Annotated in this window: 51 protein-coding genes, 1 tRNA gene and 1 other RNA gene (2 of these 53 cut by a window edge); 21 read left to right on the forward strand and 32 right to left on the reverse strand. The window is 65.3% G+C overall.

Going from position 1 to position 57,084, the window contains the following annotated elements:
* Together VFG17_RS10385 and VFG17_RS10390 are read left to right on the forward strand one after the other, a co-directional pair.
* Positions 1-363: the 3' portion of a glycoside hydrolase family 2 protein gene (locus tag VFG17_RS10385; RefSeq protein WP_325029391.1), read on the forward strand. The gene continues 1,641 nt to the left of window position 1, outside the view; the window shows 363 of its 2,004 coding nt (coding positions 1,642-2,004); its start codon lies beyond the left edge, outside the window; its stop codon occupies positions 361-363.
* Positions 364-379: 16 nt separating this feature from the next.
* A complete protein-coding gene (locus VFG17_RS10390) occupies positions 380-1,843 on the forward strand; it encodes a sulfatase-like hydrolase/transferase (protein WP_325029392.1) in 1,464 nt (487 codons plus the stop codon).
* A 101-nt stretch (positions 1,844-1,944) separates the two neighbouring features.
* Here the strand turns inward: VFG17_RS10390 and VFG17_RS10395 are convergent, their stop codons facing one another.
* A complete protein-coding gene (locus VFG17_RS10395) occupies positions 1,945-4,773 on the reverse strand; it encodes a TonB-dependent receptor (protein WP_325029393.1) in 2,829 nt (942 codons plus the stop codon).
* Between the two features lie 214 nt (positions 4,774-4,987).
* Here VFG17_RS10395 and VFG17_RS10400 point away from each other — a divergent pair, with 214 nt between their 5' ends.
* Complete coding sequence (locus VFG17_RS10400; RefSeq protein WP_325029394.1) at positions 4,988-6,706, forward strand: arylsulfatase; 1,719 nt, start codon at positions 4,988-4,990, stop codon at positions 6,704-6,706.
* Between the two features lie 29 nt (positions 6,707-6,735).
* Here VFG17_RS10400 and VFG17_RS10405 read toward each other — a convergent pair whose 3' ends face one another.
* The 5 genes from VFG17_RS10405 to VFG17_RS10425 form a co-directional block, all read right to left on the reverse strand.
* The gene (locus VFG17_RS10405; RefSeq protein ID WP_325029395.1) at positions 6,736-8,133 is read right to left on the reverse strand and encodes an alpha,alpha-trehalose-phosphate synthase (UDP-forming); all 1,398 of its coding nucleotides are present in this window, start codon (positions 8,131-8,133) and stop codon (positions 6,736-6,738) included.
* On the reverse strand, positions 8,130-9,911 hold the full coding sequence (locus VFG17_RS10410; protein ID WP_325029396.1) for a glycoside hydrolase family 15 protein: 1,782 nt from the start codon (positions 9,909-9,911) through the stop codon (positions 8,130-8,132). The genes VFG17_RS10405 and VFG17_RS10410 overlap by 4 nt, the downstream gene beginning before the upstream one ends.
* Positions 9,908-10,576: a trehalose-phosphatase gene (otsB, locus tag VFG17_RS10415; RefSeq protein WP_325029397.1), complete on the reverse strand. Its 669-nt coding sequence runs from the start codon at positions 10,574-10,576 to the stop codon at positions 9,908-9,910. Before otsB ends, VFG17_RS10410 begins: the two co-directional genes overlap by 4 nt.
* Before the next feature lie 120 nt (positions 10,577-10,696).
* Positions 10,697-11,029: a hypothetical protein gene (locus VFG17_RS10420; protein ID WP_325029398.1), complete on the reverse strand. Its 333-nt coding sequence runs from the start codon at positions 11,027-11,029 to the stop codon at positions 10,697-10,699.
* A 100-nt stretch (positions 11,030-11,129) separates the two neighbouring features.
* Positions 11,130-11,498: a MerC domain-containing protein gene (locus VFG17_RS10425; protein ID WP_325029399.1), complete on the reverse strand. Its 369-nt coding sequence runs from the start codon at positions 11,496-11,498 to the stop codon at positions 11,130-11,132.
* Between the two features lie 114 nt (positions 11,499-11,612).
* Here VFG17_RS10425 and VFG17_RS10430 point away from each other — a divergent pair, with 114 nt between their 5' ends.
* Positions 11,613-13,709: a TonB-dependent receptor domain-containing protein gene (locus VFG17_RS10430; protein WP_325029400.1), complete on the forward strand. Its 2,097-nt coding sequence runs from the start codon at positions 11,613-11,615 to the stop codon at positions 13,707-13,709.
* 63 nt (positions 13,710-13,772) lie between these two features.
* Here VFG17_RS10430 and VFG17_RS10435 read toward each other — a convergent pair whose 3' ends face one another.
* The 5 genes from VFG17_RS10435 to moaA all read right to left on the reverse strand — a co-directional run bounded on the left by VFG17_RS10435 (position 13,773) and on the right by moaA (position 17,456).
* Positions 13,773-14,555, reverse strand: coding sequence for a hypothetical protein (locus tag VFG17_RS10435; RefSeq protein ID WP_325029401.1), 783 nt, complete (start codon positions 14,553-14,555; stop codon positions 13,773-13,775).
* Positions 14,556-14,646: 91 nt separating this feature from the next.
* Positions 14,647-15,426, reverse strand: a complete 780-nt coding sequence (locus VFG17_RS10440) for a hypothetical protein (RefSeq protein WP_325029402.1) — start codon at positions 15,424-15,426, stop codon at positions 14,647-14,649.
* A gap of 36 nt (positions 15,427-15,462) precedes the next feature.
* A tRNA-Asn gene (locus VFG17_RS10445) sits at positions 15,463-15,537 on the reverse strand.
* Positions 15,538-15,619: 82 nt separating this feature from the next.
* A complete protein-coding gene (locus VFG17_RS10450) occupies positions 15,620-16,390 on the reverse strand; it encodes an NAD kinase (protein WP_325029403.1) in 771 nt (256 codons plus the stop codon).
* Positions 16,391-16,433: 43 nt separating this feature from the next.
* Positions 16,434-17,456, reverse strand: coding sequence for a GTP 3',8-cyclase MoaA (moaA, locus tag VFG17_RS10455; RefSeq protein WP_325029404.1), 1,023 nt, complete (start codon positions 17,454-17,456; stop codon positions 16,434-16,436).
* Between the two features lie 53 nt (positions 17,457-17,509).
* Here moaA and VFG17_RS10460 point away from each other — a divergent pair, with 53 nt between their 5' ends.
* From VFG17_RS10460 to VFG17_RS10470, 3 genes are all read left to right on the forward strand, one after another.
* The gene (locus VFG17_RS10460) at positions 17,510-18,703 is read left to right on the forward strand and encodes a GGDEF domain-containing phosphodiesterase (RefSeq protein WP_325029405.1); all 1,194 of its coding nucleotides are present in this window, start codon (positions 17,510-17,512) and stop codon (positions 18,701-18,703) included.
* 86 nt (positions 18,704-18,789) lie between these two features.
* Positions 18,790-19,647, forward strand: a complete 858-nt coding sequence (locus VFG17_RS10465; RefSeq protein WP_325029406.1) for a cupin-like domain-containing protein — start codon at positions 18,790-18,792, stop codon at positions 19,645-19,647.
* Entirely contained in the window at positions 19,644-20,816 is a 1,173-nt protein-coding gene (locus VFG17_RS10470) for a GNAT family N-acetyltransferase (protein ID WP_325029407.1), read from the forward strand. The genes VFG17_RS10465 and VFG17_RS10470 overlap by 4 nt, the downstream gene beginning before the upstream one ends.
* Here VFG17_RS10470 and mfd read toward each other — a convergent pair.
* On the reverse strand, positions 20,813-24,307 hold the full coding sequence (mfd, locus tag VFG17_RS10475) for a transcription-repair coupling factor (protein ID WP_325029408.1): 3,495 nt from the start codon (positions 24,305-24,307) through the stop codon (positions 20,813-20,815). The two genes, VFG17_RS10470 and mfd, sit on opposite strands and share 4 nt — an antisense overlap.
* A complete protein-coding gene (locus VFG17_RS10480) occupies positions 24,304-24,570 on the reverse strand; it encodes a succinate dehydrogenase assembly factor 2 (RefSeq protein WP_325029409.1) in 267 nt (88 codons plus the stop codon). Before VFG17_RS10480 ends, mfd begins: the two co-directional genes overlap by 4 nt.
* A gap of 74 nt (positions 24,571-24,644) precedes the next feature.
* Here VFG17_RS10480 and recG point away from each other — a divergent pair, with 74 nt between their 5' ends.
* Positions 24,645-26,711 carry an ATP-dependent DNA helicase RecG gene (gene recG, locus VFG17_RS10485; RefSeq protein ID WP_325029410.1) on the forward strand — a complete coding sequence of 689 codons (2,067 nt, stop codon included), beginning with the start codon at positions 24,645-24,647 and terminating at the stop codon, positions 26,709-26,711.
* On the opposite strand, the gene VFG17_RS10490 is transcribed toward recG, so the two are convergent.
* A complete protein-coding gene (locus tag VFG17_RS10490) occupies positions 26,708-27,049 on the reverse strand; it encodes a PilZ domain-containing protein (protein WP_325029411.1) in 342 nt (113 codons plus the stop codon). The two genes, recG and VFG17_RS10490, sit on opposite strands and share 4 nt — an antisense overlap.
* Before the next feature lie 75 nt (positions 27,050-27,124).
* A complete protein-coding gene (gene tyrS, locus VFG17_RS10495) occupies positions 27,125-28,351 on the reverse strand; it encodes a tyrosine--tRNA ligase (protein ID WP_325029412.1) in 1,227 nt (408 codons plus the stop codon).
* Positions 28,352-28,392: 41 nt separating this feature from the next.
* Between tyrS and VFG17_RS10500 the strand changes: the two genes are divergently transcribed.
* The 3 genes from VFG17_RS10500 to VFG17_RS10510 are packed head-to-tail and all read left to right on the forward strand — an operon-like array spanning position 28,393 to position 31,402.
* Positions 28,393-28,941: a DOMON-like domain-containing protein gene (locus tag VFG17_RS10500; RefSeq protein ID WP_325029543.1), complete on the forward strand. Its 549-nt coding sequence runs from the start codon at positions 28,393-28,395 to the stop codon at positions 28,939-28,941.
* Positions 28,938-30,146 (forward strand): DUF1343 domain-containing protein, encoded by a 1,209-nt coding sequence (locus tag VFG17_RS10505; RefSeq protein ID WP_325029413.1) that lies wholly within the window; start codon positions 28,938-28,940, stop codon positions 30,144-30,146. The genes VFG17_RS10500 and VFG17_RS10505 overlap by 4 nt, the downstream gene beginning before the upstream one ends.
* 5 nt (positions 30,147-30,151) lie before the next feature.
* Positions 30,152-31,402: a Xaa-Pro peptidase family protein gene (locus VFG17_RS10510; RefSeq protein WP_325029414.1), complete on the forward strand. Its 1,251-nt coding sequence runs from the start codon at positions 30,152-30,154 to the stop codon at positions 31,400-31,402.
* Here VFG17_RS10510 and VFG17_RS10515 read toward each other — a convergent pair.
* The 3 genes from VFG17_RS10515 to VFG17_RS10525 all read right to left on the reverse strand — a co-directional run bounded on the left by VFG17_RS10515 (position 31,399) and on the right by VFG17_RS10525 (position 34,396).
* The gene (locus tag VFG17_RS10515; protein WP_325029415.1) at positions 31,399-32,247 is read right to left on the reverse strand and encodes a DUF817 domain-containing protein; all 849 of its coding nucleotides are present in this window, start codon (positions 32,245-32,247) and stop codon (positions 31,399-31,401) included. The genes VFG17_RS10510 and VFG17_RS10515 overlap by 4 nt on opposite strands.
* Positions 32,240-33,046 (reverse strand): lipid II flippase Amj family protein, encoded by an 807-nt coding sequence (locus tag VFG17_RS10520; protein WP_325029416.1) that lies wholly within the window; start codon positions 33,044-33,046, stop codon positions 32,240-32,242. The genes VFG17_RS10515 and VFG17_RS10520 overlap by 8 nt, the downstream gene beginning before the upstream one ends.
* Before the next feature lie 171 nt (positions 33,047-33,217).
* On the reverse strand, positions 33,218-34,396 hold the full coding sequence (locus tag VFG17_RS10525) for a VWA domain-containing protein (protein ID WP_325029417.1): 1,179 nt from the start codon (positions 34,394-34,396) through the stop codon (positions 33,218-33,220).
* Between the two features lie 129 nt (positions 34,397-34,525).
* On the opposite strand from VFG17_RS10525, the gene VFG17_RS10530 reads away from it, so the two are divergent.
* Positions 34,526-35,923, forward strand: coding sequence for a methyl-accepting chemotaxis protein (locus tag VFG17_RS10530; RefSeq protein ID WP_325029418.1), 1,398 nt, complete (start codon positions 34,526-34,528; stop codon positions 35,921-35,923).
* A gap of 71 nt (positions 35,924-35,994) precedes the next feature.
* Here VFG17_RS10530 and VFG17_RS10535 read toward each other — a convergent pair whose 3' ends face one another.
* From VFG17_RS10535 to VFG17_RS10550, 4 genes are all read right to left on the reverse strand, one after another.
* On the reverse strand, positions 35,995-36,840 hold the full coding sequence (locus VFG17_RS10535; protein ID WP_056369114.1) for an AAA family ATPase: 846 nt from the start codon (positions 36,838-36,840) through the stop codon (positions 35,995-35,997).
* Positions 36,841-36,943: 103 nt separating this feature from the next.
* A complete protein-coding gene (locus VFG17_RS10540; protein WP_325029419.1) occupies positions 36,944-37,615 on the reverse strand; it encodes a DUF6975 family protein in 672 nt (223 codons plus the stop codon).
* Positions 37,616-37,866: 251 nt separating this feature from the next.
* Entirely contained in the window at positions 37,867-38,169 is a 303-nt protein-coding gene (locus tag VFG17_RS10545; protein WP_325029420.1) for a PspC domain-containing protein, read from the reverse strand.
* A 321-nt stretch (positions 38,170-38,490) separates the two neighbouring features.
* Positions 38,491-39,558, reverse strand: a complete 1,068-nt coding sequence (locus tag VFG17_RS10550) for a transcriptional regulator (protein WP_325029421.1) — start codon at positions 39,556-39,558, stop codon at positions 38,491-38,493.
* Positions 39,559-39,647: 89 nt separating this feature from the next.
* Here VFG17_RS10550 and VFG17_RS10555 point away from each other — a divergent pair, with 89 nt between their 5' ends.
* A complete protein-coding gene (locus tag VFG17_RS10555) occupies positions 39,648-40,202 on the forward strand; it encodes a hypothetical protein (RefSeq protein WP_325029422.1) in 555 nt (184 codons plus the stop codon).
* A 31-nt stretch (positions 40,203-40,233) separates the two neighbouring features.
* On the opposite strand, the gene rpoD is transcribed toward VFG17_RS10555, so the two are convergent.
* From rpoD to VFG17_RS10570, 3 genes are read right to left on the reverse strand one after another with little or no spacing between them, the layout of a single operon-like run.
* Complete coding sequence (rpoD, locus tag VFG17_RS10560) at positions 40,234-42,249, reverse strand: RNA polymerase sigma factor RpoD (protein ID WP_325029423.1); 2,016 nt, start codon at positions 42,247-42,249, stop codon at positions 40,234-40,236.
* Between the two features lie 35 nt (positions 42,250-42,284).
* Positions 42,285-44,168 carry a DNA primase gene (gene dnaG / locus VFG17_RS10565; protein ID WP_325029424.1) on the reverse strand — a complete coding sequence of 628 codons (1,884 nt, stop codon included), beginning with the start codon at positions 44,166-44,168 and terminating at the stop codon, positions 42,285-42,287.
* A gap of 55 nt (positions 44,169-44,223) precedes the next feature.
* A complete protein-coding gene (locus VFG17_RS10570) occupies positions 44,224-44,676 on the reverse strand; it encodes a GatB/YqeY domain-containing protein (protein ID WP_325029425.1) in 453 nt (150 codons plus the stop codon).
* 131 nt (positions 44,677-44,807) lie between these two features.
* Between VFG17_RS10570 and carA the strand changes: the two genes are divergently transcribed.
* The 5 genes from carA to VFG17_RS10595 all read left to right on the forward strand — a co-directional run bounded on the left by carA (position 44,808) and on the right by VFG17_RS10595 (position 50,835).
* Complete coding sequence (gene carA, locus VFG17_RS10575; protein WP_325029426.1) at positions 44,808-45,980, forward strand: glutamine-hydrolyzing carbamoyl-phosphate synthase small subunit; 1,173 nt, start codon at positions 44,808-44,810, stop codon at positions 45,978-45,980.
* Positions 45,977-46,279 carry a hypothetical protein gene (locus VFG17_RS10580; RefSeq protein WP_325029427.1) on the forward strand — a complete coding sequence of 101 codons (303 nt, stop codon included), beginning with the start codon at positions 45,977-45,979 and terminating at the stop codon, positions 46,277-46,279. The genes carA and VFG17_RS10580 overlap by 4 nt, the downstream gene beginning before the upstream one ends.
* Complete coding sequence (gene carB, locus VFG17_RS10585) at positions 46,279-49,614, forward strand: carbamoyl-phosphate synthase large subunit (RefSeq protein ID WP_325029428.1); 3,336 nt, start codon at positions 46,279-46,281, stop codon at positions 49,612-49,614. The genes VFG17_RS10580 and carB overlap by 1 nt, the downstream gene beginning before the upstream one ends.
* Positions 49,615-49,709: 95 nt before the next feature.
* Complete coding sequence (gene greA / locus VFG17_RS10590; RefSeq protein ID WP_325029429.1) at positions 49,710-50,186, forward strand: transcription elongation factor GreA; 477 nt, start codon at positions 49,710-49,712, stop codon at positions 50,184-50,186.
* A 13-nt stretch (positions 50,187-50,199) separates the two neighbouring features.
* Positions 50,200-50,835: a rhomboid family intramembrane serine protease gene (locus VFG17_RS10595; protein WP_325029430.1), complete on the forward strand. Its 636-nt coding sequence runs from the start codon at positions 50,200-50,202 to the stop codon at positions 50,833-50,835.
* 166 nt (positions 50,836-51,001) lie between these two features.
* On the opposite strand, the gene VFG17_RS10600 is transcribed toward VFG17_RS10595, so the two are convergent.
* From VFG17_RS10600 to VFG17_RS10620, 5 genes are read right to left on the reverse strand one after another with little or no spacing between them, the layout of a single operon-like run.
* The gene (locus VFG17_RS10600) at positions 51,002-51,547 is read right to left on the reverse strand and encodes an NUDIX hydrolase (RefSeq protein WP_325029431.1); all 546 of its coding nucleotides are present in this window, start codon (positions 51,545-51,547) and stop codon (positions 51,002-51,004) included.
* Between the two features lie 11 nt (positions 51,548-51,558).
* A complete protein-coding gene (locus VFG17_RS10605) occupies positions 51,559-52,239 on the reverse strand; it encodes a TPM domain-containing protein (RefSeq protein WP_325029432.1) in 681 nt (226 codons plus the stop codon).
* Positions 52,240-52,251: 12 nt separating this feature from the next.
* Positions 52,252-53,067, reverse strand: coding sequence for a TPM domain-containing protein (locus tag VFG17_RS10610; RefSeq protein ID WP_325029433.1), 816 nt, complete (start codon positions 53,065-53,067; stop codon positions 52,252-52,254).
* Positions 53,064-53,588, reverse strand: coding sequence for a TPM domain-containing protein (locus tag VFG17_RS10615; protein WP_325029434.1), 525 nt, complete (start codon positions 53,586-53,588; stop codon positions 53,064-53,066). Before VFG17_RS10615 ends, VFG17_RS10610 begins: the two co-directional genes overlap by 4 nt.
* Before the next feature lies 1 nt (position 53,589).
* Positions 53,590-54,192 (reverse strand): LemA family protein, encoded by a 603-nt coding sequence (locus VFG17_RS10620; protein ID WP_136173598.1) that lies wholly within the window; start codon positions 54,190-54,192, stop codon positions 53,590-53,592.
* Between the two features lie 117 nt (positions 54,193-54,309).
* Between VFG17_RS10620 and mscL the strand changes: the two genes are divergently transcribed.
* Together mscL and ssrA are read left to right on the forward strand one after the other, a co-directional pair.
* Positions 54,310-54,726, forward strand: coding sequence for a large conductance mechanosensitive channel protein MscL (mscL, locus tag VFG17_RS10625; protein ID WP_325029435.1), 417 nt, complete (start codon positions 54,310-54,312; stop codon positions 54,724-54,726).
* A gap of 28 nt (positions 54,727-54,754) precedes the next feature.
* Positions 54,755-55,111, forward strand: a transfer-messenger RNA (tmRNA) gene (gene ssrA / locus VFG17_RS10630).
* Between the two features lie 105 nt (positions 55,112-55,216).
* On the opposite strand, the gene VFG17_RS10635 is transcribed toward ssrA, so the two are convergent.
* A complete protein-coding gene (locus VFG17_RS10635) occupies positions 55,217-56,071 on the reverse strand; it encodes a BON domain-containing protein (protein ID WP_325029436.1) in 855 nt (284 codons plus the stop codon).
* Between the two features lie 181 nt (positions 56,072-56,252).
* Positions 56,253-56,663 (reverse strand): helix-turn-helix domain-containing protein, encoded by a 411-nt coding sequence (locus VFG17_RS10640; protein WP_325029437.1) that lies wholly within the window; start codon positions 56,661-56,663, stop codon positions 56,253-56,255.
* A 69-nt stretch (positions 56,664-56,732) separates the two neighbouring features.
* Here VFG17_RS10640 and VFG17_RS10645 point away from each other — a divergent pair, with 69 nt between their 5' ends.
* Positions 56,733-57,084 carry the 5' portion of a cation transporter gene (locus VFG17_RS10645; protein WP_325029438.1) on the forward strand. 269 nt of this gene lie beyond the right edge of the window, so the window shows 352 of its 621 coding nt (coding positions 1-352); the start codon lies at positions 56,733-56,735; the stop codon falls past the right edge of the window.

The following is a 57,084-nucleotide window of genomic DNA, read 5'->3' on the forward strand; positions in this document are numbered from 1 at the left end:
TATGACATCCACACCTATGACGAGGTGCCCGTCGAACCCGCGCCGCAGGCCGACCGGCCGATCGTGACCGGCGAATTCGGCGGCGTCGGGCTGCCGATTCCGGGGCACCTGTGGTTCACCGACCGCGACGCGCGCATCTATCAATTCGCGACCGACAAGGAAGATTACCGCCGTCGCTACAAGATCAAGTTCGACGAGATCATCCGTCAGGCGAAGGAACTGGGGCTCGCGGCGTCGGTCTATACCGAAACGAGCGACGTCGAAGGCGAATTGAACGGCCTGCTCACCTATGACCGCGCGGTGTCGAAGCTGCCGGTCGAGGATTTCGCGAAGATCGCAAAGCCGCTGTTCGAGGATAAATAAGGCAGGGGAAACGCCGATGACACGACGCACCGCGATGGCCCGCTGGGCCGCGACCACCATGTTCGCGGCGCTGATGGGCGTCGCGGCGCCCGTGACGACGGCGGTTCCCGCGGCCGACAGGTCCATTCCGTCCGCGGCGGCGGGCAAGCCGAACATCCTGTTCGTCCTCGTCGACGATATGGGGTTCGGCGACCTGTCGGTGATGGGGAACAAGAAGGTCCAGACCCCGAACCTCGACCGTCTCGCGCGCGAGGGCGTGCTGATGACGCAATTCTACGACGCGGCGCCGATCTGTTCGGCGTCGCGCGCGGGGCTGCTCACCGGACGGTTTCCCGCCGAGGTCGGCTTCATCAACTATGTCAGCGACCGTGCCTATAATCGATCGATCGGGCAGGCGGACTGGCTCGACCCCAAGCTGCCCAATATCGCGCGGCTGCTGAAGGGCGCGGGCTATGACACCGCGCATATCGGCAAATGGCATTTGGGCGGCGGGCGCGACATTGCCGACGCGCCATGGCCGACGGCTTATGGTTTCGACCATAGTTTCACGACCTTCGAAGGACTGGGGCCGCGCGTGCTCGTCTCCGACGAGGAACGCTTCCTCGCCGAACAATCGGACGAGCTCGGCGAGGGACCGCGCTTCTGGGAGCTGAAGACCAATCTCACCGGCCTCTACGCCGACATGACGGTCGACTTCGTCGCGCAGCATGCGGACACGCCCTGGTTCGTGAACCTCTGGCTCAACGACATGCACGATCCCTGGGCGCCCGACGACGAAAGCCTTTCGGACGTCATGGGCAAGGGCACATCTTCCGACGACGACCGGATGCTCGCCTCGCTGGTCAAGATGGACAAGACGCTCGGCCGCCTGTTCGACCGCCTCGACCAGATGGGCGAGATGGACAATACGCTGGTCATCGTTACCAGCGACAACGGCCCCTCCTCGGCGCAGCGCTATTACAAGGACGGCCATGTCGCGCCGGGCAGCACCGAAAATCTGCGCGGCCGCAAATGGAGCCTTTACGAAGGCGGCATCCGTCAGCCGCTGATCCTTTCTTGGCGCGGCCGCGCGAAGGCCGGTTATCGCGACGAGCGGACGGTGGGGCAGGGGGTCGACCTGTTGCCGACGCTCGCGAGCATCGTCGGCGCGCGCATACCCGCCGGCACCGACGGGGTCGACCTGTCGCCGGTGATCGAGGGACGCGCGATTCCTGAGCGGCCTGATCTTTATTGGGCCTATGGCAAGGAAGGCGCGGCGAAGGAGCCGCCGCAGCCGGCGCTGGAGCGCGATCAGGCGCCGCCCTTCGCGATCCGCGAAGGCAAATGGAAGCTGCTCGCCGAGGCGGGCGGGGCGAGCCCCCAGCTCTTCGATCTGGCACGCGATCCGGGCGAGGCGAACGATGTCGCAGCGAGCGAACCCGCGGTCCGCGACCGCCTGCTCGGCAAGCTCAAGGCATGGATGGCGACGCTGCGCCGATAAGCCCTGGCTTTAGAAAAAGAGGCCCCCTCGCGGTGTCGCGAGGGGGCCTTTTTCGTGCGGGACAGGGCGACGGCAGATCGCTGCCGCCGCGCGTTCCTTCGTCAGAACTTCACACGAACGCCGACCGAATAGGTCGTCTCGTCATATGACATCTCGTTGTTGATATTCGTATATCCGGGATAGTCGTAATAGGTCGACGTGTTGTTCCCGAGGATGTTGGTGCCGCCGACGTCGACGCGGATAGCATCGGTGATGTCATAGCCGATGTTGAAATCGAGCCGCCCCGCGCCGCGCGCATAGGTGACGAGCGCCGGCACCTCAAGCGAGGCGATCGTCTCTTCGGTCATGGGCCGCAGCGTGGGTTGGCCGGTGGCGTCGAGCGACAGATATTTGGAGCGATAGGTATAGACCAGCCGCGCGTTAACCCCGCTCTTTTCGTACAGCAGGCCGACGGTATAATTATATTTCGACACGCCCTGAAGCGGATAGCCCGCCAGCGGATCGTCGCCCCCGACCTTGGAATCGGCAAGCGTGAAGGCGCCTTGTACCCCAAGGCCCGATAATGCGCCGGGCAGGAAGTCGAAGAAATATTGGGTACTGAGTTCGATGCCCTTCAGCGTCGCTTGGCCGACGTTGCGCGGGCGCGCCACCGAATAATCGACGCCGTCGATCATCTCGACCGCGCCGCTCGTGATGACGCGATCGGTGATGTCGCGGTAATAGCCCGCGATCGCGACATAACCGCTGGGGAAATAATATTCGAAGGTCGCATCGAGGCTTTCGGATTTCTGCGCCTTGAGGTCGGGGTTGCCGGCATTGCCCGTGCTCTGAACCAGCGGGTTGTTCGACTGGTTGAGCGTGATCGCCGGGTTGAGCGCTTCGAAGTTCGGGCGGCGGAGCGACTTGGCATAGCCGAAGCGGATCTGGATATTGTCGCCGATCCGGAAGCGCGCCGTTGCATTGGGAAGCCAGTCGTGATCGACCGAATCGGCGGTCAGTCGGTCATATTCGCCGCCCTGTGCCTCTACGAACGTGCCGATCGTGCGGCTCGTGCGGATATAGCGCACCCCGACGACCCCATCCAATGTGATGCTGTTCGACAGGTCGGTTTCATATTTGCCCTGCACATAAGCGGCGAGCGTGTCCTCTTTCGCGTCGAACGCACGTCCCGGATCGAAGTCGGGCCGTCCTGCGGGCAATCCGAAATAGGCACGCGCCGCGTCGAGACCGTCTTCCGAGAGGAGGAAATCGGGGTTGGGAATATAGAAGCGCGAACCATTGTTGAGGTCGGGTGCGCGCGAGCCGAGCACGAGAAAATCGTCGGGCAGGCCGGTATCGGAGACGAGCACCGCGGTCGCCTCGCTACCCGTACCGATATTGCCGCCGGGCGTCGCCGTGTTGAGATTGACCGCCTGCTCTTCGGCCGAACGGTGTGCGTAGCGAACGCCGACCGCGATATTCGAGAGGAAGCCGTCGAGATCATAATCGACGTCGCCCTTGGCCTGGAACAGCTTGCCGCGGTTCTCGGTGAAATTCTGGATCAGCGCGTTGCGGATATAGAGATTGTCGCGGCTGAGCAGCGCATCGCCGGGCACCGTATATTCGGCGTGGCCGTCGTTATCCATTGTCACGGTCAGGCTGGGCAGCCGCTGGCCGATGTCCGAGGTGATATTCTGCAGCTCGTATTTCGAGGTCTGGTAGGCGACGTCGAGCACGGCGTTCAGTCGGCCCTCTTCATATTTCAGCCCGCCGGCGAACTGCTTGTTGCGCTGGTTGAGGTCGCGCGCCTGCGTCGTCTGGTTCGACACGAGGTTGGCAAAGGTCATGCTTTCGGGCTGGCACAGCTCGACCGGGTTCGCCAATTGCGCCGGGGTCAGCGTCCACGACTTGTTACCCTCGGCGTCGGTCTGGATGACCGGGGTGTTGCCGTTCGAGCGAACGTAGGTGTTGATGCAGCTCGTGCCGGGGGTGACGTCGGTGATCGTCGTGCCATTGGTAAAGGGCTGGATATTCGCGCCGTTGCGGCTGCCGCGGTCGCGGAAATAGGTGTAGAAGCCCTCGGCATAAACTTCGAGCGACGGCGACGCCTGCCATTGCAGCGCGCCGTTGAACTGGTGCCGCTCGATAAAGCCCTCTTGCGGGAAATTCTGGAGGATGCCGGGAATGACATAGCCCGGCGTGTTGAAGGGCGCGGTGTTGGTGCTGCGCCGCTGGAACAGCACCGTCGAGGCGCGATAATAGTCGGACTTCGAATAAGTGCCGTTGATCAGCGCCCCGATCTCGCCGATGCCGGTGTCCCAGCGGTCGGTCGCGAGCAGGCTGAACTGTGGATTGATCTTGTCGACGCGGTCGCCGTAATTGGCGCGGCCGCCGAGAACGACGGTCGGATCCCGGAAATTGAACGGACGGTTGAGCTGGAGGTCGATGACCCCGGCAAGCCCGCCCTCGGTCAGCTCGGCGGTCTGCGACTTGAAGACATTGACGCGCGACAGCGCCTCGGCGGGCATGTCCTGCAGGTCGAAGTTGCGGCCGATCGTCGAAAACACCTCGCGCCCGTTGACCGTCGTGAGCACGTCGGGAAGGCCACGCACCCGGACGTCGCCGAGTTCGTTGTTGCGGTTCACCGACACCTGGACGCCCGGCACGCGCTGGAGCGCGGCGGCGGTAGTGGGGTCGGGCAGCTTGCCGATGTCCTGCGCGACGATCGCATCGACGACCTGCACCGACTCGCGCTTGATATCGGCGGCGCGCTCGAGCGAGCGGCGGATGCCGGTGACGACGATCGCATCCTCGGCGTTTTCCTGCGGCGCGTCGGCCAGGGTGTCGCTAGCGACGGTGCCGCCCGCGCCGGTCGACTGACCCCACGCCGGTACACTCGCGACGAGTGCAATGACCGACACGGCGGCCACAAAACCTGTCTGCTTCTTCATCTTCCCTCTCCCAGTTCCGTGCGCAGGCATTTTTGCCCTTGGCGCCGGCAAGCTGGGGGCGGGCGGTCGATGAGTCGGTGGGCACCCCGGCCGCAAACCCGACTCTACCCGGCTCTCCGCACCCTTTTCGTCGACGCTTCGCCGCGGACGTTGACCAACGGGTCAAACAAAGTCAATATATATATGATAAATCGGTGAATAGGGAGAGTGCCCGGTGAATATCAGATTTGCTGCTCGTCTGTTGGCCCGTGCGGGCTGCGCCATAGCGGCGCTCACAGCAGCCGCCTTGCCGTCGGCCGCAATCGCGGCCGAGGCGGCGCCGGCCCGTCCGCAACCGACCCGTCCGAACGTCGTGGTGATCCTGCTCGACGATGTCGGCTTTTCCGACATGGGCAGCTTTGGCGGCGAAATTCCGACGCCGAACATCGATGCGCTGACGAAAAACGGCCTCGCCTTCACGCAATTCTACAATAATGCGCGGTGCAGCCCGTCGCGCGCCTCGCTGCTCACCGGCACCTATCCGCATCAGGCGGGGCTGGGGCATCTCGAATCGGTCCATGTGCCGGGGTCGAAAGGACTGCACAGCAAGCTGTCCGATCGCGTCGTTACCTTGGCCGAGGTGATGAAATCGGCGGGCTATTTCACCGCGATGGCGGGCAAATGGCATCTCGGCATATCGCGCGGCGTCGGCCCGTGGCAGCGCGGCTTCGACCGCTCGCTCACATCGCCTTCGGGCGAGCTATATTATCGCGATCAGCCCCAGCCGCTCGCGAAATCGGTCTATATCGACGGCGAGCGCGTACCCACCAGTTCGTCCCGCGTCGGGCAGGGCTATTGGTATTCGTCGGACATGTTCATCGACTGGCAGACCAAATTCATCGGCGAGGCGCGCGAACAGCGCAAACCCTTCTTTCTCTATATGCCCTTCGTCGGGGCGCATTTCCCGCTGATGGCCCCGCCCGAGGATGTGGCGAAGTTCAAGGGCCATTATATGCGCGGCTGGGAGGTCATCCGCCGCGAACGGTTCGAGCGGCAAAAGAAGCTCGGCATCATTGCCGCCGACGCCGAACTGCCCGCCGCGCTGCCGGGGAGTTACGACTGGAACAAATTGTCGGCGGAGGAGAAGGACCGGTTCGATACGATGATGGCGGTCTATGCCGCGGTGATCCACCGCGTCGACCGGTCGATCGGAACGCTCGTCGATCGTCTGCGACAATCGGGCGAGCTCGACAATACGCTGATCCTCTTGATGAGCGACAATGGCGGCACCGCCGAAAGCGGTCCCGACGGCCGCCTCAAGGGCGACGGCCTGCCGGGCAGTGCGCAATCGGTGGTCTGGACCGGAATGAACTGGGCGACGCTGCAGAACGCGCCCTTCCAATATTATAAGCACCACACCTATGAGGGCGGGATTGCGACGCCGCTGATCGCGCACTGGCCGCGCGGCATCGCCGCGAAGGCGCGCGGCACCCTCGTGCGCGAGCCGGGGCATCTGATCGACGTCATGCCGACGCTCGTCGAACTCGCCGGCGCCACATATCCAAAGGCCTTTAATGGCCATGCGATCCTGCCCATGGAGGGGCGTTCGATGGTTCCGGCCTTCCGCGGCGAGGCGCTGACGCGCGGCAAGCCGATCTTCTGGGAGCATGAGGGCAACCGCGCCGTCCGTGACGGCAAGTGGAAACTCGTCGCGGGCTTCGAGAAGCCTTGGCAGCTCTTCGACATGACCGCCGATCGCACCGAAATGCATGATCTTGCCGCGAAGGAGCCCGGCCGGGTTCGCGAGATGGCCGGCCAGTGGGACGCCTGGGCGGCGCGCAGCTATGTCGACGCGTGGAGCGAGGCTTACGACCCGCATCTCAAAGGGAAGGAACGCCGGATATGGGGCGGGGCGGACGTTCCGCAGCTGCCGCAGGCGCTGGTCGGGAAATAGGGCCGGTTGCCGGGTGTGGCGCGCCGCTTTTACGCTTCGGGCAAAGCCGGGCCCAGCGTGAGTGCCGAGAGGAAATCGTCGGCCCAGCCGATGACGTCGGCGTCGCGGACGACGGCGTAGAGCTTTTCCCAGCGTGCCTTGCGCTCGGCGAGGGGCATGTGCATCGCGGTCCAGATCGTGCGCGCGACCTCGCCGCCATCGTGCGGATTGACGAGCAGCGCATCGGTGAGCTGCTCGGCCGCGCCGGCGAAGCGCGAGAGGATGAGAACGCCCGGATCGTCGGGATCCTGCGCGGCGACATATTCCTTCGCGACGAGGTTCATCCCGTCGCGGAGCGGGGTGACGAGGCCGATCTTGGCGGCGCGGTAGAAACCGAATAATTCGGCGCGGCCGAAACCCCGGTTGACGTAGCGGATCGGGACGAGGTCGACGTCCGAATGCGCCCCGTTGAACTGGCCGGTCTTCTGTTCGAGCGTCGCGCGGATCTGTTGGTACGAACGGACGTCTTCGCGCGAGGGCGGGGCGATCTGGACGAAAAGCAGCTCGTTGACCATGTCGTCGTGGCTGGAGAACAGCCGTTCGAGCGCGTCGATCCGTTCGGGAAGCCCCTTGCTGTAGTCGAGCCGGTCGACGCCGATCGCGATCGTGCGCTTGCGCGCGCTGCTTTCGAGCCGCTGCTGCGATCGCCGGGCGATCTCGGTTTCGCCCAGCGCCATGAATTCGGCATGGTCGATGCCGATGGGAAAGGCGCGCGCGATGGTGCTGTGGTTACCGATGCGGACCGTGCCGCTGTCCTCGTCGACCTCGGCGCCATGTTCCTTGCGGCAATAATGGAGGAAGCTTTCGAGCCATTCGACCGACTGGAAGCCGATGACGTCATAGCGGAGCATCGCGGCGACGAGCCGCTCGTGATGCGGGAGCGAAACGAGCAGGCGGGTCGGCGGCCAGGGAATATGCAGGAACAGGCCGATGCGGTTCTGTACGCCGTGCGCGCGCAGCCGTTCGCCGAGCGGCAGGAAGTGATAATCCTGCACCCAGACGACGTCGTCCTTCTCTATCAGCGGGTGGAGGCTGTTCGCGAACTGCTCGTTGACGCGTTCATAGCCGCGGCCGAATTCATTCTCATATTCGGCAAGGTCGATGCGGTAGTGAAAGAGGGGCCACAGGGTGCGGTTGGCATAGCCGTTGTAATATTCGTCGACATCATGGGGTTCGAGGTCGACCGTCGCGGTGGTGAAGCCATCGGCACGTTCCATCGTGAGCTGGCCCGTGAACTGTTCGACCTCGTTGCCCGACCAGCCGAACCAGATACCGCCGCGTGTGTGCAGCGCCGCGCTCATCGCCACCGCAAGTCCGCCCTGCGCTCCCGCCGCGCCGCGCCCCTTCGCGACCGACACGCGGTTCGAGACGACGATCAGCCGGCTCATCGCACCGTGTCCCAGCCGCGCGACAGCAGCCCGGCGCAATGGATGATGCCGACGAGCGAATAGGTCTGCGGGAAATTGCCCCACAGCTCGCCGTTTTCGAAATCGAGATCTTCGGAGAGCAGGCCCGACGGCGTGCGGTGCGCGAGCATCTTTTCGAACAGTTCGCGCGCCTCGTCGCTTCGACCGCACAGGTGCAGCGCCTCGATCAGCCAGAAGGTGCAGAAGTTGAAGGCGGTCTCGGGCAGGCCGAAATCATCCTCGCTGTCGTATCGCAGCATATGTTCGCCGCGGCGCAGCGCCTTCTCGATCGCGGCGAAGGTCGCCTGGAAACGGGGGTTGTCGGCGCGGATATAGCGCAGCTCGACCATCTGCAGCAGGCTGGCGTCGAGATGCGCGTGGCCGAAGGCGGCGCCATAATGGCCCGCCGCCTCGTCCCACGCCTCGCGCTCGATCGTGTCGCGGATCTTCGCCGCGCGGTCGTTCCAATAGGCTTCGCGCTCGGGCTTGCCGATGCGCGCCGCGACGTTGCCGAGCCGGTCGCACGCCGCCCAGCTCATCACCGCCGAATAGGTGTGGACGAGCTGCTTGGTGCGGAATTCCCACAGGCCCGCATCGGGCTGGTCGTGCATCGCCCAGGCGACCTCGCCGACGCTCTCGAGGCTTTCGAAATCGCGCTCGTCGGCCATGCGGAACAGCCGCTGGTCGAAGAAGCCCTGCACGGTCGGCAGCACGATCTGGCCATAGGCGTCGTGCTGGACCTGCTGATAGGCGGCATTGCCGATGCGGACCGGCCCCATGCCGCGATAACCGGCGAGATGTTCGGCGACGCCCTCGTCGAGCTCGGCGACGCCCATCACCGAATAAAGCGGCTGGATCTGCCCGCCCGCGGCGCGATCGACGATATTGCGCAGGTAAGCGAGATATTTTTCGAGCACGTCGAGCGCGCCGAGCCGGTTGAGCGCCTGCACCGTGTAATAGGCGTCGCGAATCCAGCAATAGCGATAGTCCCAATTGCGCTCGCTGTGCGGTGCCTCGGGAATCGAGGTCGTCAACGCGGCGACGATCGCGCCGGTTTCCTCATGCTGGCAGAGCTTGAGCGTGATCGCGGCGCGGATCACCGCGTCCTGCCAGTCCATCGGCGTCGCAAGCCCGCGCACCCAACTGCGCCAATATTGACCCGTCGCTTCCTCCATCCCGCGCACCGATTCGCGGACGTTGCCGGTAAAGGGCTCGTCGGGGCCAAGGAAGAAATGAAGGTCGGATTCGACGCGGAAGGCGAGCTCCTGCATGAGATAGCCGACCGGCGCGTCGGTGGTGAGGCGAAGCGGCTGGTTGCCGATCAGGTAGCGGATATGGTTGGTGCCGCGCGTCGTCGGGGCACGCTCGGCACCATGATCGCGCATCGGCGACAGGTTCATGCGGATGCGCGGGCTGCCGGCGACGGGGCGGACGATGCGGGTATAGGCGACCGGCCGGTACATGCGTCCCGAGCGTTCGGCGCGCGGGCAAAAGTCGATGATATCGACCGCGCTGCCGTCGGCGGCTTCGAGGCGCGTCACGAGGATCGGCGTGTTGCGGCTGTATCGCGGGGTGGCACGCACCTGTCCCTCGAGCGCGAAACGCCACACGCCCTCGTCCTGTCGCTCGCCGTTCATCAGGGCGCAGAAGACGGGGTCGCCGTCGACGCGCGGGACGCATCCCCATACGAGCCCCGCCGCGCTGTCGACGAGTGCGCTGACCTGGCAATTGCCGATCGGCCAGAGCGATAGATTGCTCACAGGCCCAGCCAATTATAGACCTCGCGGGTGCCGGGTAGCCGGTAATGGGCGGCGGTCGGACGCGGTGCGCCGACGAGAATGCCGTGTCCGCCCGCGGCGGCGGCGGCGGCAAAACCGTCTTCGTCGGTAACGTCGTCGCCGATGAAAACCGGGATGGCGCCGGCATAGGGCGGCTGGTCCAAAAGCCGCGCTACCGCCCGTCCCTTATTGGCTTGCGCCGGTCCCAGTTCGACAACCATCTTGCCCCGCCGCACGGCCAGGCCTTCGTGCTCTGCAATGTCGTCCATGACGCTAAAGACGGCTGCCTCGGCATCTGGTTCCTGCCGGTAATGGATTGCGATGCCGTGCGGCTTGGTTTCGACAAGCAGGCCGGGCCACCGCGCCGCGAGCGATGCGATCGCCATGGACGTATCGCTGGATAGCGTGGCGGCCGGGACGGCGGCATCGCCATGTTCGGCGCCGTGCGACCCCACGATCCTGATCGCGCCGCGTCCGAGATGCCCGCCTATGTCCGAAAGCGACCGCCCGGTGATCAGCGCGAGACGGCCATCCACGCGCGCCGCCAGGGCTTCGAGCCGCCGCACAAGATCGTCGGGGACCAGGATAGCGTCCGGTGTTTCCGCGATTTCGACGAGCGTGCCGTCGAAATCCAGAAAGAGCGCCACCGGCTGCTGCGCCGCCCATTTCGTAAGCGGTGGCGGAAGCGGGAGATTGTCCCTTTTGTGCATCGCAGCAAGGCTAGAGGCCGGGGACGCGGGGGTCAACCATCGACCGCGAGGCGGCCGTTATTTGCCTCGGCAATCGGGGCAGAGACCCATGACTTCCACGATGACGCGGTTCGGGCGGAAGCCTGCCGCCCGGCACAAGCGGTCGACTTCGGTCTCGCATCCGGCGTCAAGCGTGCGAGTGCGGCCGCAGCTCCGACAAATCGTCATCGCTCCGGGCGGGCTGTCGGCGCCGAAATAGGCATTCAGCGTTTCGACGCGGTGGACGCGCCCGTCCAACCGATCGAGGATGCGATAGACCTGATTGGGCGCCAGCGGCACACCGAGCGCCCGGCTTTGGCGCGCGATTCTGTAGGCTCCGAGCGGCCGCGGACTCGCGCTCAGGATTGTCATGACGATTTCCTCAAGCTCGGCGGGCGTCCGCTTGGCATTTTCGCGCCGCGCGCCTTTGCGACCTGCGCCGGGACCGGGCGGGCGGGGCGGCTCGTCATGGTCAGGCAAGGGTCCGGCGTAGCCGCCAGTTGATGAGATGGCCGCCGATCAGGAACAGGCTGCCGATCGCCGTTATCGCGGCCGATGCCGGCTCGCCCCAAGCGGGGAACAGCGCGGCGACGATGCAGGCGACCCCCGCCGCCCCTAGCTGTGCCGGAAGAAGGGCGCGGTGTCGCCGGTAACCGAGAATGAACGCGAGGGCGGCCGCGGGGACAACCAGCGCCGCCGCCACAATGTGGAAAATCTCCGATTCGAAAAAGGTCCCGGCCAACATCGGTAAGGCGAGCAGGATCAGCGGCAACGCCAGACAGTGCCCGAGGCAAAGAAGGGAGGCGGACACCGCCGTTCCTTCGACGAGGTTCGTCGTCATTTGGCGCCGCGAAGGGCGTGAGGGGAGAGCGCACATGGAAGAAAAGCCTTGAGGGGTTGTGATATGAGATAACGTATCATATACGGCCGGCGTCCAGATAAGAAAGGGGTTTTTGTGAAGTTTCGAGTTCTCCTCCTGTCCGCCGCGGTTCCGGCTGCCGTTCCGCACATCGCCTTTGCGGGCGAATCGGTGCCGGCGGCCAAATCGGCTGCAGGGCCCGACGCCGGCTTCATGCAGGCCGGCAGCACCGCCGATCCCGAGATCGTTGTATCGGCCAATGTCCTCGGCCTTCGCGCCGACGAAACCGCGACGCCGGTGATCACGCTGACCGGCGAGGAACTGATCCATCGCCGCCAGGCGACGCTCGGCGACACGCTCGCCGGACAGCCGGGCATCAATTTCGACAATTTCGGCGGCGGCGCGAGCCGTCCGGTGATCCGCGGCCAGACGGCGCCGCGTGTCCAGGCGCTCTCCGACGGCGCAAGCGTCCACGATGCCTCGGCGATCTCGCCCGACCATGCGGTGACGACCGAACCGCTGCTACTGCGCGGAATCGAAGTGCTCCGCGGCCCTTCGGCGCTGCTTTATGGCGGCAGCGCGATCGGCGGGGCGATCAACCTTCTCGACGAGAAGGTGCCGACGTCGATCCCCGACGGCGGCATCGCGGGCACGGTCGAGGGGCGCTTCGGCACCGCGGACGACGAACGGTCGCTGGTGGGCGGGATCACCATCGGCGGGCAGGGACTCGCGCTGCGCGTCGAGGGCGTCCATCGCTCGTCGAACGACTACCGCGTGCCCAAGGGCTTTGGCGAGCGGCATGTCGACGGGTCGTACAACGACACCTCGACCTTCACCGTCGGCGGCTCATGGGTCGGCAGCGGCGGCTATCTGGGCGTCGCCTACACCCGCCAGCGGAGCGAATATGGCCTGCCCGGGCACAGCCACGACTATGAAAGCTGCCATCCGCACGGCAGCAGCCTCCATTGCGGCGGCCATGGGCACGACGACGAGGATCATGATCACGATCACGACCACGACCATGACCACGAGCATGAGGAAGTGCCGTTCGTGAAGCTGCGCAGCGAGCGGTTCGACATCCGCAGCGAATATGAGGATCCGCTTCCCGGATTCGAAAAGGTGCGCTTCCGCCTGTCGTTCACCGACTATGAGCATGACGAAATCGAGCATGACGAAGTGGCGACGACCTTCAGCAACAAGGCGCACGAACTGCGTTTCGAACTGGCGCACAAGCCGATCGGTCCCCTGCGCGGCGCGTTCGGGGTCCAGCATTCGGAAAGCAAGTTCAGCGCGGTCGGCGAGGAAGCGTTCCTGCCCGAAAGCGAGACGCGCAACACCGCGCTCTTTTTGATGGAAACGCTCGATGCCGGTCCGGTCCGGTTCGAACTCGCGGCGCGGCAGGAATGGCAGAGGATCGAGACGACGCTGAACCGCGAGGTCAGCCACAAGCCCTTCTCGATCTCGGGCGCGGCGATCTGGGACATCGGCGGCGATTATTCGCTCGCGCTGTCGCTCGCGCGCTCGCAGCGCGCGCCGAATGTGCAGGAGCTTTATGCGCGCGGCATCCACCTTGCCACGAACACCTATGAACTCGGCACCGCGACGCTCGGCAAGGAAACCGGCAAGTCGATCGACCTGACCTTCCGCAAGTTAAAAGGCGCGACCACCTTTACGATCGGCGCCTATCATCAGGATTTCGACGACTATATCTTCGCCAACACGCTCGACCAGTTCGAGGATTTCCGGCTCATCCGCTACACCGCCGCCGACGCGACCTTCACCGGCGTCGACGGCGAGGTGCGGCATGATTTCGGCACCGTCGGCGTGTCGCTGTTCGGCGACTATGTGCGGGCCAAGTTCAAGGGCGATCTCGGCAACCTGCCGCGCATTCCCGCCGGCCGCCTCGGCGCGCGCGCCGACGGGCGATGGGGACCGCTGTCGGGCGACATCGAATATTATCATGTCTTCGAACAGGACCGGATCGCGGCGTTTGAAACGCGGACGTCAGGCTATGACATGCTCAACGCGACGCTTGCTTACAAGCTCGCGCTCGGGCCGAAGGCCGATGCCGAATTGTTCGTGCGCGCGACCAATTTGACGAACGAACTCGCGTATAATCACGCGTCCTTCATCAAAAATGCGTCACCGCTGCGCGGACGGAATTTCGTCTTCGGGCTGCGGACGAGCTTCTAGGGCCAAAGGGGGCGGCCGGAAGGAGGGGCATATGGTCCCGCGCCCCTCCTTCCGCCGATCTTTTCAGACGGGCTCGGCCGCCAGGACATAGTCGAAGCCATGACGAAGCCCGTCCTCGCGTACGACATGCGCGAGGGCTTCGGCGCGCAGCGCCTCGCCGCGCGCAGCTAGGGCGTCCGCGAGGCCGCGGTCGGCGATCCTTGCGAGTCGCGGCGCGCACATGTCTATCTGGCTGTTGACGAAACGCTCCTTGTAGCGGTTCGCGAACCGCTTGGCGGCGATGACGCGGTAACCCGAAGCCTCGAGATGATCGACCGTCCATAGCGCCGGATATTCGCGATAAGGCTGTTCGCCCGCGTGGAGCAGACACGCGTCGCGGAAACGTCCGATCTCCCAGATCAGCCGCCCCGCTTCGCTATCGGGTTCGCCCGTCACATAGGGCTCCAGCCCGACGACATAGAGCCGCCGTCCGACGAGCGAACGCAGCCGCGCGAACAGCCGATGCTGAAAATAGGGCGCGAAACCGTCGATCGCGCCGAGAAGATAGTCCGCCAGCACCGTGTCATATCGCTCGCCCGCCAGCAGCGCGGGGTCGGCCCAGTTGCCGACGATGATGCGGTCGGCGGCGCGGCGCTTTGCCGCGATCGCGTCGGCGACCTGCGCGGCATGGGCTTCGGCGCCGCTCACCGCGGTCCAGCTTTCGGTGACGAGCGAACCGATCCAGCCGATCGAGTGGGTTCCCGTCCCGGCGTCGAGAAATTTTCCCCACGTCTGTCCGTCCTGAAGGGCTTCGATTTCCTGAAAGAGCCCGGAAGCCGACTGTCGCTCTTTACCATCAAATATCATTGGAATGATATAGAGTATCATTGCGGCCTTATCAAACCCGGACCCGCGGAATAGTAAGTTCAGCGGAGCAAAGGCCTTGTGCGAGCGGCGATCAACGCCGCCTGGTGCCGTAATCGATCCGGATTCTCACCCAACTGCCCACCATCGGCCGCCCGCCCAGCCGCGGCGGCCGCACCTGAAACTGCCACGCCGCGGCGAGCACCGCGCGATTGATCTGCGATCCATAGGGATATTCGTCGAGCCCGACGCAATCCTCGACGCGGTAATCAGGCGCCGTGCGGCAGGCGATCAATCCCCAGCCGGGCCCGCTGGCTGTCGACAGATAGCCGCGCAGTTCGCCATCGCTCGGCTCGCGATACCAAGCCGCCGCATATAGCGGCTCGCCATTGGGCGCCGTTCCCACGCGTTCGGTGTCGCGCGAGGAGGGCGACCCGCCGGTATTGGGCGGCCCATAAACCTGCCCGCCCGATGGACGCGCGGTTTTCGGGGGGCTCGCCGGCAACGGCCGCTGGACGGGCGCTGCTGGCATCGGCGGCGCGGCCGTCGGTTCAGGGACTTGCGGGGGCAGCGGTTCCAGCGGCTGCGGTTCTTCGGTGGCTGGCTGCGGCGAGGTGGTTCGTTCCTCGGTCTGCTGGCGTTCCGGGCTGTCCGGCTCGGGCGCATCTTTCGCAATCTCGGTGGCCTCGAGGCTCACCACGCTGATCGACTCCTCCTCGGCGTCAGGCAGCGTTCCGGGCCCCCACGAGAGGAGCATGAACAGCAGCAGTCCGGCGATCGCCACGGCCAGGCCGATCGCAAACGAGCGGCGCCCCACCCCGATGTTGAGCTGTGCGACGTAGGGCGTGGTCGGAACAGGGTTCAGTCGAAGCAAGGTGTTCAGCGAGCCCTGCACAAGTCTGGAAAAATATGGCTCCCCGGGTAGGATTCGAACCTACGACCGATCGATTAACAGTCGATTGCTCTACCGCTGAGCTACCGAGGAACACGCCGCCGATGCGGACAAGGCGGCCCCTTTGCCGCCAACCGATATAATTATCAAGAGGGTTTTGGCGGCTTTGTGACTCTCAGACGATAAATTGTTCCATCGCGATGCGTTCGTCGAGGCCCTGGTCGGGATCGAACAGCAAAGTCAGCGGCCGGCTGCGGTCGGTCGTGACGAGCACGGTCTTCACATCGCGGATCTCGCGCTGGTCGGCGACCGCGCTGACCGGGCGTTTCGCCGCCTCGCGGACGTTGAAGCGGATGCTCGTCGATTCGGGGACGAGCGCGCCGCGCCAGCGCCGCGGACGGAAGGGACTGATCGGCGTAAGCGCAAGCATCGCCGAATCGAGCGGCAGGATCGGGCCGTTGGCGCTGAGGTTGTAAGCGGTCGATCCGGCGGGGGTCGAGACGAGCACGCCGTCGCAGGCCAGCTCCTCGAGCATCGTCTTTTCGTTGATCAATACTTCGAGCTTCGCGGCCTGACGCGTTTCGCGAAGCAACGAGATTTCGTTGATCGCGGGCAATATGTGCCGCTCGCCGCTGATCGTCGTAATGTCGCCCGACAGCGGGTGGATCAGATAGGGGCGCGCCGCGGCGATGCGGTCGAGCAGCCCCTCGACGCGAAACTCGTTCATCAGAAAGCCGATCGTGCCGCGGTTCATTCCGAATACGGGTAGGCTGCGGCGCTGGTCGAGCAACTGGTGCAGCATGTGCAGCAGGAAGCCGTCGCCGCCGAGCGCGATCAAGAGGTCGGCCTCGGCCAGATCGACGAAGTCATAGAGCGGGCGGAGTTCGGCTTCCGCTTCCATGGCCGCGGGCGCATTCGATGCGACAAGCGCGATCTTGCGATGCATATTGGTCCGGTTCCCCCGTGCCTTCAAATATCGGAACGGCCTGTCAGCCGCCCGTTGCACTCATGTGACGCGCGACCGCCGGTTTGGACTCTCGTTCGATATGAAAGTCATGCGCGCGGGGTTTGCCAGCCAACGCGGCATCAATCAAGCCGTCGACATCGCCTTCATCGCGCAGGGCGGCGCGCAGGTCGACATGATCGTCCTGGCCGAGGCACATATAGATGCGGCCCTCGACGGTCAGGCGAATGCGGTTGCACGTCGCGCAGAAATTGTCGCTGAGCGGCGTGATCAGGCCGAGCGTCACCGGGCTGCCCTCGACAGCGAAATAGCGCGCGGGGCCGCCGGTCCGTTTGTCGACCGGATAGATGGCGCGCGTTTCGCGCAGCGGCGCGATGAAATGGTGGATCGGGATATAGTGATCGCTGCGGTCGCCTTCGACCTCGCCGAGCGGCATCGTCTCGATCAAGGTGAGATCGCAGCCGGTCGCGGCGCAATAGTCGAGCATCGGGAGCAGCTGGTCCTCGTTGAGACCCGCGAGCGCGACCATGTTGATCTTGATCGCCAGCCCGGCCGCGCGCGCCGCGTCGATGCCGCGCAGCGCGACATCGAGATCGCCGACGCGCGTGATATGCCGGAACGCCGCCGGATCGAGCGTGTCGAGGCTGACGTTGATCCGGCGCACCCCCGCCGCCGCCAGCATCGGCGCATGTTCGGCGAGCCGCATCGCATTGGTGGTCAGCGTCAGTTCGTCGAGGCCGTGGCCGATCAGCGCGCCGAGGCGCATCGCAAGCGTATCGATGCCGCGCCGCACGAGCGGTTCGCCGCCCGTCAGCCGGATGCGGCGGACGCCGCGTGCGACGAAACGGGTCGCCAGTTCGGCCATTTCCTCGATGCTCAGCACCGCCGATTTGGGCAGGAAGGTCATGTCTTCGGCCATGCAATAACGGCAGCGCAGGTCGCAGCGATCGGTAACCGACAGGCGCAAGTAACTGATCCGCCGGCCAACTCCGTCGATCAGGGGCGCCCGCGACGCGGCGCGATGAGATAATGGGACAGCCACGGACATATTGTGGTGCAAAAGGCACGAGCTTGGCAAGGAAAGCCTGCTAGGAAAGCGCGATGAATCGCCTGTCCGAATCCCTTTCCGCCTGTGTTCGCAAACTCGAAGCCCTGCATGCTCGGCACGATGCCGACGCGGGCGTCATTCTGGTCCAGGTCGACCAGATGGCGCGCATCAACAACAGCGCCGGGACGGCGACGGGCGATTCGGTGCTCGACGAAATCGGGCGGCGGCTCGAAAATTTCGCGAGCGACGAATTCGGTCAGGGGTCGTGCGTCGACCGGCTCGACGGTCCGCGCTTCCTGATCGTGCCCGCGACGCCGCTGTCGCTCGGGGCACTCCGCGCTCAGGAACGCGCGCTGCACGTCGCGCTCGCCGAGCCGATCGTCGGCGATCCGAATGGCCGCCTGTCGATCCGCATCGCCGCCGCGCTGATCACGCGCGACGAATCGGTCGCCGAACAATTGCGCGCGGCCGGCGATCAGCTCGCGCGGCCGGCTTCGGCGCGCGACGGGGTGATGGTCCACGCCGCGCTGTCGCGGAACGAGGTCGTGATCCATTATCAGCCGCAATATGACGTCGCGACCGGCGCGATGACCGGCGTAGAAGCATTGCTGCGCTGGCAGCACCCCGAACTCGGCCTGCTCGGCGCCGGACCGCTGGTGACCGCGGCGCGCGCGGCGCGGCTCGAATGCGAGCTTACCGAACATGCCCACCGCGTCGCGCTCGCCGAAATGGCGACATGGCCCAAGGCGCTCGCCAAGCTGCGCGTTTCGCTCAACATCACCGCCGCCGACCTCGGCGACCCCGAATTCGCCGGGCGCTTCGCGGCGATGGCCAAGGACGCAAAGGTCGATCCCGACCGGCTGACGCTCGAACTCACCGAACAGGCGATGCTGAGCGATCCCGCGAGCGCCGCCGACCAGCTGGCGCAGATCCGCGCGCTCGGCGTCGCGGTCGCGATCGACGATTTCGGGACCGGCTATTCCAGCCTGTCGCTGCTCGCGCGCCTGCCGATCGACTATCTCAAGATCGACAGCGGTTTTACGCGGACGATCGACGGCAGCGACCGCGACCGCATTGTCGTCCGCGCGATCGTCGACCTCGCGCGCGCTCTCGGGCTGCTGGTAGTGGCCGAGGGGATCGAGAATGAGCGTCAACTGGCCCGATTGACCGAGCTGGGGGTTGCGACCTGGCAGGGATTTTTGAAGTCGGGGCCGGTCCCGGCCCGCGATCTGGCGGCGCTGCTTTAGACGGTCGGCCGCGCGACTGCGGCGGGCACGCGCGCAGCGTTAACGCGCCTTTCAACCTTCGATCTTATGCGCGGCGCGGGGGTTTTATGGCCGTCGCACGACATGGCACGACGATATTGGACGCAATGCACGGCGATCGATTCGCCGACGCCTATCCGCTCGCGTCGGCGACGCTGCGCCATCGGCTTGCCGATCACCCGCTGTTCACGCTACCCGCACTCGCCGACGCCGCGGAGGAGCTTCCCGCAAGCGATGTCGAACGGCGTGTCGCCGATGCCGCCAACGGCGGCGATTTCGCGATGGCGAGCGCCGGGGAGGCCAGTGTCGCCGACAGCGTGCGGGCGATCGCAACCGGTTGCCTATGGGTCATGCTGCGCGGAATCGAGCGGCTGCCGCGTTATCGCGAGGTGCTGCACCCGCTGATGGCGGACCTCGATGGGGCGATCGTTCCGCGAACCGGGACCAGACGCTCGCTCCGTGCGTTCATCTTCGTCTCCGCCCCGGGCACTCTGACGCCATTTCACTTCGACGCCGAGTATAATATCCTGTTCCAGATCGCGGGCGACAAGGCGTTCGCAACCTATCCGCCATCGCCGCCGTTCCTGTCGCTCACCAACCGCGAGGCGCATCACCGGGCGGGCGAAAATATGCTGCCATGGCGGCCCGAGTTCGAGGCGGCGGCAACGATACACGATTTGGCGCCGGGCGATGCGCTCTATGTTCCCTATTCGGCGCCGCACTGGGTGCGCGCGGGCGCGTCGGCGTCGATTTCGCTGTCGGTGACCTGGCAAAGCGACTGGAGTCTTGCGGCGGCGGATGCGCTGGCGGTCAACCCGCTGCTGCGCCGGATCGGCCTTGGCGCATCGCGTCCACCGGCCTGGCCGGAGCGACCGCGACTGCGCGCGCTTGCCGCGCGCGCCGCGCGGCGCGTGGGTTTGCTATGATCCACCATGATTTCGCCAGCGACCTCCGCGCCGGGATTGCGGCGGCGGGCGAGGCGGTGACCGCGAACGGCGGCGACACCGTCCGGCTGCTGCGCTGGGCCGACCTTGGCCCATGCGACCACGCCCGCTGGGCGCAATTGTCGGACCGGGCGGGGGCAGCGAACGTCTTTGCCCAGCACTGGTTCATGGACGCCGCGCTGCGTCATTGCGCGGCACCCGACGATGTCCGCATCGCCATAGCCGCCGACGCGGCGGGACGCTGGATCGGGTTGTTGCCGCTGGTCCGCGCGCCGCGCTTCGGGCGCTGGCCGGTTGCGAATTGGCGGACGTGGACGGCGACCAACCAGTTTCTGGGCGCGCCTTTGGTGTTGCCGCACGCCGCTTTCCGCTTCTGGTGCCTGTTGCTCGATTATTTCGATGCGCATGCCGACGGGGCGCTGCTGATCCATTGTCACCAGTTCGCCGCCGACAATCCGGTTGCCGCCGCGCTTGTCGGCCTGTGCGCCGATGACCGGCGGCCGCTGCATCTTGTCAATCGCTTCGACCGCCCGGCCCGCCGGCCCGGAAGCGAGGCGCCGCCCGACGCCAAGGCGGCGTCGCGCGCGCGCAGCCTGGCGCGGCGGCTCGAACGCGATCATGGCCCGGTGCGATACGAGATGCTGGGCAAGGGCGACGACGCGCAGCCGTGGATCGATGCCTTCCTCGCGCTCGAAGGCGCGGGGTGGAAAGGGCGCGCGGGGAGCGCGATCGGCTGCGCGCCCGACACCGAGGCGCTGTTCCGCGATGTGATGCGCGAAGGGCAGCGGCGCGGCCAGCTTCGTATCGCGCGGTTGACGACCGCTGGCGGCGTGGCCGCGATGTCGAGCTGGTTCGTTTCCGGGAAACGCGGGTTCGGATTCAAGATGACCTATGACGAAGCACTGCGAAGCTATGCGCCGGGGTTGTTGCTGATGCGCTATGTCGCCGAACAGGTCGGCGCCGAACCCGACATGTTCTTTGACACCTGCGCGTCGCCCGGCGCGCATAGCGGCGCGGCCTTCTGGCGCGACCGCCGCACGATGTTCGACTGCGCGATCGCCATCGGCACGCCGCGCCGTCGTCGCCTGTTTTCCGGCCTGATGCGTGCGCGCGCAGCGGTGCGACGCCGATCGGGCAAGTCGGCTGCCTAGCCGATCTGCCGCGCCAGCTTCCCCAATCCCTTCGACAGTTGCAGCGCGCCGTTGAGGCGCGCGCCGGTGCTGACCCAATCGCCGCTGACCGACAGCCTGTTGTCGGGGCGGATACGCGCGCGGCCCTTGAGCCGCTCGACATAGGCGATCAGGCCGGGGACGTTGGCGAACTGGTCGCCGTGGAAGCTGACCAGCGCGCCCTTCGTGCCGACGTCGAGCTTGGCGATGCCCGCGGCCTTCGCATTCGCCTTGATCTCCATCAGCTGGATCAGGTTCGCGGTCTCGGGTGGCAGCGGGCCGAAACGGTCGATCATCTCGGCGGCGAAGGCGTCGAGCGCGGGGCGATCTCCGGCCTCGTTGAGACGGCGATAGAGCGCCATGCGCAGCGGCAGGTCGGGGACATAATCCTCGGGGATCAGGATCGGCGCGTCGACCGTGATGACGGGGGAGAGGGCTTCGCGCGGCGGCGCGGCGCCCATGCCCTCGGCCTTGGCGACCAGAATCGCTTCTTCGAGCATCGACTGATAGAGTTCGAAACCGACCTCGCGGATATGTCCCGATTGCTCATCGCCGACGAGATTGCCCGCGCCGCGAATGTCGAGGTCGTGGCTCGCAAGCTGGAAGCCCGCGCCCAGCGTGTCGAGATCGCCGAGCAGCTTGAGCCTTTTTTCCGCCGTATCGGTGATCGCGCCGCCTTCGAGCGTGGTGAGATAGGCGTAAGCACGCGTCTTCGACCGTCCGACGCGGCCGCGGAGCTGGTAAAGCTGGGCGAGGCCGAAGCGGTCGGCGCGGTGGACGATCAGCGTGTTCGCGCTCGGAATGTCGAGCCCGCTTTCGACGATCGTCGTCGAGACGAGCACGTCATATTTGCGGTCGTAGAAGGCGCTCATCCGCTCCTCGACCTCGCCCGGCGCCATCTGGCCGTGCGCGACGACATATTTGATCTCGGGCACGCGGGTGCGCAGGAATTCCTCGATGTCGGGCAGATCCTTGATCCGCGGGGTGACGAAGAAGCTCTGCCCGCCGCGATCATGTTCGCGGAGCAGCGCCTCGCGGATCACGACCGGATCCCATGGAGCCACATAAGTCCGCACCGCGAGGCGGTCGACCGGCGGGGTCTGGATCACGCTGAGTTCGCGAAGGCCCGACATCGCCATCTGCAACGTGCGCGGGATCGGCGTCGCGGTCAGCGTCAGCACATGGACGTCGGTCTTGAGCTGCTTCAGCCGCTCCTTGTGGACGACGCCGAAGCGCTGTTCCTCATCGACGATGACGAGGCCGAGGTTCTTGAACTCGACCGCCTTCGCGATCACCGCATGGGTGCCGACGACGATGTCGATCTGGCCGCTCGCCAGCCCGTCGCGCGCCTTTTGCGCCTCGGCGGCGGGAACGAGGCGCGACAGGCGGCCGATGTTGACCGGGAAGCCTTTGAAGCGCTCGACGAAATTGGTGAAATGCTGGCGCGCGAGCAGGGTGGTCGGGACAACCACCGCGACCTGAACCCCCGCCATCGCCGCAACGAAGGCGGCGCGAAGGGCAACCTCGGTCTTGCCGAAGCCGACGTCCCCGCAGACGAGCCGGTCCATCGGGCGCCCCGACGCCATATCGGCAAGCACGTCGCCGATCGCGCGGTCCTGATCGTCGGTTTCCTGATAGGGGAAGCGGTCGGCGAACGCCGGGTAGGCGGCATCCTGCGCGAGCAATTCGCCCGAACGCAGCGCGCGCTGCGCCGCGGTCGCGAGCAGTTCGCCCGCGATCTCGCGGATGCGCTCCTTCATCCGCGCCTTGCGGCGTTGCCATGCCTCGCCGCCCAATTTGTCGAGCCCGACGCCCTCGCTCTCGCCGCCGTAGCGCGACAGTACGTCAAGATTTTCGACCGGAACGTAGAGCTTGTCGCCGCCCGAATAAGTGAGCGCGACGCAGTCGTGCGGGCTGCTCCCCACCGGAATCTGGGTCAGCCCCTCATAGCGGCCGATGCCATGATCGAGGTGGACGACGAGGTCGCCGACGCTGAGCGTCGCGAGTTCGGCGAGGAAGGCGTCGGCGCTCTTGCGGCGCTTCTGGCGGCGGACGAGGCGCTCGCCGAGAATATCCTGTTCGGTGAGCAGGCTGATCGCGTCGGAGGCGAAGCCATGGTCGAGTGGCAGGACGACCATCGCGGTCGCGCCGCCGCTGTCCGTCGACGCGGTGCCGAGCGCGTCCTGCCAACTATCGGCGGGCGCGAGCGAGGTGACGCCATGGTCGCGGAGCAGCCCCGACAGGCGCTCGCGCGCGCCGCCCGAATAGCTTGCGATGATCGTGCGGCGGCCCTTGCGCCGTTCGTCGCTCAGATGGTCGGCGACCTTCGCATAGACATTTTCGTCGGCGGTCCGCTCGGGGGTGAAATCGCGCGCGGCGAAACTTTCGAGGTCGACGACCGTTGCCGACGGGGGCACGTCGAACGGTGTGACGATATGAATCGGGCGTTCTTTGGCCGCCCCGGCCCATTGCCCTTCGGTCAGGTAGAGCGTCTCGGGCGCAAGCGGGCGATAGCTCCCCGGCGATTCGCGCTCGGCGGCAACGCGGTTGGCATGATAGTCGGCGATCGCGGCGAAGCGCGTATCGGCGGTCGCCTCGGTGCGGTGGCCGCGTAGCACCGGCGTGTCCGGATCGATATGGTCGAACAAGGTCGCCAGCCGTTCCTCGAACAAAGGCAGCCAATGATCCATTCCCGCCTGCCGCCGCCCGTCGCTGACCGCCTGATAGAGCGGATCGCCGGTCGCCTGCGCCCCGAACAGCTCGCGATAGGCCGAGCGGAAACGCTTGATCGTCGCCTCGTCGAGCAGCGTTTCGGACGCGGGGAGCAATTGTAGCGCCTTGGCGGGGCCGAGGCTGCGCTGGTCGGCCGGGTCGAAACGGCGGATGCTCTCGATCTCGTCGCCGAAGAAATCGACGCGCAGGCCGTTTTCCTCGCCCGCCGGAAACAGGTCGAGAATGCCGCCACGCACCGCGAACTCGCCCTGGTCGGCGACGGTGTCGACGCGGCTGAAGCCGTTCGAGACGAGCAGTTCGGCGAGCGCGTCGCGGTCGATCCGCTGCCCGGGCGCGAGCGTCGTCGCGAGCTGGCGGATACGGAACGGCGTCAGCGTGCGCTGGGTGATCGCGGCAACGGTGGTGAGGATCAGCTCGCCGCGCTTCGCAGGTAGTTGCAGCGCCGAGAGCGTCGCGAGCCGGTCGGCGCTGACCCGCATCGACGGGCCGGCGCGGTCATAGGGCAGGCAATCCCAGGCGGGAAAGCGATGGACGATCAGGTCGGGCGCGAAGAAGGGCGCGGCATCGGCGACCGCCTGCATCGCCGCATCGTCGGTCGCGACATAGACGAGACGCCTGTCGCTGGCGCGCGCGAGATCAGCGAGCAGCAGCGGCAGGAAACCGTCGGCGGTGCGCGCCAGCGTCAGCGGCGCCGACGCCGATCCGATCGCGGCGAAAATGTCGGCGGCGGGGCGGGTCATGGCAGTGGGATATAGTCCAGTCGGCGCATCGCGGCGATCATCTCGGGCCGGTCGAGATGCGCGGGCGGTTCGCCGGTGCCGAGCGCCCACGCCATGATGTCGACGTCGTCTTCCTCGACGACGATTTCGAACCACCCGATCTCTTCCTCGCTCCACTCCGCCGAATAGCGGTCGAAGAAGCCGCCGATCATATAATCGGCCTCGCGCGTACCGCGATGCCAGGCACGGAATTTCAGGCGTTTGAGGCGGTCGGTGTGCGGCACGGGAAGAATCCTGACGGCCCATGCGGCTGGGTGTGGCGCACGGGGAACAATCTCTATAGTCAGCCCAGATAGTCATGCGACCCGAGATACTCAATCCGCTCTTTGCCGCGCTGACCGACCTCAAGGGCGTCGGGCCGCAGCTTGCCAAGCCGCTGACGCGGCTCGGGCTCGAGCGCGTTGTCGATGTGCTGTTTCACCTGCCGACGGGCCTGATCTCGCGCTTCCCGGTCGACCGGCTCGATCAGGCGCAAGCCGGGCAGACGATCATTGTCGAGCTGACCGCACAGGACTACCGTCCCGGCCGATCCCCGCGCGCGCCCTTCGGGGTCGAAGCCTTCGACAGCGCGGGCGACCATGTCCGGCTCGTCTATTTCGGGCGGACCTCGGGCCTCGCACGCAAGCTCTTCCCGCTGGGCGAAAAACGCCGCGTGTCGGGCCGGCTCGACCTCTATGGCGACATGCGCCAGATCGTGCATCCCGACCATGTCGCCGAGCCCGGCGACGAGGCGGGAATCGCCGAACACGAGCCCGTCTATCCGCTGACCGAAGGGCTCACCAACGCGCGGCTGTCGCAGCTCGGCGCCGTCGCGCTCGAACGGCGCCCCGAGCTGGCCGAGTGGATCGACGCCCCCTTGCTCGCGAGTCGCGGATGGCCCGCGTGGAACGAGGCGATGGCGCGCGCCCACGCCAGCCCGCGCGACGAGGCGGCGCGCGACCGGCTCGCCTATGACGAGATTTTCGCGAGCCAGGTCGCGCTGATGCTGATCCGCCAGGGCCTCAGGACGCGCAAGGGCCGGGCGATCGTCGGCGACGGCCGACTGACCGACGCGCTCAAGCTGCCGTTCGGGCTCACCGGCGCGCAGGAGCGCGTCGGGCGCGAGATCGCGGGCGATATGGCGCAGGACACGCCGATGCTGCGCATGCTGCAAGGCGATGTCGGATCGGGCAAGACGCTTGTCGCCTTGCGCGCGATGCTCGCCGCGGTCGAGGCGGGGACCCAGGCGGTGCTGCTCGCACCGACCGAAATTCTCGCGCGCCAGCATTTCGCGACCTTGCAGCGAATGCTTGGCGGCCTTCCGGTAAACCTCGCGATCCTAACCGGGCGCGACAAGGGAAGGGCGCGCGAATCGACGCTGATGGGGCTCGCCGACGGCAGCATCGACATCCTCGTGGGCACCCACGCGATCTTCCAGCAGGCGGTGAATTACCGGGACCTCGCGCTTGTCGTCGTCGACGAACAGCATCGCTTCGGCGTCGCGCAGCGGTTGATGCTGACTCAAAAGGCGGCGCGTCCGCCGCATCTGCTCGTGATGACCGCGACCCCGATCCCGCGCACGCTGCAACTCGCCAATCATGGCGAGATGGACGTGTCGCAGATCGACGAGATGCCCCCGGGACGCACCCCGGTCGATACCCGCGTAATCTCGCTCGACCGGCTCGACGATGTCGTGGACTCGCTCGACCGCCACCTTGCGACGGGGGCGCAGGCCTATTGGGTGTGCCCGCTGGTCGCCGAGAGCGAGGGGAGCGAACTCGCGGCGGCGGAAGACCGCGCCGCGCTGCTTCGCCAGCGGCTGGGCGACGCGCGCGTTGGTCTCGTGCACGGCCGGATGAAGGGGCCCGAGAAGGACGAGGTCATGGCGCGCTTTCAGGCCGGCGAGATCGGCGTCCTCGTGGCGACGACGGTGATCGAGGTCGGGGTCGACGTGCCCGCCGCCAGCCTGATGATCGTCGAACATGCCGAGAATTTCGGACTGGCGCAGCTCCACCAGCTGCGCGGCCGCGTCGGGCGCGGCGCGGCGAAGTCAGTGTGCCTGCTGCTCCGGTCGCAAAACCTTTCAGAGACCGCGCGCGAGCGGCTGGCGCTGATGCGCGAGACGAACGACGGCTTCGTGATCGCCGAGAAGGATCTGGAGCTGCGCGGCGGCGGCGAGTTGCTCGGGCTCAAGCAATCGGGTGACGCCGACTACCGGCTCGCGACCCCCGAACAGCTCGTGCGCTTGCTACCGGTCGCGCATGACGATGCGCGGCTCTTCGTCGAGCGCGATGGCGGCATGGAGGGCGCGCGGGCCGAAGCGGTGCGCCTCTGCCTCTATCTGTTCGAGCGCGATGCGGCGGTGCCGCTGCTCAGAAGCGGTTAGTTGACGTCGCCGCGCGCGCCCATGGCGCGGATCATCGGCAGATAATCCTCGACCGAGATCGACTTGTCGAACTGCACACCGGTCTTGCCGCCCAGGGACCAGACGACCTTCGCCGCGGTGCGGCCGATGATCGGCATGCGGAACACGACGAGGTCGCCGGGTTCGAGCCCGCGCTCGAAGCGCATCAGCAGGCCGTCGGCGCTGATGTTGACGCAGGTGCACATCTCCTGCCGCCCGTCGGGCATGACGAAGGGCAGGCGGCAATAGACGTCGCTACGCGGAGCGATCCGCTGGTCGAGGCCGACATAATGGGCCTTGCTGGTGTCGATCTTGCGCATATTCGTGGACCTTGTTGATTTTGCCATGAACGATCCATCCGATTGCTGAAGAAGTGGTAAACGCTTTTGTGCGCCTTACCGCACCACAAGGCCATGTTTTTTTGATCCGAGGCTCAATGGAACCGGCGTCTCGCCGGGCTGGATCACAAACTGCGGGTCGCGAACGACCGCACCGTCGACCTTGACCGCACCCTCGTCGAGCTTGCGGCGGGCTTCCTTGTTCGACGCGGCAAAGCCGAGTTCGCGCAGCGCATCGACGACGGTGATGCCGTCCGCCGGCGCCGTCACTTGTGGAAGGTCGCCGCCGATCTGTCCCTTTTCAAAGGTTTGCGCGGCGGTGTCCGAAGCGGTCTTGGCGGCCTCTTCGCCGCGGCACATCGCGGTCGCTTCGTTGGCGAGGATCTTCTTCGCCTCGTTGATCTCGGCGCCCTCGAGCGCTTCGAGCCGCGCGATCTCGTCCAGCGGCAGGTCGGTGAAGAGCTTCAGGAATTTGCCGACGTCGCGGTCGTCGCAGTTGCGCCAATATTGCCAATAGTCAAAATGGGACAGCTGTTCGGGATTAAGCCACACCGCGCCGGCGGCGGTTTTGCCCATCTTGGCGCCCGCGGCGGTGGTCAGCAGCGGAGTCGTCAGGCCGTAAAGGTCGGCGCCGTCCATCCGGCGGCCCAGCTCCATGCCGTTGACGATATTGCCCCACTGGTCCGACCCGCCCATCTGCAGCCGCACGCCCCTATTCTTGGACAGGTGGCGGAAATCATAGCCCTGCAGGATCATGTAATTGAATTCGAGGAAGGTCATCGGCTGCTCGCGATCGAGCCGCAGCTTGACCGAATCGAAGGTCATCATGCGGTTGATCGTGAAGTGGGTGCCCACTTCCTGCAGCAGTTCGATATAGCCGAGCTGGCCGAGCCAGTCCTGATTGTCGACCATCACCGCGTCGGTCGGACCGTCGCCGAAGGTGAGGAATTGCTGGAAGATGCTGAAGATCGACGCGATGTTCGCGGCGATCGTCTCGTCCGACAGCATCTTGCGGCTCTCGTCGCGGCCCGTCGGGTCGCCGATCCGCGTCGTGCCGCCGCCCATCAGCACGACGGGCTTGTGCCCCGTCTGTTGCAGGCGGCGCAGCATCATGATCTGGACGAGGCTGCCGACGTGCAGCGACGGCGCGGTTGCGTCGAAGCCGATATATCCGGGGACGACCTGTTTCGCCGCGAGCGCATCGAGCCCTTCCGCGTCGGTCGTCTGATGGATATAGCCTCGCTCGTCGAGAAGGCGCAGCAGGTCGGATTTATAGTTCGTCATAGCGGGCGGGCGCATAACATGGGGTTTGATATTTGGATAGCATGCGCAAGGAGCTGATCTGTCACCCCGATACGCCGGCCAAGGCGGTGCGCGCGGTCGCGGTCGAGGTCAGCCTGTCGTTCGAGGATGGTTTCGCGCTGCGCTATATCGTGGGCGGATCGATCGCCGATCTCGTGCTGTCGCACGGCGAGGGTGAGTTGGTCATCGCCGACAGCGCGACCGACGGCCTGTGGGAAAGCACCTGTTTCGAGGCGTTCCTGACCGAGGAAGGCCAGCCCGACTATACCGAATTCAACTATAGCCCCGACGGGCGCTGGGCCTGTTACCAATTCGACGATTATCGCTCGCTGCTGCGTTCCGACGAACTCGCGCCGTGGGAAATGGTCGCCGAGCGCGGCGAGCAAAGCTATGCGCTGCGCATCGAGCCCGGCATCTTCCCCGACATCGGCGCCAAGCTCGCGCTGTCCGCGGTGATCGAGGAACTCGACGGCACCAAAAGCTATTGGGCGCTCGCCCACCCGCCGGGCAAGCCCGACTTCCATCATCCCGATTGCTTTGCCCTGACGCTTGAGGCACGCGGGCGGGCATGACGACGCTTTTCGGTATCGACCGCCTGCTCGCCGACCCGGCTTTGCGCAAACCGCTCGAAGGCAAGCGCGTCGCGTTGCTCGCGCATCCCGCCTCGGTCACTGCCGACCTGACGCACAGCCTCGACGCGCTCGTCGCGGCCGGGGTCAACGTCACCGCGGTGTTCGGGCCGCAGCACGGCGTGCGCGGCGACCTGCAGGACAATATGATGGAGTCGCCCGACTTCACCGACCCGACCTATGGCATGCCGGTGTTCAGCCTGTACGGCGAGCTGCGGCGGCCGTCGGGCCAGTCGATGCAGACATTTGATGTCATGCTCGTCGACCTGCAGGACCTTGGTTGTCGCATCTACACCTATGTCACGACCCTGCTCTACATCCTCGAAGCCGCCGCGGCGCACGGCAAGGCGGTGTGGGTGCTCGACCGCCCCAACCCGGCTGGTCGCCCCGTCGAGGGCACGCGGCTTCTGCCCGGCTGGGAAAGCTTCGTCGGCGCGGGGCCGATGGTGATGCGTCACGGGCTGACGATGGGCGAGATCGGGCATTGGTTCGTCCGTCACTTCGGGCTCGACGTCGATTATCGCGTGATCGAAATGGAGGGGTGGGAGCCCGAAGGGCCCGGCTTCGGCTGGCCGACGGAGCGGGTATGGATCAACCCGAGCCCCAACGCCGCGAACCTCAACATGGCGCGCGCCTATGCGGGCACGGTGATGGTCGAAGGCGCGACCTTGAGCGAGGGCAGGGGCACGACCCGCCCGCTCGAACTCTTCGGCGCCCCCGACATCGACGCGCGCGCGGTGATCGCCGAAATGCAGCGGCTCGCGCCCGAATGGCTCGCCGGGTGCAAGCTGCGCGACATCTGGTTCGAACCGACCTTCCACAAGCATATGAAGCAGCTCAACAGCGGCGTGCATATCCATGCCGAAGGCGAATGGTACGACCATGCCGCCTTCCGCCCGTGGCGCGTGCAGGCGCTGGGGTTCAAGGCGATCCGCGCGCTCTATCCTTATTATCCGATCTGGCGCGGTAAGGATTTCAAGTACGAATATACCGACGATGTGCTCGCGATCGACGTGATCAACGGCGGTCCGGGCCTGCGCGAGTGGGTCGACGATGCGGGCGCGGCGCCGGGCGATCTCGACGCGCTCGCGCTGCCCGACGAGGCGGGGTGGCGCGAGGAAATCGCCGACCTGCTGCTTTACAAGTGAGGGGAATGACGATGCACCGGCGGCAATTTCTGGGAACCGCGGCGCTGACCGGGCTGGCTGCGAGCTTGCCGGTATCGGCGCTTGCAGCGGACACGGCGGGTCTGCCGAACCTCGCCGCCAAAGCCGTCCCCATCGGCAAGGCCGAGCGCATGGCGCGCATCGCGAAAGCGAAGCAGTTGATGCGCGCGAACGACATCGGCGCGCTGCTGATCGAGCCCGGCTCGAGCCTCATCTATTTCACCGGGGTGCATTGGTCGCGCAGCGAGCGGCTGACCGCCGCGGTGCTGACGCGCGAAGGCGAGATCGCGGTCGTTACGCCCTTTTTCGAGGAGCCATCGGTGCGCGAAAGTCTCGCGATCGATGCCGAGGTGCTGACATGGAACGAGGATGAGAATCCGCTCGCCGCGGTCGCAGCTTGGCTCGGCAAGCGCGGCCTCGCCAAGGGCCGGATCGGGGTCGAGGAGACGGTGCGCTATTTCGCCGTCGACGGGCTCGAAAAGGCGATGCCGCAGGCGACCGTCGTCAATGGCGCGCCCGTCGTGCGCGGGTGCCGCATGCACAAGTCGCCCGCCGAAATCGCGCTGATGCAGATCGCCGCCGACATCACGCTCGCCGCCTATCGCCACACCGCGCCGCGCATCGAGGCGGGGATGAGGCCCGCCGACATCGGCGCGATCATGGCCGCGGCGACCGCCGCGCTCGGCGGCAAGAGCGAGTTCGAACTGATCCTGCTCGGCGAAGCGAGCGCCTATCCGCACGGGTCGGGCAAGCCGCAGGCGGTCAAAGAGGGCGAAGTCGTGCTGATGGACTGCGGCGCGACGGTCCATGGTTATCAGTCGGATATTTCGCGCAGCTTCGTCCATGGTAAGGTGAGCGCGCGGCAACGGCAGGTGTGGGACCAGATGCGCAAGGGGCAGGACGTCGCCTTCGCCGCGGCGAAGCTCGGGACGCCGGCGGGCCGGGTCGATGATGCCGTGCGCGCCTATTATGAAAGCCTCGGCTGGGGGCCCGGCTACAAGCTGCCCGGCACCTCGCATCGCACCGGCCACGGCATCGGGCTCGACGGGCACGAGCCGGTCAATCTCGTGCGCGGCGAAACGACGAAGCTCGCGCCGGGCATGTGTTTCTCGAACGAACCCGGCATCTATATCCCCGGCGAATTTGGCATTCGCTTGGAGGATTGTTTCTACATGACCGACAGCGGGCCGAAATGGTTCAGCGAGCCGCCGCCGTCGATCGACAAGCCCTTCGGTTAGCTGGGCGCCTTCGGTCGCTGGACCAAACTGACAAGTACGAACGAGATGATCATCAGCAAATACCAGCTGCCCAGCTTTTCGAGTCCGACCATGTGCCACCCGTCGTCCTGACTGGGGTAGGTCCAGGCGCGCGCGAAGGTGCCGATATTCTCGGCGAACCAGATGAACAGCGCGACGAGGCCCCAGCCGACGAGCAGAGGCATGCGGCGGTGGACGTGGAGCGGGCGGAACCACACCTGACAGCGCCAGAAGAGCAAGGCGGTCGCCGCGAACAGGAACCAGCGGATGTCGTAAACCCAGTGGTGCGCGAAGAAATTGACATAGATCGCCGCCGCGAGGGCATAGCTCGTCCAGATGGGCGGATAGCCCGTGTAGCGGAAGTCGAAGATGCGCCAGACGCGCGCGATATAGCTGCCCACCGCGGCATACATGAAGCCCGAGAAGAGCGGGACGGCACCGATATGGAGCAGGCTCGCTTCGGGATATTGCCACGACCCGGCGGCGGTCTTGAACAGCTCCATCACCGTGCCGACGATGTGAAAGATCAGGATGACGAGCGCTTCCTTCGGCGTTTCGAGCCGGAAGGCGAGCATGCCGAGCTGGATCAGCACCGCGCCGATCGTGATCGCGTCATAGCGGTGGAGCGGCGCATCGTCGGGCCAGAAGAGATGCGTGCCGAGCAGCAGCGCGAGCATCAGCCCGCCGAACAGGCACGCCCAGCCCTGCTTGAAGCCGAAGACGATAAATTCGAGGCACCAGCCGCGCGGTCCGGGCTCGACCGCCATCGCCTCGAGCCGCGAGCGGACGGCGTGGAAGCGGCTGTGGCCGCGCGCCGGATCAGACATGGATGGCGACCCAGGCGATCAGCATCGCGGCGGGCAGCAGCAGCGCCTGCGCGAGGACCGTGCCCGCAAGACGGCTCAGCGAGATGAAGGTGATCGCGCGGCGGAAATCAGCCTCGTCGACTTTGCCCTCGACCGCGTCGTCGGTCATTACCGACAGTTGCGGATCGATGAAGGCGAAGAGCAGGATCGTCGCGAAGCCGTTGATCAGCGCCGAGAGCTGCGATGCGGTCACGCGGAATTCGGGCGCAAGATAGCCGGCGTAGAGCGAGGCGACGACGCCGACGGCGAGCAGCGATTGCGCGAGGCAATTGGCGATCAGCACGCCCCAGCCGATCCCCTTTGGCATCTTCCAGCTCTTCAGATGCGAAAGGCTCGGGAACGTCAGCGACCGTCCCAAGGTCCTGAGGCCGCTCGGGCTCGCGGCTTTCAGTGCCAGCTTCGTTGTCGAGCGGTTATTCTGGTACCAGCCGATCGCCGCCGCGAACATGCGCTGCCCCGTGGGCACGAGCAAAATGCCGATCAGCGTCGCGACGCTCGCCGCGGCGAGCACGAGCTGCATATCGATGAACAGCGAGGCGCCGCTGCCGTCATGGATGCGCGTTTCGATCCGTTTGGCGAGGAAGGGACCCAGAAAGCTGTTCGAGGTACGCGAGAAGAGCACGAGGATGTTGAACAGCGCGAACGACATAGCAATCCGCCGCGTCCGCACCCCGGCGATGCGCGCCGCATAAGCGAGCGCGCCGATCAGGTTGATGAAGCCGGTAAGGAGGAGAATGGTGAGGAGGGGGAGGTCGAACATCGACCGTGTCTTTCCGTTAAGTCGTCCTCTTTCCCGTTTGCCCTGAGCTTGTCGAAGGGCCGTTCTTCTTCAAGCGTCGAAGAAAGAACGGTGCTTCGACCGGCTCAGCACGAACGGACAAGGGGGAAGCGAAGAATTTGATCGACGTTGCTAACGCGCGCCGCCGCGCCGTCAATGTTTTCGCGTCAGCTCGCGCATCGCATCGTCGAGCCCGGCGAGGGTCAGCGGGTACATGCGGTCGTTCATCAGCTGTTTGATCAGCTTCACCGACTGGGTGTAGCCCCAATGCGCCTCGGGCACCGGGTTCAGCCACACCGCGGCGGGGTAGACATGGGTGATGCGCTGGAGCCAGACCGCGCCCGATTCCTCGTTGAAATGCTCGACGCTGCCGCCCGGATGGGTGATTTCATAGGCCGACATCGACGCGTCGCCGACGAAGATCACTTTGTAATCATGGCCATATTTGTGGAGGATATCCCACATCTGGTGGCGTTCGGACCAGCGGCGCCTGTTGTCCTTCCACACGCCCTCGTACGGGCAATTGTGGAAATAGAAGAATTCGAGATTCTTGAATTCGGTCGTCGCGGCACTGAAGAGTTCTTCGCAGAGCTTGATGAACGGGTCCATCGATCCGCCGACGTCGAGGAAGAGCAGCAGCTTGACCGCGTTGCGCCGTTCGGGACGCATCTGGATGTCGAGCCAGCCCTGCCGCGCGGTGCCGTCGATCGTGCCCGGAATGTCGAGTTCGTCCGCCGCGCCCTCGCGCGCAAACTTGCGCAGGCGGCGGAGCGCGATCTTGATGTTGCGGGTGCCGAGTTCCTTGGTGTTGTCGAGATTCTGGAACTCGCGCTTTTCCCAGACCTTCAGCGCGCGCTTGTGCTTGCTCTCGCCGCCGATCCGCACGCCTTCGGGGTTATAGCCCGAATTGCCGAAGGGCGAAGTGCCGCCGGTACCGATCCACTTGCTGCCGCCCTCGTGGCGCTTCTGCTGTTCCTCGAGCCGCTCCTTCAGCGTCTCCATGATCTTGTCCCAGTCGCCGAGCGACTCGATCGCCGCCATTTCCTCAGGCGTCAGGAATTTCTCGGCGACCGCCTTCAGCCAGTCCGCCGGGACGTCGACCGGATTCTGGCCGTAATCGGAAATAATGCCCTTGAAGACCTTGTTGAACACCTGGTCGAAACGGTCGAGCTGACCCTCGTCCTTCACATAGATCGCGCGGCTGAGATAATAGAATTGCTCGGGGCTGCGATCGATCACCTCGTGGTCGAGCGCCTCCAGCAGCATCAAATGCTCTTTCAGGCTGGCGGGAATGCCCGCGGCGCGAAGCTCGTCGAGAAAGCCGAAAAACATGGGGAAGAACTATCCTGTCGCGGCGGCGGGTGCAATCACTTTACGTTTACGGAAAGTGCGGCCGGATTGACGCCCCGTTAACCAATCTCCGGCATAGCTTTTCGATCATTCAGGGACGTGGGCAAGCCAATGAAATATGATCCGATCAACCCGGCGGAGCCGATCCTCGACCAGTCGGTGGCGAGCGACTGCGGCGAGCTGGCCGTCGGGTGCAGCGACGCCGCGGGGCGGATCAAGCGCGCGACCGACCAGATGGAGCGGCAGATCGGCGAACTCGGGCGGCTTGAGGAATATGTGGTCAGCCTCGAGGCCGATCAGCGCCAGATCGCCGATTCGACCGACGAGGCGAAATTGCTGTCGGCGCGTGCTTGCGAGCAACTCGATACCGGTGCCGAGCGCGTCAACGCGGCGGTCAGCGAATTCCGCTCGGTCATCGACCTCGTCGCGCGGCTCGGCACGCATGTCACCAATTTCGCCGCGGTGATGGAGCAGGTCCAGCAGGTCAGCCAGTCGATCGAGGCGATCGCCAAGACCACCAACATGCTCGCATTGAACGCGGCGATCGAGGCCGAGCGCGCCGGCGATGCGGGGCGCACCTTCGCCGTCGTCGCGGCCGAAGTGAAGAAGCTGGCGCAGAATACGCGCGGCGCGACCGACGAGATCCGCCGCAGCATCGGCAGCCTCGCGACCGAGGCGAGCGGGCTGGTCGCCGAAATCCAGTCGGGCGTCGAACAGTCGAGCCGCGCCGAGGCGCAGTTCGAGACGATCACCGATGCGCTCCACGATGCGACACATCTCGTCGCGCTGCTCGACGACCAGAGCGACCGCATCGCGCAGTCGAGCGCGATGGTGCATGCCAATGGCGCGAAGGTGCGCGAGGCGCTCGACAGCGTCGTCTCCTCGGTGCGCGACAATAGTGCGACGCTCGACGGCACCCGCACATCAATCCTCACGATGGAGCATGTGTCGAACCGCATGTTCAACGCCGTGATCTCGGCGGGGGTCAGCCCGCAGGATTCAGCGATCGTCGCCCTCGCGGCAAAGGTGCGCGACGAATTCGTCGGCCTGGCCGAAAATGCGATCGCGCGCGGCGCGCTGACGATGGAGCAGCTTTTCGACACCAATTATGTTCGCGTGCCGAACTCGAACCCCGAACGCTTCCGTACCGGCCTCTGCGACTGGGCCGACGCCAACTGGCGTCCGCTGTTCGACCGCATCGTCGCGCAGCATCCCGAAATCAAGATGTCGTCAGCGGGCGACATGAACGGCTTTCTGCCTACGCACATCACCGATTGCTCGCGCGCGCCGACGGGCGATCTCGAACATGACACCGCGCACTGCCGCAACGGCCGGCTGCTCTATGACGAAACCGACGCCGCGGCGAAGCGCAGCACCGCGCCGTTCTTCATGACGGTCTATCGGCAGGAAGGCGACGGCGTCAATTATCTGACCGTGCGCAACGTCTATATGCCCGCGGTGATCGGCGGCCGCCGCTGGGGCGACGTCGAGGTCGCCTACCAGCTTTAATCAGAACTCACGCATCCGTTCGTATCGAGCGAAGTCGAGATACGTCTGGCGCTGGGTTTGGTCGAGCTGTCTCAGCTACCCTGACGCCGCGCCATGAAGGCGAGCTTTTCGAACAGCATCACATCCTGCTCATTCTTGAGCAGCGCGCCGTGGAGCGGCGGGATCGCTTTGCCGACGTCGCGGTTCTGGAGCACTTCGAGCGGCATATCCTCGTTGAGCAGTAGCTTGAGCCAGTCGATCAGCTCGCTCGTCGAGGGCTTTTTCTTGAGCCCCGGGACTTCCCGCACTTCGTAGAAGATATCCATCGCGCGGCTGACGAGCGTCTTCTGGATGCCGGGGAAGTGGACCTCGACGATCTCCGCCATCGTGTCGCGGTCGGGGAATTTGATATAGTGGAAGAAGCAGCGGCGCAGGAAGGCGTCGGGCAGTTCCTTTTCATTATTCGAGGTGATGACGACGATCGGGCGTTCCTTCGCGGTCACCGTCTCGTCGGTCTCATAGACATGGAACGCCATGCGATCGAGTTCCTGAAGCAGGTCGTTCGGGAATTCGATGTCGGCCTTGTCGATCTCGTCGATCAGCAGCACGGGCAGCTTGGGCGAAGTGAACGCCTCCCACAATTTGCCCTTGCGGATATAATTGCGGATGTCGTGGACGCGCTCTTCGCCGAGCTGGCCGTCGCGCAGCCGCGCCACCGCGTCATATTCATACAGGCCCTGCTGCGCCTTCGTCGTCGACTTGATGTTCCAGGTGATCAGCGGCGCGTCGAACGCCTTCGCGATTTCCTCGGCGAGCACCGTCTTGCCGGTGCCGGGCTCGCCCTTCACGAGCAGCGGGCGGCGCAGCAGCGTCGCGGCGTTGACCGCGACCTTGAGGTCGTCGGTGGCGATATAGGCGCTGGTGCCTTCGAAGCGCATCGGCTCTTTCCCTTAACGTGAACGTCAAGCGGGCATAGCGGGGGCGGGAGAGCGGTGCAAGTAAGCAGGCGTCGCCCCCGCGCAGGCGGGGGCGACGAGTTTTTTAAGGATGCGCGCGGCTTGCGGCGCGTGCGGCCATCAAATCCCAGAGGCCGCTGTGCTGGGTGATGAGCTGCTGCGCACCGAACACCATCGCGCGCTCGATCGCCGGGGTATCGGCGACCGCTGCCGCGAGCCGCGCGGTGCCCGGCAGATCGGGCAAGGTGCAGGTCGGCGGCACCAGGTCGAGCCGCAGCGCGCTGATGTCGAGCAGCACGCGAATCGTCCGCCAGTCGAGCGTCAGCGCGATCGCGGCGCCGAGCGCGCAGCCGTGGCGATCCGATTCGGCGAGCATGTCGAGCGCCTTGCGCTGCGCGGCGACGGCCGCCTCGCATTGTGCCTGGCCCTGCGTGCTCGGCACGGGGCCGACCGCCGAGGCGATCTTCGACAGGAAGGCGCGCTCCTCGACGAAGGCATCGGCGGCTTCGTCCATCCAGCGGCGCGACGCGGGGTCGACCGCCTTGCGCGCGGCATTGTCGAGGACGCCCGGATGGCGGCCATGGAGAAGGCAAAGGAAATGCACCGCGTCGGCGAGGTTGCGCATCGCCTCGGGCCCGCTCGACAGCGCGCCCGAGCGGACGTGCGGGTGCGCGCCGGTGCCGTCGCTGGCGACCAGCGCGTCGAGCAGTTCGGCGACGCCGCGCGTCGGCGCTTTGGGCTGGGGCGACTGGCTCAACGCTCGATCCTCGCTGCGGCAGGGGCGCGGATGCCCAAGCCAATGGAATGTCAGCGATCGGTCATAGGGCAACGTCGTAAACGACGCGTTTATAAGCGGGGACGGATTTGTGATCCGATTGTGTCAGTCGGGGACAGGCGAAGGAACCGGCAAGCCCCGGGGAGAAGCTTGCCGGTTCCATGCTATGGCGCCCGGGGCGCCATCGGAGCGGAAGGGCCAGACGGGGAGAGGGAATGCCCGGCCGGGACCGCTCAAGCCGCGAGTGCGAGTTCGTCGGTCTTTTCGGGGGCCTTGTCGGCTTTCGGCGCGTCGGCTTCGATCGTCGTCAGCGCGGGCTGACCGGCGGCCTTCGCGGGGAAGAGCAGCCGCGATGCGAGCACGACGAGACCGAGCGCGAAATAGGCGGCAAAGGTCTGGGCGGGGAAGAAAAAGAGCGGCGCGATGAACGCCAGGCGCAGATACAGCGGGTTGAAGCCGAAATCCTGGCCCACAGCCTCGCAGATACCGAAGAAGGTGTCGCGGCGGCGGAAGAGATTGGTGGTTTCGTTCTGCATTTTTCTGTCTTTCCCTTTGGCTGCGAGCACTGCCCCGCGCCGATGCCGGGAGCATCGCAAAGGCCGTGCCAATTTCCGCAGTCCCTCGAATTTCCGGGCTTTTTCCCGTCTCGCCCCGACGGAATGCCCGCGATTATGCGTGGATCGATTCCCAACGGGTGGGAATGATTGCCATTTGATGGGTGCCGCCTGAACCGGCGATGAAAGTCTCCGCATCGCTGTGACGTGCGCTATGTGATGAGGAAATATGAAGATTTGAAGAGCATCGGCAAAAAAAATTGTGCGATGCAGCATCGTTGTAGATATTTGGCCCGGTTCGGCTCAGGGCTCCCGGTGACGCAGGGTGCCGGCCGGGCGCGTGAAAAACATCGCTCCGACGACGCAGGCGCCGAATAGCAGGCATTCGATGCCCGATGTGGCCGTCCTGCTGGCCGGCCCGAAAACGCTCTCACCGAAAAGCGCGCCGATCGCGTCGAGCCGGAAGTGCGATTCGGGAAAGCGCCGGAGAAGGAAATCGAGGCTGCCGCCGAGAAAAGTCCCGCCCGAAAGCGAAATGGCGACGCCCGCCGCTGCGGCGACCAGTCCACCGAGGGCCGCGCTTCCCGATAGTGACAGCCTGCGGCGGCGCGCCGTCCACGCGGCGAAGCCGACGGCCGCGCCCAATATCAGGCCCTCCGATGCGCCGGTCATATCGCCCGGCGACTGGCCGAGCAGCAGCGCGAAGGCATCGAGACCGACAAGCCTCGCGATGCCGCCGGTTATGAGGCCGCCGACCGCGCCGCCCAGCACCGTCCATTGCCAGGACCCGTCGACGGCGAATTCCGCGGCCCCTATTCCGGCGCCGACCCCGGCGCCGGCGGTCAGCCCGACGATCATGTTGATCGCGAGCAGAACGAACAGGACCGACGTTCCGCCCATCGCCGGCCCGATCCCGATGCCAAGGCCGTAGAATAGGCCGCCGAGCACACCGGCGACCCCGCCGCCCACCATCGCCGCCACGCCGATCCTCAGCGCATGCGCCCACCGGTTTTGGAGAGGTGGGAGGACGGGGCGGGGGCGGGCGTCGCTCTCCACGACTTCGACCGCGCCGATGAAGCGATAGCCGTGCTTCGGGACCGTTTCGATGAACCGCGGCCGCGTGGCATCGTCGCCGAGCAAGCGCCGCAGCGCCCGAATGCATTGCGTCAGCGCCTCGTCGGTGACCGGCACGCCGCGCCACACCTCGGCCATGAAGCGATCCTTGCTGACGAGCCGTCCGCGCTCGCGTAGCAGCAGCGCCAGCGCGTCGAAATAGCGGTTGCCGAGTTCGATCGCGGCGCCCGAACGGCACAGGCTGCGGTCGGCGGGATCGACCGTGAAATCGTCGAACTGATAGCGGTCCGAATCCATTTTTCAGCAAAATCTCACGAACTGCTCATGCCGCTCATCGGCCGGCAGCGCAGGGTAGAGCCTCTAATATCAAAGGAGGCAAGTCTATGGTGAGCGATGTGCAAATGGGGTGGAATTTCTGGCGCGTGCTGCGCTGGGGGATTGCGGCGGTGCTGCTGCTGACCCCGGCGGTGATGATGCAGATCAGCGATGAGTGGAATTGGGGGCCGGCGTCCTTTGTCCTCGCCGGGGTCATGATCTGCGGCCCGATCCTCGTCTATGAGCGGACCGCGCGGTTGTGGCCCAGTCTCGCCTATCGCGGCGGTGTCGCGATGGCGCTGATCGTATCGTTCCTGCTGATCTGGATCAATCTCGCGGTCGGTATCGTCGGCGAGGATAATCCGGTCAATTTCAACTTCTTCATGCTGATATTCGCATCGGCCGTCGGCGCCTTCGCCGCGCGGTTCCAGCCGGACGGCATGGCGCGCGCGATGCTCGGCACCGCCGCGGTGCAGATGCTGCTGGCGATCGCGATCGCGACGGCGCCCTCGACGCAGCGCGAGCCCGGCGGCGCGGTGGGCACGCTGGTTTTGTGTGGCTTTTTCGCAGGCCTGTGGCTGGTCTCCGCCGCCCTGTTTCACAAGGCGAGCAAAGCCGAGCGATAAAAAAAGGCCCCGCCGAAGCGGGGCCTTTCACTTACTGGTCGAGGAAGCTGCGCATCTTGCGGCTGCGCGACGGGTGCTTCAGCTTGCGGAGCGCCTTCGCCTCGATCTGGCGAATACGTTCGCGCGTCACGCTGAACTGCTGGCCCACCTCTTCAAGGGTGTGGTCGGTATTCATCCCGATGCCGAAGCGCATGCGCAAGACGCGCTCCTCACGCGGCGTAAGCGACGCCAATACTCGCGTAACCGTTTCCTTGAGGTTCGACTGCACCGCGGCATCGACCGGGATGACGGCGTTCTTGTCTTCGATGAAATCGCCGAGGTGGCTGTCTTCCTCGTCGCCGATCGGCGTTTCGAGGCTGATCGGTTCCTTGGCGATCTTCATCACCTTGCGGACCTTTTCGAGCGGCATCGACAGGCGCTCGGCCATTTCCTCCGGCGTCGGCTCGCGGCCCGATTCGTGGAGGAACTGGCGGCTGCAGCGCACCAGCTTGTTGATCGTCTCGATCATATGGACCGGGATGCGGATCGTGCGCGCCTGATCGGCGATCGAGCGGGTGATCGCCTGCCGGATCCACCAGGTCGCATAGGTCGAGAATTTGTAGCCGCGGCGATACTCGAACTTGTCGACCGCCTTCATCAGGCCGATGTTCCCTTCCTGAATGAGGTCGAGGAACTGCAGGCCGCGGTTCGTATATTTCTTGGCGATCGAGATCACGAGGCGCAGGTTCGCCTCGACCATTTCCTTCTTGGCGATCCGCGCTTCGCGCTCGCCCTTCTGGACCATGTTCACGACGCGGCGGAATTCGGTCAGGCTCATGCCCGCCGCCTGCGCGATTTCCGAAATCTCGATGCGGATGCGGTCGACCGCGCCCGCTTCATTCTCGGCGAAGGCGGCCCATTTCTTGTCGATGCCGCTGACGCTGTCGAGCCAGTTTTCCTCGAGTTCGCGCCCGACATAATTGTCGAGGAACGACTTGCGCGGCACCTTGTGGCGCTCGGCAAGGCGCAGCATCTGGCCGCCGAGCGCGGTCAGGCGGCGGTTGTAGCTGTAGAGCTGGTCGACGAGATATTCGATCTTGGTGCCGTGGAACTGCACGCTCTCGACCTGCGCGGTCAGCTCCTCGCGCAGCTTGTGATATTTCTTCTCCGACGCCGCCGGGAATTCCTCGCCGCCCGAAAGCGATTCGAGGCGCGCGTCCTGCAGCTTCGAAAAAGCCTTGAAGCTCTTGGTGATGTTCGCGAACTTTTCGAGCGCGTCGGGCTTCAGCAGCTCTTCCATCGCGGCGAGGCTGAGCGTGTTGTCTTCCTCATCCTCTTCGAAGCTTTCGCGCTTGCCCGACGAACCTTCGCCGTCCTCGTCGTCGCCGTCGGCCGAGGGTTCTTCCTCGACCTCATCCTCGTCCTTGAACGAGACGCCGGCGGTCTTCTCGCTGATCTCGCCGTCGTCCTCGGCGCCCTCTTCCTCCAGATTCTCGGGCGCCGGGTCCTTCGAAAGCATCGCTTCGAGGTCGACGATTTCGCGCAGCTGCATGTCGCCATTGTTGAGCGCGGTCGACCAGTCGATGATCGCGTTGAAGGTCAGCGGGCTTTCGCACAGCCCGAGGATCATCGTGTCGCGGCCCGCCTCGATGCGCTTCGCGATCGCGATCTCGCCCTCGCGGCTGAGCAGCTCGACCGCGCCCATTTCGCGCAGGTACATGCGAACGGGATCGTCGGTGCGATCGACCGTTTCCTTCTTCTTCTCGATCGCCGGATTCGAAACCGATCCGGTGCCGGCCGAAACATCGACCTCGTCGTCGGTTTCCTGTTCGGCTTCTTCCTGAACATCTTCGTCGCTTTCGACGATGTTGATGCCCATGTCGGAAATCGCCGACATGATGTCCTCGATCTGCTCGGACGACATCTCGTCCTGCGGCAGCGCCGCATTGAGCTCGTCATAGGTCAGGTAACCACGCTTCTTGCCGCGCGCGATCAGCTTTTTGACGTCGGCCTCGTTGAGGTCGATCAGCGGGGCGTCGGTATCGGCTTCGGTGTTCTTGGTGGCCATCACTTCTTCCTGCCTGAAAGGGCAATTGCTGGTCGTTACTGGCTGCTGCTCTCGGACAGCGCGGCCAGGCGGCGGGTCAGATCCTCATCCATGGCGCGCAGTTTCTGCTGCCGCGCCAGGCCTTCGTCGTCCATCGTGCGCTGAAAATCCGCGGTGGCCTGTGCCAGCCGCTCGCGGATTTCGGGCTGGGTGACCAGCACGCCGATATATTCATCGAGGTCGCGAAGCGCGGTTTCGCGCGCCGCTGCTGCCTCGTCACTGCTTTCCAGCCTGCGATTGAACGAGAAGTGCATTCCGTCGGCTCTGAGCAATGTCGTCGCCCTATTATACACTTTCATCGGCTCCAATATGGCAAGCAACCCCTCGCAATCAAGCCCTTCGCGGCACATTGCGCTGTCAAGCATTACGCCGAGCAATTCGGCATCGCCCGGATCGCCCACCGGCAGGCGGGTGAGCGCCTCCTCGTTGCGCCGCAGCGCCTCGGGATAGCGCAGCAATCCGCCGATCAGTGCAGCGATGTAAGGCGCCGAAATTCCGGCCTGTCCGATGGAACGCGTCTCGTCGGCCGGAGGTTGCAGCCGCGGGTCGGGACCGAAGCGGCGACCAGACCCGCGTGGTGGGTTCGGGGTCCACGGCTGGCGCAATCCGCGCTCGGGCTGCTTGCGTGCAAACAGTGCGTCGAGTCGTTCGCGAAAGGCCTCGCGATAATGATGGCGGACGTCGGCGTCTTCGATCGCATCGGCGTGGGCGAGGAGGCGGGTCTTGAGCGCCGCGCGTTCCTCGGGGGTCGTCAGCGGGCCGGCGGCGACTTCGTACGCCCACAGGCGCTCGACGAGCGGCTGCGCGTCCTCGAGGATTTCGGTGAAGCCGGTGGCGCCACGCGCGCGGACGATATCGTCGGGGTCCTGCCCCGCCGGAAGCGTCGCGAAGGCAAGGCTGAAACCGGGACGCAGCAGCGGCAGCGCGCGCATCGCGGCGCGCATCGCGGCCTTCTGCCCCGCGCTGTCGCCGTCGAAGCAGAGGACCGGCACGGGCACCATGCGCCAGATCATTCCGAGCTGATTCTCGGTGAGCGCGGTGCCGAGCGGTGCCACGGCATCGGCGATCCCCGCCTCGGCGAGCGCGATCACGTCCATATAGCCTTCGACGACGATAATCCGGTTCGTCTGCCGCGACGCGGGGCTCGCCTTGTCGAGATTATAGAGCGTGCGCCCCTTGTCGAAGAGCGGGGTGTCGGGCGAGTTCAGATATTTGGGCTCGCCGTCGCCGAGGATGCGTCCGCCGAAGGCTATGACCCGCCCACGCGCGTCGCGGATCGGGATCATCAGCCGCCCGCGGAACCGGTCGTAGGGCTCCTTGTCGTCGACGGCGATCAGCATGCCGGCCTCCACCAGCATCGCGGTGGGGAATTTCTTGAGCGCTTCCTTCAATGCGCTGCGGCTCTCGGGGGCGAGGCCGAAGCCGAAGGCCTTGCGCGTCGCCTCCGAAATGCCGCGCTTCGCGAGATATTCGCGCGCCGGCGCACCGTTGCTGCTGCCGAGCTGCTGGGTGAACCAGTCGGCGGCGGCCTGCGTCACGTCGCGCAGGCTCGCCTGCTCCTCGGCCTTTTTCGCGGCGCGCGGGTCGGGGGCGGGGACCTCCATGCCGGCTTCGGCGGCAAGTTCCTTGACCGCGTCCATGAACGACAGCCCGCGCTGGTCGGTCATCCAGCGGATCGCATCGCCATGCGCCGAACAGCCGAAACAGTGGTAGAAACCCTTTTCGTCGTTGATCGTGAAGCTCGGCGTCTTCTCGTTATGGAAGGGGCAGCAGGCTTTGTATTCGCGCCCGGCGCGGATGACCTTCACCGTCCGCCCGATAAGCGTCGACAGCGTGATCCGCGATCGCAGTTCGTCCAGCCATTGCGGGGTGAGGGTCATATTCGCGATATGCCCCTGCCGGCACCCGCCTGCAAGCAGGCGGGGAGGGCCTGTCTCAGCTGAGCGCCGCCTTCACCCAGCCGCTCGCCTTGCTCATATCAAGCTGGCTGCCAAGCCGGTCTTTCACCGCGGCCATCACCTTGCCCATATCCTTGAGGCTTTCGGCGCCAAGCTCCACCACGATCGCCTTGATCGCCGCCATCGCCTCGTCGTCGCTGAGCTGCGCGGGCAGGAAATCCTCGATCACGACGACCTCGGCGGCTTCGATATCGGCAAGTTCCTGGCGGCCACCCTGCTCGTACATTGTGATCGATTCGCGGCGCTGCTTGACCATTTTTTGCAGCACGTCGGTGACGAGCACGTCGTCGTCGGCCGGCGCGGTGCCGGTGCGGAGTTCGATGTCCTTGTCCTTGATCTTGGCCAGCATCAGCCGGATGGTGCCCAGACGCGCCTTGTCGCCGCTTTTCATCGCGGCAACCTGCGCAGCCTTTAGACGCTCACGAATCATGCGTGTCCCCATGCGCTGCAAATTTCGGAAAGGCCCTCTCTAGCGGCAAGATTCATAATCCGATAGCTTGTGAATCACTTTTTTGCCGCCTACTTGGTCGGCCGTTTAGCCCCCCGTCCGGAGCATGTTGAATGGCACCTGCCAACCCCTCTGCCGCGCCTGCGGTCCAGCCTTCGGGCGCCACCGGCGTCCTCGTCCTTGCCGACGGCACGATCCTGTGGGGCGTCGGTTACGGCGCCGCCGGAGCCAGCGTGGGCGAGATTTGTTTCAACACATCGATGACGGGTTATCAGGAAATCCTGACCGATCCCTCTTACGCGGGGCAGATCGTCACCTTCACCTTCCCGCACATCGGCAATGTCGGCGCGAACCCGGAAGATATGGAGCGCGGCGTGCACGGCGCGCTCGGCGCGATCACGCGCGAGCTGCCGACGCAGCCGAGCAACTTCCGCAGCGTGCAGACGCTCCCCGAATGGATGATCGAACAGGGCGTGATCGGACTCGCGGGCATCGACACGCGCGCGCTCACCCGCCGCATCCGCGACGCCGGCGCCCCGAACGGCGTGATCGCGCACAGCCCCGACGGCAAATTCGACATCGACGAGCTGCTCGCCATGGCGCGCGGCTGGTCGGGACTGGAAGGGCTGGACCTCGCGAAGGACGTCAGCCGCACCGACACCGGCGACTGGACCGGCGGCGCGTGGACGCTGGGGCATGGCTATGCGACCGCCGAGGGCGAAGCGCGCCCGCACGTCGTCGCGATCGATTATGGCGCGAAGGACAATATCTTCCGCAATCTCGTGAAGGCCGGCGCGCGCGTCACCGTGGTCCCCGCGACCGCGAGCCTCGACGAAGTGCTGAGCCACCAGCCCGCGGGCGTATTCCTGTCGAACGGCCCCGGCGACCCCGCCGCGACGGGCGACTATGCGGTGCCGGTGATCCAGGGGCTCCTCGAACGCGACGTGCCGATCTTCGGCATTTGCCTCGGCCACCAGATGCTCGGCATCGCGGCGGGCGCCAAGACCGTGAAGATGCATCAGGGCCACCGCGGCGCGAACCATCCGGTGCAGCGGGCCGAAGATGGCGTGGTCGAGATCACCAGCATGAACCACGGCTTCGCGGTCGACGCATCGACGCTGCCTGCGGGGGTGGTCGAGACGCACAAGAGCCTGTTCGATGGATCGAACTGCGGCATCGCGATCACAGGGAAGAACGCATTCAGCGTGCAATATCACCCCGAAGCGAGCCCGGGGCCGCAGGACAGCTTTTACCTGTTCGAGAAATTTGTGGGTGGGTTGAAGTGATCGGCCGTGCCGTTTCGGCAATTTTGCCCGTTTTGATGCTGGCGGGATGTGCGACCAGTCCGACAGAACCCGAAGCTGGAGGGCTGAAGGCGGCGCTGGCGCGCGTGGAAACCCAGTGCCAAATCAAGCACAGCACGCTGAAGCTCAGCAGCGATAATCAAGTCACCATAGCGCCCTCAGCCGACGAAAAATATGAAGCGATCGATTGTCTTATTCGTGAGCTGAAGAAGCCAGAATTTGCGGACATAAAACTCGGTTTCGTAGGCAACGAAGCCTTTGCGACAGAAGAACAGAAATAATGCCCAAAAGAACCGACATAAAATCCATCCTCGTCATCGGCGCCGGCCCGATCGTTATCGGTCAGGCATGCGAGTTCGACTATTCGGGGACGCAGGCGATCAAGGCGCTGAAGGAGGAGGGCTATCGTATCGTCCTCGTCAACTCCAACCCCGCGACGATCATGACCGATCCCGACCTCGCCGACGCCACGTACGTGGAGCCGATCACGCCCGAGATCGTCGCGAAGATCATCGAAAAGGAGACCGCCGCGTTTCCTGGGGGTTGGGCGGTGCTGCCGACGATGGGCGGGCAGACCGCGCTCAACACTGCGCTCGCGCTCGCGCAGGACGGCACGCTCGCCAAATATGGCGTCGAGATGATCGGCGCCGATGCCGAGGCGATCGACAAGGCCGAGGACCGGCAGAAGTTCCGCGACGCGATGGACAAGATCGGGCTGGAGAGCGCACGCAGCGGCGTCGCGCACACGCTCGACGAGGCGTTCGCGGTGCTCGAACGCACCGGACTTCCCTCGATTATCCGCCCGTCGTTCACGCTGGGCGGCACCGGCGGCGGCATCGCGTACAACCGCGAGGAATTCGAACATATCGTCCGCGGCGGCCTGATCGCCTCGCCCACCACCGAAGTCCTGATCGAGGAATCGCTCCTCGGCTGGAAAGAATATGAGATGGAGGTGGTGCGCGACCGCAAGGACAATTGCATCATCATCTGTTCGATCGAGAATGTCGATCCGATGGGCGTGCACACCGGCGACAGCATCACCGTCGCCCCCGCGCTGACGCTGACCGACAAGGAATATCAGATCATGCGCAACGCGAGCATCGCGGTGCTGCGCGAGATCGGGGTCGAGACGGGCGGGTCGAACGTGCAGTTCGCGGTGAATCCCAAGGACGGCCGCCTGATCGTGATCGAGATGAACCCGCGCGTGTCGCGCTCGTCGGCGCTCGCGTCGAAGGCGACCGGCTTCCCGATCGCCAAGGTCGCGGCGAAGCTCGCGGTCGGCTATACGCTCGACGAGATCATGAACGACATCACCGGGGTGACCCCGGCGTCGTTCGAACCGACGATCGACTATGTCGTCACCAAGATCCCGCGCTTCGCCTTTGAAAAGTTCAAGGGCGCCGAGGCGACGCTGTCGACCGCGATGAAGTCGGTCGGCGAGGTGATGGCGATCGGCCGCACGATCCATGAATCGATGCAGAAGGCGCTGCGCGGGCTCGAAACCGGCCTCAGCGGCTTCAACTTCGTCGAGCGGCTCAAAGGCGCGACGCACGACCAACTCCGCAATGAACTGGCGCAGCGCACCCCCGACCGGCTGCTCAACACCGCGCAGGCGATCCGCGAGGGGCTGCCGCTCGAAGAGATCAACCGCGTCGCGGGTTACGACATGTGGTTCCTCGAACGCATCGCCGAGATCGTCGCCGCCGAACAGGATGTCTGCGAAAACGGCCTGCCGCGCGATGCTGAGGGCCTGCGCAAATTGAAGGCGATGGGCTTCTCCGACAAGCGGCTCGCCTATCTGGCGCTTCAGTCGGCAAATTTGCGCCCGGGTTCGCGTTCGGCGACCGCGCACGGCAGCGGGCTGATCCACGAAGCGGTGAAGGCGATGACCGGCGGCGTCACCGAGGCCGAAGTGCGAAGCCTTCGCCACAAGCTCGGCGTGCGGCCGGTGTTCAAGACGATCGACACTTGCGCGGCGGAATTTCAGGCGCAAACGCCCTATCTCTATTCGACTTACGAAGCGCCGACCTTTGGCGAGCCCGAGAATGAGGCCGATCCGAGCGACCGGAAAAAGGTCGTGATTCTGGGCGGCGGCCCGAACCGGATCGGGCAAGGGATCGAGTTCGACTATTGCTGCTGCCACGCCTGCTTCGCGCTCGAAGAGGCGGGGTATGAAACGATCATGATCAACTGCAACCCGGAAACGGTCAGCACCGATTATGACACCTCCGACCGCCTCTATTTCGAGCCGCTGACCGCCGAGGATGTGCTCGAAATCCTTCACGTCGAAATGTCGAAGGGCGAGCTGGTGGGCGTGATCGTCCAGTTCGGCGGGCAGACGCCGCTCAAGCTCGCGCAGGCGCTGGCCGAAGCGGGCATCCCGATCCTCGGCACCTCGCCCGACGCGATCGACCTCGCCGAGGACCGCGAGCGGTTCGCGGCGCTGGTCAACAAGCTCGGCCTGAAGCAGCCCGAGAATGGCATCGCGCGCAGCCGCGAGGAAGCCGTCGCGGTCGCGGCGCGCATCGGTTATCCGGTGCTCACGCGTCCCTCCTATGTGCTCGGCGGCCGCGCGATGGAGATCGTCGACGATCAGGCGCAGCTCGAAAATTATATCGAGACCGCGGTGCAGGTGTCGGGGGACAGCCCGGTGCTGATCGACCGGTATCTGCGCGACGCGATCGAGGTCGACGTCGATGCGCTGTGCGACGGCACCGATGTCGTCGTCGCGGGCGTGCTCCAGCATATCGAGGAAGCCGGCGTCCATTCGGGCGACAGCGCCTGCTCGATCCCGCCCTACAGCCTGTCGGACAAGATCGTCGCCGAGATCGAGCGGCAGGCCGACGCGCTCGCGCGCGCGCTCGAGGTTCGCGGCCTCATGAACATCCAGTTCGCGGTCAAGGACGACGAAGTCTATCTGATCGAAGTCAACCCGCGCGCCAGTCGCACCGTGCCCTTCGTCGCCAAGGCGGTGGGTTCGCCGATCGCCAAGATCGCGGCGCGCGTGATGGCGGGCGAAAAGCTCGCCGACCTGCCGAAGATCAACCGCGACATCGACCATGTTGCGGTCAAGGAAGCGGTCTTCCCCTTCGCGCGCTTCCCCGGCACCGATCCGGTGCTGTCGCCCGAGATGAAGTCGACGGGCGAAGTCATGGGAATCGATGCCGATTTCAACCTCGCCTTTGCAAAGGCGCAGCTCGGCGCGGGCGACCGCCTGCCGACCACGGGGCGCCTCTTCGTGTCGGTCAAGGACAGCGACAAGCCGCGCATCATCGGCGCGGTGAAGCAGCTCGCCGACTGGGGCTGGAAGGTCATCGCGACCGGCGGCACCGCCGACTATCTGGCGGGGCAGGGGATCGACGTCGAGCGCGTCAACAAGGTCGCCGAGGGACGCCCGCATATTGTCGACCGGATCAAGGACGGCGACGTCCAGCTGATCTTCAACACGACCGAAGGCTGGCAGTCGCTGCAGGATTCGCAATCGATCCGCGCGTCGGCGCTGGCGGCCGACATCGCCTATTATACGACGGCGGCGGCAAGCGATGCGGCGACGCAGGCGATCGGGGCGCTCCGCTCGCGCTCTCTTGAAGTAAAGCCGCTTCAGGACTATTATTGAAGGACCGCTCCACCTCCCCACATTGACGGAAAAGCGGCGCAGCCGCCCGGCGAAGTTTCGCTGGCGCTGGATTATTGACGAAGGACAACAGGATAATGGCAAGCGTTGAAAAGGTGCCGATGCTGGCAGAGGGCTATGAAAAGCTGACCGCGCAGCTGTCGGCGCTCAAAGCCGAGCGGCCGCTGATCGTCGATGCGATCGAGGAAGCGCGCGCGCATGGCGACCTTTCGGAAAATGCCGAATATCACGCCGCCAAGGAGCGCCAGGGCCAGGTCGAAGCGACGATCGGCGACCTCGAAGACCGACTGTCGCGTGCGCAGGTTATCGACCCGACGACGCTGTCGGGCGACCGCATCGTGTTCGGTGCGACCGTCACGCTCGCCGACGAGGACGACAAGCCGGTCAAGTACCAGATCGTCGGGCAGGCCGAAGCCGACGCCAAGGACGGCAAGATCAGCTATAATTCGCCGCTCGGCCGCGCGCTGATCGGCCGCCGCGTCGAGGACGAGGTCGAAGTCACCGTGCCCGCGGGCGACAAATATTATCTGGTGACCAAGATCGAATTCATCTGACGGGCGAGCGAGGATGAAGCCACAGGACGCGCCGCTGGTCACGGGCTATGCGCTCGCCTGTGTCGTCATCTTCGTGCTTGTGTGGATTACCGGCTTTCAGCTCGACGCGATCATGCGCGCGGGGTTCATTCCAGCACGTTTCGGGCATGAATTGATCCTGCCGCCGGGGACGATGGTGCCCTTTGTGCTGACGCCGCTGTCGTCGGCGTTCCTGCATGGCGGGGTGCTGCACATCGTCTTCAACATGCTCGTCCTGCTTTTCGTCGGCCGCCAGCTCGAGGCGCCGCTGGGCACCAAGGCGATGGCGGTGCTGCTGCTCGCGGGCGCCTATGGCGGCGCGCTCGCGCAGTTTCTTGCCGATCCCGCCTCGGCGGTCCCGATGATCGGCGCGAGCGGCGCGATTTCGGCGCTGATCGCGGTGTTCGCCTTGATCTTCAGCCGCACGCAGGCGCCCGCAATCGGCCCGATCCCGAGCCATTGGGTGCGCGCGCTGTGGCTCGCCGCGGCGTGGATCGGGCTTCAGCTATTGCTGGGTTTCGCGGGCGGCGGCGGGTTCGGCGCCGTCGCGATCTGGGCGCATGTCGGCGGCTTTCTCGCCGGGCTGTTTCTTGCGCGCCCGCTGCTGCGCTGGCGTTTCGGGGCGCGCTAGGCGCTCGCTTCCCAAGATAATGTCGGCTTTGGGGTGGGAAGCGGGCGTTCTCACTTTCGTCATCCCGGACTTGATCCGGGATCCATTCCTTCGACGCTGCGAGAATGGACCCCGGATCAAGTCCGGGGTGACGACGCAATAAAGGCCGGCCTTCGGCCGAAACCGGCTATTGCGCCAGCAATCCACCCGCCAGCAGCATTGCCACCCGCACGTCGATCCCGCAGCCCTCGGCGCGTTTCGCCGCGATGAAATCCTCGATGCCAGCGATGGGAACGCGGTGGACGACGATATCCTCGCCGTCGACCCCGCCGCCTTCGCCGACCTTGGTCAGGTCGGTGGCAACGAGCAGCGTGAAGCTTTCGCTGACCATGCCGGGCGAGCTGTAGAATTCGCCGACGGTGCGCCACCGCGCGGCGCGATAGCCCGTTTCCTCCTCAAGCTCGCGCTCCGCCGCGATCTCCGACGCTTCGCCCGCCATGTCGTCGCCGACGAGTCCCGCGGGCAGTTCGAGGCAGTTGATCTTCAGCGGCACGCGATATTGCTCGACCAGGATGACATGCCGTCCGTCGTCGCTCGCGTCGATCGCGAGGATCACCGCGGCGTGGATGCCGCGCGAGCGCGCGACATATTCCCACGTCCCTTGCTGCTTGACCGTGATGAAGCGGCCTTCCCACCGCGTCTCGATGGGGGTGTCGGGGCCGGGGCGGCTCATGATATTTCCTTTTAGAGTTCGATCAGGCGGTCGGGGAGTTCGTTCGGATTTTCGCTGCCGCGCGGGAAATGTTCGGCGAGCACGACGCCCATCTGCCGCACCGCCTCGGCCATGCCTTCACCCGGCTTGCCCGCGCGCACGCGCTCGATCAGCGCGGCCATCGCGTCGCCCCACACGTCGGGCGTCACCTTCGCGGCGATCGCCTCGTCGGCGACGATGTCGGCGCGATGCTCTTTCAGGCTGAGGTAGAGGAGCACCCCGGTGCGGCCGGTGGTCTTTCCTTCGGTTCCGACCTTGAACAGGTCGATCGCGCGGGCGCGTACGCGTGTCGCCTTGATGCTGCGCGGGGTCAGCGTCATGCGCAGCGGGCGCCACAACAGAATCAGCCACATGCCGATCCATTTGAGGACGCCGATCGCGATCACCGTGCCAAGCCACTGATTGGCGGTGAGTTCATGTCCCCAGCCGCCGGTGAGCCGGTCGTACAGGCCGCGGTAGAAGTCGGGGAAGAGCGCGACGATCGACATCGCGACAAACGCGACGATACTCGCCCAGACTAGCGCGACATCGTCATAGTCATTGGATTTTCCGGCGACGACGGTGACGATCTCGCCGCTCGTCTGCGCCTCGGCCGCGGCGACCGCGGCGGTGACGATGTCATGATCGGCTTCGCTGACGTGGCTGACTTTCATGGCCCTGCTCCCTTACCAGCCACCCGAGGCGCCGCCGCCGCCGAAGCTGCCGCCGCCGCCCGAGAAACCGCCGAAGCCGCCGCCTCCGAAGCCGCCGCCGCCCCATGACGAACCGCCGCCACCTCCCCAATCATCGTCGCCGCCGCCCCAGATGATGATCGGCGCCGCGCCCCACGGCCCGCCCCTGCGCCGCTTCCGCCCGCGCCGCGACCGGCTCGACAGCCAGGGGATGATGAAAAAGATCAGGATGATGAAACCGATAAAGAAGAGGCCGCCGAAATTGCCGTCGTCGGCGCGGTCGCGTTCGGCCTTGTCGGCAGCGGCTGCGCGTGCTGCGGCTTCTTCAGGGGTCAGCTGAATCTGCTCGGCGATCGCGTTGACGCCGTCCTGAATGCCGCCCGGATAATCGTTCGCCTTGAATTTGGGGGTCACGACGTCGCGGATGATCCGGCCCGACAGCGCGTCGGTCAGGATGGGTTCGAGGCCATAGCCGACCGAGATGTTCATCCGCCGCTCGTTCGGCGCGATCAGGAAGACGACGCCGTCGTCCTTCTCCTTGTCGCCGATCTGCCACTCGCGGCCGAGCCGGTAGCCATAATCCGAAACATCATGGCCCTCGAGGTCGCTGACCGTCGCGACGACGAGCTGATGCCCGGTCTTCTGCTGCAGCTCGAGAAGCTGCGTATTGAGCGCGGCTTCCTCGGCCGCGGGGATGATATCGGCCTGATCGACGACCGGATTGCCCGCGAGCTTGGGGAAGGTCTGCGCGGTCGCGGGCGCCGCGAGCAATGAGAGGCCCAGTGCCCAGCCGAGCAAAAGCGACCTCATTCGGTATCTCCCGTTTGCGCGGCGATAGCGTCGATGCCGGTCGACAGGCCACCCGCATAATCTCGCATTTTGAACTGCGGAATCATTTCATGAATGACGGCGAGTGCCTTGTCGTCGGTCAGTATCTTTTCCATCCCCAAGCCAGTCGCGATGCGCATCTGCTGTTCTTTGGGAGCGACAAGAATGACGATTCCGTCGTCATGATCCTGCCTGCCGATTTCCCAGCGCTCGCCAAGACAGGTTCCGAAATTGTCCACCCGCGCGCCATGCAGGCTGGACGTCGTCGCGATGACCATCTGGTGTTTCGTACGCATTTCATATCGGGCCAGCCGATCAGACAGGCGCGCTTCCTCCTCGCCGGTCAATATCTCCGCGGCATCGGTTACACGGCCGGTCATCGCCATCTGTGGGACGCCGTCGCAGGCAACCGTTTCCCTTGCGATAGCTGGCTCCGACGCCGCTTTGCATCCGCCCGCGCCCAGCAGGATCGCGAGCGGAGCGACAAGAGCGACGCGGCCCACCTTATTGCCCGAAGTCGACCTTCGGCGCCTGATTGGCGTTGGGCGTCACCGCGCGATAGGGGGTCATCGCCTCAGCGCCATGGACGATCTTGGCGCCGATGATGTCGGGGAAGGTGCGGATCGTCGTATTATAGTCCTGCACCGCGGCGTTATAGTCCTGCACCGACACGTTGATGCGGTTCTCGGTGCCCTCGAGCTGGGTCATCAGGTCGGCGAAGCGCGCCTGGCTCTTGAGGTCGGGATAGGCTTCGACGGTGACAAGCAGGCGGCCGAGTGCGCTCGACACATTGCCTTGCGCCTGCTGGAAGGCCTGCACCTTGGCCGGATCTTCGAGGTCGTCGGTGCTGAGCTTCACTTGCGTCGCCGATGCGCGCGCCTGGATCACGCCTTCGAGCGTCGACTGTTCGATATTGGCGGCGCCCTTCGCGGTTTCGACGAGATTGGGGATCAGGTCGGCGCGCCGCTGATAGGCGGCTTCGACATTCGCCCACTTCGCTTTCGCGGCCTCTTCCTTGGTGGGGACGCTGTTGATGCCGCAGGCGGACAGGCTCATCGCGGCGACGGGCAGGATCAACCAGCGGGCGTTACGATAGGTCATGGTCATCAGGCTCCCTCCGGCGGCGTTTTGCCGCAACAATACACATAATAGGATCGCGCTTGCCTTTGTGCAATCATCACGGCAGTTTTCACGGCATGGCTCAACAACTCGGGGTACGACAAGATGTTGAATGAATTCAGGGAATTTATCGCACGCGGCAATGTCATCGACCTCGCGGTCGGCGTCATCATCGGCGGCGCCTTCGCGACGATCACCAAGTCGCTGACCGAGGATATCATCATGCCCGTCGTCGGCGCGATCTTTGGCGGGGTGGATTTCTCGAATATGTTCATCCGCCTCGGCCCGGTGCCCGCCGGCGTGTCGGCGAGCGACTATGCGGCGCTCAAAGAGGCGGGGGTCGCGATGTTCGGCTATGGCGCCTTCATCACCGCGACGATCAATTTCCTGATTCTGGCGTGGATCATCTTCCTCTTGGTGAGGGCGGTGAACAAGGTCGTCCGCAAGGCGCCCGACGCGCCCGCGGGCCCGACCGAAGTCGAACTGCTGGCCGAAATCCGCGATGAGTTGAAAAGGAAGTAGTTCGCGATCCGCGACGAAACGCCCGCCCGCTCTTCCCAAGCGCGGGCGGGCTTCCTATATGGGTTGTTGCCGGCTTCGGCCGGCTATGAGGATAAATGGTGTCGTGGAATAGACACAGCGGACCCGGGGGCAGTACCCGGCGGCTCCACCACAAACCCGCGTTTCATCGATGGGCGCGCGGGCTTCTGACGGGGCCGAACCAGGATCGACGTGTGTTCAAAGACGATATTTTCTTCCGGGCTGAGTAACCCGTTCAAGGCTCAAAACTATAAGTGCTAACGATAACGAAGCACTCGCTCTGGCTGCGTAACCGATAAGCCTCACGGCCTAAGGTTATTCAAATAGAACGCGGTTCGGACCGAACCGGGCAACAGAATCGGATACCAGCGGCTGGGGACGAGCCGGGCAACAGAATCGTCCCACCTTTCCCTTATCGTGGACAAGCAAAAGGGAGCGGCGAACCGCTCCCTCTCTTCGCCATGCGGGCGAACTAGCTGCCCTGCGGCGCAAAGGACGTGCTGTCGACGCGCAGATTGTTCTGCACATGCTTCACGCCCGTCACATCGTCGGCCAGATCCTCGGCGCGGCGCTTGGCGCGCTTGCCGTCGACGGTGCCGTCGAGCGTGACTTCGCCGCCCGACACGGTGACGCCGACGCGCGAGGCATCGACCCAATAATCCTCGGTCAGCCGGTCGTTCACATCCTCGCGAATGCGGTCGTCCGAACGGACATAGTCGCTTGGCCCGCGCCCGCGATGGTCACGCTCGCGGCGGCGCTGCGCTTCCTCGTCACCGAGCCACGACAGCACCTCGTCGCCCGCGCGCTCGAAAAAGCCGCGCTCGTTACGCCCGCGCGGCGAATAGCCGCCGCGGTCATAGGTCGATCGGCCGAAATCGCCGGTGGCATAGGGGATATAGGTCGGCCAGCCATAGGGATCGGCATATCCCATATAGGCCCACGCCGACTCGCGATCCTCGCGGTCGCGCCAATCGCTATCGCGCGAGCCGCGATGGCGGTCCCTGTCGCCGCGTTCCTCGCGCTCGCCATATCGCTGATCATCGTCCCAATAGCGCCGCGCGCCATAGGTGCGATTCCAGTCGTTTCCGGCATAGTCGCGCGGGCGATCCGCGCTGTAGTGGCCGCGCTCGGTGCGCTCGCGCCCGCTGCGGCCATAGTCGCCATAGCGCCGCGTCTCGCGCGGACCGAATCCTGCTTCGGGGTAGCCGCCATAGGCGTAAGCGCCGTCGTCGCGGTTCGATTCCCAGTCATAGAGCGAACCCGATTGCGTATCGCGATCACTGTTCTCGTCGCGGCTGCCGCGATCTTTGTTCGTCTGCCTTTCCACTTTCCGTCTCCTCGTTTCGCTGGGGGAGCGGTTGGCAGGCGCCAAGGGGCCGACGCCCCCAACCTGTCCGACTGACGCGCGCGCGGCGCCGGGGTTCCTGCCTATTCGGCAAAGCGAGTGGAAATAGACGCGGGACCTTGATCCATGTTGGTCGCGGCTGTTGCGCGGGGTGACGGGCCCTTCAGTGCGGATTCTCGCAGCGGCTGTGGTCGCCGAGCGCCTCGATCACCCGGCAGTCGGCGGCGACCCCGCCACGGCAGCGCCCGACGATGCGCGCGAGTTCGTCGCGCAGCAAGGTAAGCTGCGCGATCTTCGCCTCGACCTGCTCCAGATGCGCGGTGGCGATGCGGTCGGCTTCGCCGCAATCGCGCGCCGGATCGTCCGACAGGTCGAGCAGCGAGCGGATTTCCTCGATCGTGAAGCCCAGCTCGCGCGAATGGCGCACGAAACTCAGCCGCGACCGGTGCGCCGCGCCATAGCTGCGATAATTGGCCGCGGTGCGATCGGGCGCGGGAAGCAGGCCGATGCGCTCATAATAGCGGATGGTTTCGATATTCGTGCCGGTGGCACGCGACAGTTCGCCGATCTTCATGGCTTGACCCTGTAGTTGCTACAGAGTGCATATAGGATGCCGACTCGAAGATGATAGGAGATTTCGGCGATGGCCGACCAATGCTGTGCCGGCAAAAGCGGCAAGACCGCGCTGAACGAACCCAAATGGCGGCGAGTGCTGTGGTTCGCGCTGTTGATCAATGCCGTCATGTTCGGCGTCGAGATCGTCGCGGGCGTCGCGGCGGATTCGCGTGCGCTGCAGGCCGACGCGCTCGATTTTCTGGGCGACAGCGCCAATTATGCGATCAGTCTGGGCGTCGCGGGCATGGCGCTCGCCTGGCGCGCCCGCGCCGCCTTGCTGAAGGCGGCCACGATGCTCGCCTTCGGGCTTTGGGTGTTCGGATCGGCGGTGTGGGGCTTCGTCGCGGGGTCGGCGCCGCATGCCGAGACGATGGGTGCGA

This window comes from Sphingopyxis sp. (genome assembly GCF_035686825.1).
Classification (GTDB): Bacteria; Pseudomonadota; Alphaproteobacteria; order Sphingomonadales; family Sphingomonadaceae; genus Sphingopyxis.

Excerpts from the sequence above, each read along its gene's own strand:
- VFG17_RS10570 (WP_325029425.1), bottom strand. The coding sequence starts at position 44,676 with ATGATTCGTGAGCGTCTAAAGGCTGCGCAGGTTGCCGCGATGAAAAGC.
- VFG17_RS10435 (WP_325029401.1), bottom strand. The coding sequence starts at position 14,555 with ATGATATTTGATGGTAAAGAGCGACAGTCGGCTTCCGGGCTCTTTCAG.
- VFG17_RS10550 (WP_325029421.1), bottom strand. The coding sequence starts at position 39,558 with ATGGATTCGGACCGCTATCAGTTCGACGATTTCACGGTCGATCCCGCC.
- VFG17_RS10500 (WP_325029543.1), top strand. The coding sequence starts at position 28,393 with ATGCGCAAGGAGCTGATCTGTCACCCCGATACGCCGGCCAAGGCGGTG.
- mscL (WP_325029435.1), top strand. The coding sequence starts at position 54,310 with ATGTTGAATGAATTCAGGGAATTTATCGCACGCGGCAATGTCATCGAC.
- VFG17_RS10595 (WP_325029430.1), top strand. The coding sequence starts at position 50,200 with ATGAAGCCACAGGACGCGCCGCTGGTCACGGGCTATGCGCTCGCCTGT.
- VFG17_RS10620 (WP_136173598.1), bottom strand. The coding sequence starts at position 54,192 with ATGACCATGACCTATCGTAACGCCCGCTGGTTGATCCTGCCCGTCGCC.
- VFG17_RS10610 (WP_325029433.1), bottom strand. The coding sequence starts at position 53,067 with ATGAGGTCGCTTTTGCTCGGCTGGGCACTGGGCCTCTCATTGCTCGCG.
- mfd (WP_325029408.1), bottom strand. The coding sequence starts at position 24,307 with ATGACCCGCCCCGCCGCCGACATTTTCGCCGCGATCGGATCGGCGTCG.
- VFG17_RS10425 (WP_325029399.1), bottom strand. The coding sequence starts at position 11,498 with ATGACGACGAACCTCGTCGAAGGAACGGCGGTGTCCGCCTCCCTTCTT.
- VFG17_RS10545 (WP_325029420.1), bottom strand. The coding sequence starts at position 38,169 with ATGCAGAACGAAACCACCAATCTCTTCCGCCGCCGCGACACCTTCTTC.
- VFG17_RS10520 (WP_325029416.1), bottom strand. The coding sequence starts at position 33,046 with ATGTTCGACCTCCCCCTCCTCACCATTCTCCTCCTTACCGGCTTCATC.
- VFG17_RS10510 (WP_325029414.1), top strand. The coding sequence starts at position 30,152 with ATGACGATGCACCGGCGGCAATTTCTGGGAACCGCGGCGCTGACCGGG.
- carB (WP_325029428.1), top strand. The coding sequence starts at position 46,279 with ATGCCCAAAAGAACCGACATAAAATCCATCCTCGTCATCGGCGCCGGC.
- VFG17_RS10465 (WP_325029406.1), top strand. The coding sequence starts at position 18,790 with ATGGCCGTCGCACGACATGGCACGACGATATTGGACGCAATGCACGGC.
- VFG17_RS10505 (WP_325029413.1), top strand. The coding sequence starts at position 28,938 with ATGACGACGCTTTTCGGTATCGACCGCCTGCTCGCCGACCCGGCTTTG.
- VFG17_RS10420 (WP_325029398.1), bottom strand. The coding sequence starts at position 11,029 with ATGACAATCCTGAGCGCGAGTCCGCGGCCGCTCGGAGCCTACAGAATC.
- VFG17_RS10470 (WP_325029407.1), top strand. The coding sequence starts at position 19,644 with ATGATCCACCATGATTTCGCCAGCGACCTCCGCGCCGGGATTGCGGCG.
- VFG17_RS10530 (WP_325029418.1), top strand. The coding sequence starts at position 34,526 with ATGAAATATGATCCGATCAACCCGGCGGAGCCGATCCTCGACCAGTCG.
- recG (WP_325029410.1), top strand. The coding sequence starts at position 24,645 with ATGCGACCCGAGATACTCAATCCGCTCTTTGCCGCGCTGACCGACCTC.
- greA (WP_325029429.1), top strand. The coding sequence starts at position 49,710 with ATGGCAAGCGTTGAAAAGGTGCCGATGCTGGCAGAGGGCTATGAAAAG.
- VFG17_RS10490 (WP_325029411.1), bottom strand. The coding sequence starts at position 27,049 with ATGCGCAAGATCGACACCAGCAAGGCCCATTATGTCGGCCTCGACCAG.
- VFG17_RS10405 (WP_325029395.1), bottom strand. The coding sequence starts at position 8,133 with ATGAGCCGGCTGATCGTCGTCTCGAACCGCGTGTCGGTCGCGAAGGGG.
- VFG17_RS10605 (WP_325029432.1), bottom strand. The coding sequence starts at position 52,239 with ATGAAAGTCAGCCACGTCAGCGAAGCCGATCATGACATCGTCACCGCC.
- VFG17_RS10600 (WP_325029431.1), bottom strand. The coding sequence starts at position 51,547 with ATGAGCCGCCCCGGCCCCGACACCCCCATCGAGACGCGGTGGGAAGGC.
- VFG17_RS10525 (WP_325029417.1), bottom strand. The coding sequence starts at position 34,396 with ATGTTTTTCGGCTTTCTCGACGAGCTTCGCGCCGCGGGCATTCCCGCC.
- VFG17_RS10515 (WP_325029415.1), bottom strand. The coding sequence starts at position 32,247 with ATGTCTGATCCGGCGCGCGGCCACAGCCGCTTCCACGCCGTCCGCTCG.
- VFG17_RS10535 (WP_056369114.1), bottom strand. The coding sequence starts at position 36,840 with ATGCGCTTCGAAGGCACCAGCGCCTATATCGCCACCGACGACCTCAAG.
- dnaG (WP_325029424.1), bottom strand. The coding sequence starts at position 44,168 with ATGACCCTCACCCCGCAATGGCTGGACGAACTGCGATCGCGGATCACG.
- VFG17_RS10640 (WP_325029437.1), bottom strand. The coding sequence starts at position 56,663 with ATGAAGATCGGCGAACTGTCGCGTGCCACCGGCACGAATATCGAAACC.
- VFG17_RS10395 (WP_325029393.1), bottom strand. The coding sequence starts at position 4,773 with ATGAAGAAGCAGACAGGTTTTGTGGCCGCCGTGTCGGTCATTGCACTC.
- moaA (WP_325029404.1), bottom strand. The coding sequence starts at position 17,456 with ATGTCCGTGGCTGTCCCATTATCTCATCGCGCCGCGTCGCGGGCGCCC.
- VFG17_RS10460 (WP_325029405.1), top strand. The coding sequence starts at position 17,510 with ATGAATCGCCTGTCCGAATCCCTTTCCGCCTGTGTTCGCAAACTCGAA.
- rpoD (WP_325029423.1), bottom strand. The coding sequence starts at position 42,249 with ATGGCCACCAAGAACACCGAAGCCGATACCGACGCCCCGCTGATCGAC.
- tyrS (WP_325029412.1), bottom strand. The coding sequence starts at position 28,351 with ATGACGAACTATAAATCCGACCTGCTGCGCCTTCTCGACGAGCGAGGC.
- carA (WP_325029426.1), top strand. The coding sequence starts at position 44,808 with ATGGCACCTGCCAACCCCTCTGCCGCGCCTGCGGTCCAGCCTTCGGGC.
- VFG17_RS10390 (WP_325029392.1), top strand. The coding sequence starts at position 380 with ATGACACGACGCACCGCGATGGCCCGCTGGGCCGCGACCACCATGTTC.
- VFG17_RS10450 (WP_325029403.1), bottom strand. The coding sequence starts at position 16,390 with ATGCATCGCAAGATCGCGCTTGTCGCATCGAATGCGCCCGCGGCCATG.